49 protein-coding genes (2 of these 49 running past the window's edge) are annotated in these 57,671 nt (G+C 62.5%); 22 read left to right on the forward strand and 27 right to left on the reverse strand.

The window, feature by feature from the left end; all coding sequences use genetic code 11:
• The 6 genes from ACTJJ7_RS10520 to ACTJJ7_RS10545 form a co-directional block, all read left to right on the forward strand.
• Nucleotides 1-629, forward strand: the final stretch of a protein-coding gene (locus tag ACTJJ7_RS10520; RefSeq protein ID WP_440966985.1) for a 3-hydroxyacyl-CoA dehydrogenase NAD-binding domain-containing protein. 790 nt of this gene lie to the left of the window's left edge; 629 of the gene's 1,419 nt are visible here — the last part of the coding sequence; its start codon lies off the left edge, out of view; it ends in the stop codon at nt 627-629.
• A gap of 70 nt (nt 630-699) precedes the next feature.
• Nucleotides 700-1,836 (forward strand): ABC transporter substrate-binding protein, encoded by a 1,137-nt coding sequence (locus ACTJJ7_RS10525; protein WP_440966987.1) that lies wholly within the window; start codon nt 700-702, stop codon nt 1,834-1,836.
• A gap of 77 nt (nt 1,837-1,913) precedes the next feature.
• Nucleotides 1,914-2,834 (forward strand): branched-chain amino acid ABC transporter permease, encoded by a 921-nt coding sequence (locus ACTJJ7_RS10530; RefSeq protein ID WP_105735134.1) that lies wholly within the window; start codon nt 1,914-1,916, stop codon nt 2,832-2,834.
• A gap of 8 nt (nt 2,835-2,842) precedes the next feature.
• On the forward strand, nt 2,843-3,826 hold the full coding sequence (locus tag ACTJJ7_RS10535) for a branched-chain amino acid ABC transporter permease (RefSeq protein WP_440966989.1): 984 nt from the start codon (nt 2,843-2,845) through the stop codon (nt 3,824-3,826).
• Nucleotides 3,819-4,568 carry an ABC transporter ATP-binding protein gene (locus tag ACTJJ7_RS10540; RefSeq protein WP_440966991.1) on the forward strand — a complete coding sequence of 250 codons (750 nt, stop codon included), beginning with the start codon at nt 3,819-3,821 and terminating at the stop codon, nt 4,566-4,568. The genes ACTJJ7_RS10535 and ACTJJ7_RS10540 overlap by 8 nt, the downstream gene beginning before the upstream one ends.
• Nucleotides 4,565-5,251 carry an ABC transporter ATP-binding protein gene (locus ACTJJ7_RS10545; protein WP_440967133.1) on the forward strand — a complete coding sequence of 229 codons (687 nt, stop codon included), beginning with the start codon at nt 4,565-4,567 and terminating at the stop codon, nt 5,249-5,251. The genes ACTJJ7_RS10540 and ACTJJ7_RS10545 overlap by 4 nt, the downstream gene beginning before the upstream one ends.
• Nucleotides 5,252-5,287: 36 nt before the next feature.
• Here the strand turns inward: ACTJJ7_RS10545 and ACTJJ7_RS10550 are convergent, their stop codons facing one another.
• Nucleotides 5,288-7,552: a heavy metal translocating P-type ATPase gene (locus ACTJJ7_RS10550; RefSeq protein ID WP_440966993.1), complete on the reverse strand. Its 2,265-nt coding sequence runs from the start codon at nt 7,550-7,552 to the stop codon at nt 5,288-5,290.
• Between the two features lie 70 nt (nt 7,553-7,622).
• On the opposite strand from ACTJJ7_RS10550, the gene ACTJJ7_RS10555 reads away from it, so the two are divergent.
• Nucleotides 7,623-8,045 carry a MerR family transcriptional regulator gene (locus ACTJJ7_RS10555; protein ID WP_105735390.1) on the forward strand — a complete coding sequence of 141 codons (423 nt, stop codon included), beginning with the start codon at nt 7,623-7,625 and terminating at the stop codon, nt 8,043-8,045.
• 41 nt (nt 8,046-8,086) lie between these two features.
• Here the strand turns inward: ACTJJ7_RS10555 and ACTJJ7_RS10560 are convergent, their stop codons facing one another.
• The 6 genes from ACTJJ7_RS10560 to ACTJJ7_RS10585 all read right to left on the reverse strand — a co-directional run bounded on the left by ACTJJ7_RS10560 (nt 8,087) and on the right by ACTJJ7_RS10585 (nt 13,881).
• Entirely contained in the window at nt 8,087-8,803 is a 717-nt protein-coding gene (locus tag ACTJJ7_RS10560) for a L,D-transpeptidase (RefSeq protein ID WP_440966995.1), read from the reverse strand.
• Between the two features lie 192 nt (nt 8,804-8,995).
• Nucleotides 8,996-9,715, reverse strand: coding sequence for an MgtC/SapB family protein (locus ACTJJ7_RS10565; RefSeq protein WP_105735139.1), 720 nt, complete (start codon nt 9,713-9,715; stop codon nt 8,996-8,998).
• A gap of 21 nt (nt 9,716-9,736) precedes the next feature.
• On the reverse strand, nt 9,737-10,225 hold the full coding sequence (locus tag ACTJJ7_RS10570; RefSeq protein ID WP_440966997.1) for a DUF2493 domain-containing protein: 489 nt from the start codon (nt 10,223-10,225) through the stop codon (nt 9,737-9,739).
• Between the two features lie 39 nt (nt 10,226-10,264).
• A complete protein-coding gene (locus ACTJJ7_RS10575) occupies nt 10,265-10,561 on the reverse strand; it encodes a hypothetical protein (protein ID WP_440966999.1) in 297 nt (98 codons plus the stop codon).
• Between the two features lie 85 nt (nt 10,562-10,646).
• On the reverse strand, nt 10,647-13,361 hold the full coding sequence (gene mgtA / locus ACTJJ7_RS10580; protein WP_105735142.1) for a magnesium-translocating P-type ATPase: 2,715 nt from the start codon (nt 13,359-13,361) through the stop codon (nt 10,647-10,649).
• A gap of 250 nt (nt 13,362-13,611) precedes the next feature.
• Entirely contained in the window at nt 13,612-13,881 is a 270-nt protein-coding gene (locus ACTJJ7_RS10585; RefSeq protein WP_105735143.1) for a hypothetical protein, read from the reverse strand.
• A 370-nt stretch (nt 13,882-14,251) separates the two neighbouring features.
• On the opposite strand from ACTJJ7_RS10585, the gene ACTJJ7_RS10590 reads away from it, so the two are divergent.
• Nucleotides 14,252-15,940 carry an AMP-binding protein gene (locus tag ACTJJ7_RS10590; RefSeq protein ID WP_440967002.1) on the forward strand — a complete coding sequence of 563 codons (1,689 nt, stop codon included), beginning with the start codon at nt 14,252-14,254 and terminating at the stop codon, nt 15,938-15,940.
• Between the two features lie 10 nt (nt 15,941-15,950).
• Here the strand turns inward: ACTJJ7_RS10590 and ACTJJ7_RS10595 are convergent, their stop codons facing one another.
• From ACTJJ7_RS10595 to ACTJJ7_RS10605, 3 genes are all read right to left on the reverse strand, one after another.
• Nucleotides 15,951-19,073 carry an efflux RND transporter permease subunit gene (locus ACTJJ7_RS10595; protein ID WP_440967004.1) on the reverse strand — a complete coding sequence of 1,041 codons (3,123 nt, stop codon included), beginning with the start codon at nt 19,071-19,073 and terminating at the stop codon, nt 15,951-15,953.
• Nucleotides 19,070-20,314 carry an efflux RND transporter periplasmic adaptor subunit gene (locus ACTJJ7_RS10600; protein ID WP_110003318.1) on the reverse strand — a complete coding sequence of 415 codons (1,245 nt, stop codon included), beginning with the start codon at nt 20,312-20,314 and terminating at the stop codon, nt 19,070-19,072. Before ACTJJ7_RS10600 ends, ACTJJ7_RS10595 begins: the two co-directional genes overlap by 4 nt.
• A gap of 160 nt (nt 20,315-20,474) precedes the next feature.
• Nucleotides 20,475-21,065 (reverse strand): TetR/AcrR family transcriptional regulator, encoded by a 591-nt coding sequence (locus ACTJJ7_RS10605; protein ID WP_199538035.1) that lies wholly within the window; start codon nt 21,063-21,065, stop codon nt 20,475-20,477.
• A gap of 184 nt (nt 21,066-21,249) precedes the next feature.
• On the opposite strand from ACTJJ7_RS10605, the gene ACTJJ7_RS10610 reads away from it, so the two are divergent.
• Together ACTJJ7_RS10610 and ACTJJ7_RS10615 are read left to right on the forward strand one after the other, a co-directional pair.
• A complete protein-coding gene (locus ACTJJ7_RS10610) occupies nt 21,250-22,791 on the forward strand; it encodes an MFS transporter (RefSeq protein WP_440967007.1) in 1,542 nt (513 codons plus the stop codon).
• Between the two features lie 51 nt (nt 22,792-22,842).
• Nucleotides 22,843-25,092 carry a mechanosensitive ion channel family protein gene (locus ACTJJ7_RS10615; RefSeq protein WP_440967009.1) on the forward strand — a complete coding sequence of 750 codons (2,250 nt, stop codon included), beginning with the start codon at nt 22,843-22,845 and terminating at the stop codon, nt 25,090-25,092.
• Between the two features lie 2 nt (nt 25,093-25,094).
• Here the strand turns inward: ACTJJ7_RS10615 and ACTJJ7_RS10620 are convergent, their stop codons facing one another.
• The 3 genes from ACTJJ7_RS10620 to ACTJJ7_RS10630 are packed head-to-tail and all read right to left on the reverse strand — an operon-like array spanning nt 25,095 to nt 27,726.
• On the reverse strand, nt 25,095-25,877 hold the full coding sequence (locus tag ACTJJ7_RS10620; RefSeq protein ID WP_440967011.1) for an ABC transporter ATP-binding protein: 783 nt from the start codon (nt 25,875-25,877) through the stop codon (nt 25,095-25,097).
• The gene (locus ACTJJ7_RS10625; RefSeq protein WP_105735151.1) at nt 25,874-26,869 is read right to left on the reverse strand and encodes a FecCD family ABC transporter permease; all 996 of its coding nucleotides are present in this window, start codon (nt 26,867-26,869) and stop codon (nt 25,874-25,876) included. The genes ACTJJ7_RS10620 and ACTJJ7_RS10625 overlap by 4 nt, the downstream gene beginning before the upstream one ends.
• Nucleotides 26,866-27,726 (reverse strand): ABC transporter substrate-binding protein, encoded by an 861-nt coding sequence (locus ACTJJ7_RS10630; protein WP_440967012.1) that lies wholly within the window; start codon nt 27,724-27,726, stop codon nt 26,866-26,868. The genes ACTJJ7_RS10625 and ACTJJ7_RS10630 overlap by 4 nt, the downstream gene beginning before the upstream one ends.
• Before the next feature lie 172 nt (nt 27,727-27,898).
• On the opposite strand from ACTJJ7_RS10630, the gene ACTJJ7_RS10635 reads away from it, so the two are divergent.
• The 5 genes from ACTJJ7_RS10635 to ACTJJ7_RS10655 all read left to right on the forward strand — a co-directional run bounded on the left by ACTJJ7_RS10635 (nt 27,899) and on the right by ACTJJ7_RS10655 (nt 33,367).
• Nucleotides 27,899-28,885 carry an aldo/keto reductase gene (locus ACTJJ7_RS10635; protein WP_440967013.1) on the forward strand — a complete coding sequence of 329 codons (987 nt, stop codon included), beginning with the start codon at nt 27,899-27,901 and terminating at the stop codon, nt 28,883-28,885.
• Between the two features lie 250 nt (nt 28,886-29,135).
• Entirely contained in the window at nt 29,136-29,990 is an 855-nt protein-coding gene (locus ACTJJ7_RS10640; RefSeq protein ID WP_440967015.1) for a ferredoxin--NADP reductase, read from the forward strand.
• 174 nt (nt 29,991-30,164) lie between these two features.
• A complete protein-coding gene (locus tag ACTJJ7_RS10645) occupies nt 30,165-30,629 on the forward strand; it encodes a MarR family winged helix-turn-helix transcriptional regulator (protein ID WP_105735155.1) in 465 nt (154 codons plus the stop codon).
• Nucleotides 30,622-31,827: an HlyD family secretion protein gene (locus ACTJJ7_RS10650; protein WP_440967017.1), complete on the forward strand. Its 1,206-nt coding sequence runs from the start codon at nt 30,622-30,624 to the stop codon at nt 31,825-31,827. Before ACTJJ7_RS10645 ends, ACTJJ7_RS10650 begins: the two co-directional genes overlap by 8 nt.
• On the forward strand, nt 31,820-33,367 hold the full coding sequence (locus ACTJJ7_RS10655) for a DHA2 family efflux MFS transporter permease subunit (protein WP_130272229.1): 1,548 nt from the start codon (nt 31,820-31,822) through the stop codon (nt 33,365-33,367). Before ACTJJ7_RS10650 ends, ACTJJ7_RS10655 begins: the two co-directional genes overlap by 8 nt.
• A gap of 54 nt (nt 33,368-33,421) precedes the next feature.
• On the opposite strand, the gene ACTJJ7_RS10660 is transcribed toward ACTJJ7_RS10655, so the two are convergent.
• Nucleotides 33,422-34,438, reverse strand: coding sequence for an amino acid ABC transporter substrate-binding protein (locus ACTJJ7_RS10660; RefSeq protein WP_130272230.1), 1,017 nt, complete (start codon nt 34,436-34,438; stop codon nt 33,422-33,424).
• 87 nt (nt 34,439-34,525) lie between these two features.
• The gene (locus tag ACTJJ7_RS10665) at nt 34,526-37,579 is read right to left on the reverse strand and encodes an aminotransferase class III-fold pyridoxal phosphate-dependent enzyme (RefSeq protein ID WP_440967020.1); all 3,054 of its coding nucleotides are present in this window, start codon (nt 37,577-37,579) and stop codon (nt 34,526-34,528) included.
• A 122-nt stretch (nt 37,580-37,701) separates the two neighbouring features.
• Between ACTJJ7_RS10665 and ACTJJ7_RS10670 the strand changes: the two genes are divergently transcribed.
• On the forward strand, nt 37,702-38,154 hold the full coding sequence (locus ACTJJ7_RS10670) for an Lrp/AsnC family transcriptional regulator (protein WP_130272232.1): 453 nt from the start codon (nt 37,702-37,704) through the stop codon (nt 38,152-38,154).
• Nucleotides 38,155-38,285: 131 nt separating this feature from the next.
• Nucleotides 38,286-38,453, forward strand: a complete 168-nt coding sequence (locus ACTJJ7_RS10675; RefSeq protein WP_105735392.1) for a DUF1127 domain-containing protein — start codon at nt 38,286-38,288, stop codon at nt 38,451-38,453.
• Here the strand turns inward: ACTJJ7_RS10675 and ACTJJ7_RS10680 are convergent.
• From ACTJJ7_RS10680 to gcl, 4 genes are read right to left on the reverse strand one after another with little or no spacing between them, the layout of a single operon-like run.
• The gene (locus tag ACTJJ7_RS10680) at nt 38,435-39,724 is read right to left on the reverse strand and encodes a glycerate kinase type-2 family protein (protein WP_440967023.1); all 1,290 of its coding nucleotides are present in this window, start codon (nt 39,722-39,724) and stop codon (nt 38,435-38,437) included. The genes ACTJJ7_RS10675 and ACTJJ7_RS10680 overlap by 19 nt on opposite strands.
• A gap of 33 nt (nt 39,725-39,757) precedes the next feature.
• Entirely contained in the window at nt 39,758-40,642 is an 885-nt protein-coding gene (locus tag ACTJJ7_RS10685) for a 2-hydroxy-3-oxopropionate reductase (protein WP_440967025.1), read from the reverse strand.
• 4 nt (nt 40,643-40,646) lie between these two features.
• A complete protein-coding gene (gene hyi / locus ACTJJ7_RS10690) occupies nt 40,647-41,462 on the reverse strand; it encodes a hydroxypyruvate isomerase (RefSeq protein WP_105735163.1) in 816 nt (271 codons plus the stop codon).
• Between the two features lie 25 nt (nt 41,463-41,487).
• On the reverse strand, nt 41,488-43,272 hold the full coding sequence (gene gcl, locus ACTJJ7_RS10695; RefSeq protein WP_130272234.1) for a glyoxylate carboligase: 1,785 nt from the start codon (nt 43,270-43,272) through the stop codon (nt 41,488-41,490).
• Nucleotides 43,273-43,438: 166 nt separating this feature from the next.
• Between gcl and ACTJJ7_RS10700 the strand changes: the two genes are divergently transcribed.
• Nucleotides 43,439-44,269 carry an IclR family transcriptional regulator gene (locus tag ACTJJ7_RS10700; RefSeq protein WP_130272235.1) on the forward strand — a complete coding sequence of 277 codons (831 nt, stop codon included), beginning with the start codon at nt 43,439-43,441 and terminating at the stop codon, nt 44,267-44,269.
• 43 nt (nt 44,270-44,312) lie between these two features.
• Here ACTJJ7_RS10700 and guaD read toward each other — a convergent pair whose 3' ends face one another.
• Together guaD and ACTJJ7_RS10710 are read right to left on the reverse strand one after the other, a co-directional pair.
• Nucleotides 44,313-45,668 (reverse strand): guanine deaminase, encoded by a 1,356-nt coding sequence (guaD, locus tag ACTJJ7_RS10705; RefSeq protein WP_440967027.1) that lies wholly within the window; start codon nt 45,666-45,668, stop codon nt 44,313-44,315.
• Entirely contained in the window at nt 45,665-46,906 is a 1,242-nt protein-coding gene (locus ACTJJ7_RS10710; RefSeq protein ID WP_440967029.1) for a urate hydroxylase PuuD, read from the reverse strand. Before ACTJJ7_RS10710 ends, guaD begins: the two co-directional genes overlap by 4 nt.
• Nucleotides 46,907-47,040: 134 nt before the next feature.
• On the opposite strand from ACTJJ7_RS10710, the gene ACTJJ7_RS10715 reads away from it, so the two are divergent.
• Entirely contained in the window at nt 47,041-47,955 is a 915-nt protein-coding gene (locus ACTJJ7_RS10715) for a LysR family transcriptional regulator (RefSeq protein ID WP_440967031.1), read from the forward strand.
• A gap of 3 nt (nt 47,956-47,958) precedes the next feature.
• On the opposite strand, the gene xdhC is transcribed toward ACTJJ7_RS10715, so the two are convergent.
• From xdhC to uraH, 4 genes are read right to left on the reverse strand one after another with little or no spacing between them, the layout of a single operon-like run.
• A complete protein-coding gene (xdhC, locus tag ACTJJ7_RS10720; RefSeq protein ID WP_105735168.1) occupies nt 47,959-48,819 on the reverse strand; it encodes a xanthine dehydrogenase accessory protein XdhC in 861 nt (286 codons plus the stop codon).
• A 7-nt stretch (nt 48,820-48,826) separates the two neighbouring features.
• The gene (gene xdhB / locus ACTJJ7_RS10725) at nt 48,827-51,163 is read right to left on the reverse strand and encodes a xanthine dehydrogenase molybdopterin binding subunit (protein WP_440967032.1); all 2,337 of its coding nucleotides are present in this window, start codon (nt 51,161-51,163) and stop codon (nt 48,827-48,829) included.
• Between the two features lie 9 nt (nt 51,164-51,172).
• Nucleotides 51,173-52,651 carry a xanthine dehydrogenase small subunit gene (gene xdhA / locus ACTJJ7_RS10730; RefSeq protein ID WP_440967034.1) on the reverse strand — a complete coding sequence of 493 codons (1,479 nt, stop codon included), beginning with the start codon at nt 52,649-52,651 and terminating at the stop codon, nt 51,173-51,175.
• 6 nt (nt 52,652-52,657) lie between these two features.
• On the reverse strand, nt 52,658-53,026 hold the full coding sequence (gene uraH, locus ACTJJ7_RS10735; protein WP_440967036.1) for a hydroxyisourate hydrolase: 369 nt from the start codon (nt 53,024-53,026) through the stop codon (nt 52,658-52,660).
• 181 nt (nt 53,027-53,207) lie between these two features.
• On the opposite strand from uraH, the gene puuE reads away from it, so the two are divergent.
• From puuE to ACTJJ7_RS10750, 3 genes are read left to right on the forward strand one after another with little or no spacing between them, the layout of a single operon-like run.
• Nucleotides 53,208-54,626, forward strand: coding sequence for an allantoinase PuuE (gene puuE, locus ACTJJ7_RS10740; protein WP_440967038.1), 1,419 nt, complete (start codon nt 53,208-53,210; stop codon nt 54,624-54,626).
• A 10-nt stretch (nt 54,627-54,636) separates the two neighbouring features.
• Nucleotides 54,637-55,668 carry an allantoicase gene (gene alc / locus ACTJJ7_RS10745; RefSeq protein ID WP_440967040.1) on the forward strand — a complete coding sequence of 344 codons (1,032 nt, stop codon included), beginning with the start codon at nt 54,637-54,639 and terminating at the stop codon, nt 55,666-55,668.
• The gene (locus tag ACTJJ7_RS10750) at nt 55,653-56,138 is read left to right on the forward strand and encodes an ureidoglycolate lyase (protein WP_105735174.1); all 486 of its coding nucleotides are present in this window, start codon (nt 55,653-55,655) and stop codon (nt 56,136-56,138) included. The genes alc and ACTJJ7_RS10750 overlap by 16 nt, the downstream gene beginning before the upstream one ends.
• A 75-nt stretch (nt 56,139-56,213) precedes the next feature.
• On the opposite strand, the gene ACTJJ7_RS10755 is transcribed toward ACTJJ7_RS10750, so the two are convergent.
• Nucleotides 56,214-56,813, reverse strand: a complete 600-nt coding sequence (locus ACTJJ7_RS10755; protein ID WP_425350485.1) for a deaminase — start codon at nt 56,811-56,813, stop codon at nt 56,214-56,216.
• A gap of 73 nt (nt 56,814-56,886) precedes the next feature.
• A protein-coding gene (locus tag ACTJJ7_RS10760) for an NCS2 family permease (RefSeq protein WP_105735176.1) crosses the window boundary here: on the reverse strand, nt 56,887-57,671 show its 3' portion. Its footprint extends 508 nt past the window's final position; 785 of the gene's 1,293 nt are visible here — the last part of the coding sequence; the start codon falls outside the window, past its right edge; its stop codon occupies nt 56,887-56,889.

Raw genomic sequence — 57,671 nt, forward strand, 5'->3', positions numbered from 1 at the left:
TCCTTGAGGACATGAAGGCGGCGGGCAGGCTCGGCCGCAAGACCGGAAGCGGATTTTTCACCTATCCGCGTCAGGACAACGTGCTGGCGGGGGAAAATCATATATCCACCGCCAACGAACTGAAGCGGCAACTGGAAACACGCACCGGTGTTGCCGTGCATCTGAGCGACGGGCGGACGGCCCGCGAACTGTCCGCGGACAGCCGCCAGCCGGTTATCGTGCTTGACCGGCAGATCGGCCAGTGGCGCGGTCCCGTTTCCCTCGCTTTCGCCCAGCATGATCTGCGTGATGCCGATATCCAGTCCATAGCGCTGCAGGCCAAATCGCTCGGTGTTGAACTGCACGAGGTTGCCGATACATCAGGCCTCGTATTTCTGCGCGTGGCGGCCATGCTGGTCAACGAAGCCGCCTTCGCCTTCGAGCAGGGATTGGCCACCACGGCGGGGATCGACACCGCCTTGAAACTCGGCCTGAATTTCCGCCACGGCCCGCACGAAATGCTGGGCGCGCTAGGCCTTCCAGCGGTCAGCAACACGCTGGAGCGCTGCGGCCAGACCCATCCTTCCGGGCGATATGATGCCTGTCCCGCTCTGGCGGACTTTGCGGAGGACGCAACAACCAAGCGTTAGTTGGCACGGGCACTTGCATCGCGAATCAATTTAGAATTGAGATGAACCATAAAATAAGGGGAACGACGCAATGAAACGAATAGCAGCAGCGGCATTGATGGCGGGTTTGACTTTTGCCGGTCAGGCCATGGCCGAACCCGTGAAGATCGGCATGATCACGACATTGTCCGGCGGCGGCGCAGGCCTTGGCATCGATATACGCGATGGCTTTCTTCTCGCCATCAAGGAATCCGGCAACAAGGACATCAAGGTCATCGTCGAGGACGATGCGCAGAAGCCGGAACTCGCCGTGCAGATCGCCGACAAGATGGTCCAGAGCGAAAAAGTCGACATCCTGACCGGCATCGTCTGGTCGAACCTCGCCATGGCTGTCGTGCCGGGTGTTGTCGGCCAGGGCACATTCTACCTCTCGACCAATGCCGGACCGTCGGCCCTGGCGGGCGCCAACTGCAACCCCAATTATTTCAACATCGCCTACCAGAACGACAATCTGCATGAGGCCATGGGCAATTATGCCAACACGGCCAACTACAAGAAGACCTTCATTCTTGCGCCAAACTATCCCGCGGGCACCGATGCATTGACGGGCTTCAAGCGCTTCTACAAGGGTGCGCTGGCAGGCGAGCTCTACACCAAGGTCGGCCAGACCGATTATGCCACCGAGATCGCGCAGATCCGCGCCTCCGGCGCCGATTCCGTCTACTTCTTCCTGCCCGGCGGCATGGGTATTGCCTTCATGAAGCAGTATTCGCAGTCCGGCATTTCCACGCCGGTCATGGGACCCGGCTTTTCCTTCGATCAGGATGTGCTTGGCGCCATCGGCGATGCGGCCATCGGCGTGAAGAACTCGTCGCATTGGTCGAAAGACCTCGATAATGCGGCCAACAAGAAATACGTCGCCGCTTTCAAGGCCGAGTACAAGCGCCTGCCGTCGCTCTATGCGACACAGGGCTATGACACCGCCAACCTGATCCTCTCGGCGGTCGCCAAGGCCAGCGTCAAGGACAAGGATGCGTTCCGGGCCGCACTCAAGGAAGCCAAGTTCGATTCCGTGCGCGGCAAGTTCAAGTTCGGCAACAACAACCACCCGATCCAGGACATCTATGTGCGCGAAGTGATCAAGGAAGACGGCGTTCTCACCAACAAGATCGTCGCCACCAGCTTCACCGACCATCAGGATGCCTATGCGGCCAGCTGCAAGATGTGAGCGATAAACGGGGCGCGCGGAGCGAAAATTCGCGCGCCCTTTCTGCCTGTGATCGTCTCATCGGATCGGATTGAACCTTGTCTTCGGCTCTCCTCATCGAACAAGCCCTGAACGGCCTGCAGTTCGGCGTCATGCTGTTTCTGATGGCCGCCGGATTGACGCTGATTTTCGGCGTCATGGGCGTGATCAACCTTGCCCACGGCTCGCTTTACATGGTCGGGGCTTTCGCCTGCGCGGCGGTTGCTGCCTATACCGGCTCGTTCTGGCTTGGCCTGGTGGCAAGCCTCATTGCCGCTGCCGCTGCCGGAGCCATCGTCGAAATCACCGTGATCCGCCGCCTCTACAACCGCGATCATCTCGATCAGGTGCTCGCGACCTTCGCGCTCATCCTGATCTTTTCCGAGGGCACGCGCTGGGTTTTCGGCTCCTTCCCGCTCTATCTCGACATACCGAAAGTGCTGCAGGGCGCGATCAGCTTGCCGGGCGGCGGGCAATACCAGCTTTACCGGCTTGCCATTATCGGTGCCGGTCTCATCGTCGCCATCGGGCTTTATCTGCTGATTGCCAAGACGCGGCTCGGCATGCGCATCCGCGCCGGTGAATCCGACCGGGAAATGATTGGCGCACTCGGCGTCGACATCGCTTCGCTCAACACCATCGTCTTTGCCCTCGGCGCAGCGCTGGCGGGCCTCGCCGGTGCGCTGGTCGGCGCGCTGCAATCGGTGCAGGTCGGCATGGGCGAACCAGTGCTCATCCTCGCCTTCGTCGTCATCGTCATCGGCGGCATCGGCTCCATCAAGGGCGCGCTCGCCGGTGCCATTCTTGTCGGCGTGGTCGACACCATGGGCCGTTTCCTGCTGCCGCAGCTCTTCGCCCTGTTCATGCAGCCGTCGCAGGCGGCAACCGCGGGCGCAGCCATCGCCTCGATGCTCATCTACATCGTCATGGCCTTCATTCTGGCAGTGAGGCCGAAGGGCCTCTTTGCGGTCAATGCGTGAGGGGCGGGATGGCTGATCGCGAACGCCTTGTGAATATTGCCCTTGCCCTGATCGTACCGGCCTGCGCCCTTGCCGCCTATGGCATGGGCGAGCCGTTCTACGTGACCCTTGCCACCCGCATCGCCATTCTCGCGCTTGCCGCAGTGGGGCTGAACCTTGCGCTCGGCCTTGGCGGCCTTGTCTCCTTCGGCCATGCGGCGTTTTTCGGCATTGGCGGCTATGCCGCCGGTATCTTCGCCACCCATGCTTTCAACCAGACCCCGTTGCTCGCCTCGCCCGTCGTCATCTTGGCGACCAGCCAGATGCCGGTGATCTGGCTGGTGAGCGCTGTCGTCGCCGGTGTGGCCGCCTTGCTGATCGGCCTGATCAGCCTGCGCACGTCAGGCGTCTATTTCATCATGATCACCCTCGCCTTTGCCCAGATGATCTACTACTTCGCCATCTCCTGGCCCGCCTATGGCGGCGAGGACGGTCTGTCGATCACCATGCGCAACAGCTTTCCCGGTGTGAACACACTCAACCCCCTCAGTTTTTTCCTCATCGCCTATGGCCTGCTCCTGCTGGCACTGTTCGCCTTTTCCCGGCTCAGGGATTCGCGTTTCGGCTCGGCGCTGCAGGCCACGCGGCAGAACGAGGTGCGGGTGGCCTCCATCGGCATCCGGCCGCTGCGCATCCGCCTTGTCGCCTTCATCCTGTCCGGCATGATCACCGCGGTGGCGGGCGCGCTGTTTGCCGATCTCAACCGCTTTACCGGTCCGTCCATGCTATCATGGAGCATGTCCGGCGAACTCATCGTGCTGATCATACTGGGCGGCACCGGCCGTCTCTTCGGCCCTGTCGCGGGCGCCATCCTGTTCGTTCTGTTCGAATTTGCCCTCGGCGGACTGACCGAGCATTGGCAGCTCTTCCTCGGCCTCATTCTGCTCGCCGTCGTCCTGTTCGGGCGCGGCGGCCTCATCGGGCTTCTGGCCGGGAAGGTGCGTCATGGCTGAACCCGTCCTCAGTATCCGCAACCTGTGCAAATCCTTCGGCGCCCTGAAGGCCACCGACGATGTCAGCCTTGATCTGCGTCCGGGCGAAATCCACGCGCTGATCGGGCCGAACGGCGCGGGGAAATCGACCCTCATCCACCAGATCGCCGGAACGCTGAAGCACAATAGCGGCTCGATCCATTTCATGGGCCGGGATGTCTCGGCGCTTGGCGTTTCGCCGCGCGCGCAGATGGGGCTTGGCCGCACATTCCAGATCTCCTCGCTGGCGCCGGAATTCTCGGCACTGCGCAATGTCATGCTCGCCGTGCAGGCCAATCAGGGGTCGAGTTTCCGCTTCTGGAAACCTGTCATGGCCGATGCGTCGCTCAAGGACACCGCGCGGGACATGCTTCATCGGGTGGGATTGCTGGAGCGGGCCGATATACCCAGCGCCGCGCTTTCCCATGGCGAGCGGCGGCAGCTGGAAATTGCAATGGCACTGGCGCTCGGTCCGAAAGCCTTCCTGCTCGACGAGCCGATGGCGGGCATGGGGCCGGAAGGCTCGAAGCGCCTTACCGCCTTTCTCGACACGCTGCGGCACGAGGCGCCGATCCTTTTGATCGAACACGACATGGATGCCGTCTTTGCCCTCGCCGACCGCATTTCGGTGCTGGTCTATGGCCGCGTCATCGCCACCGGTTCCGTCGACGAAATCCGCCGCAATCCGCTGGTGCGCGAAGCCTATCTCGGGGAGAGCGTCTGATGCTGCTGGAACTTGACGGGGTCGAGACCTTCTACGGCGCGTCGCAGGCACTTTTCGGTGTCGATCTTGCCATGGCGGAAGGCGAAGCCGTTGCGCTGATGGGCCGCAACGGCATGGGCAAGACCACCACCATCCGCTCGATCTTCGGGCTCTCGCCGCTGCGCCGTGGCACGGTGCGTTTTGCCGGCCATGATATCTCGTCGGCAAAACCCTATCGCATTGCCCGGCTTGGTCTCGGCCTGGTGCCGGAAGGGCGGCGCTGCTTTCCCAATCTGACGGTGGCGGAAAATCTGCTGGCTTCGGCGCGAAGGGGTTTCTGGACGATCAAGGAGGTCCACGCCCTCTTTCCGCGCCTGGCGGAACGGTCCGGGCAATATGCCAACTCGCTGTCGGGCGGCGAGCAGCAGATGCTCGCGGTCGGGCGCGCCCTGATGACCAACCCCAGACTTATTGTTCTCGATGAGGCGACGGAGGGCCTTGCACCTGTTATCCGGCAGGAAATCTGGAAGGCCATCGCCGCCTTGAAGCAACAGGGCCAGTCCATTCTGGTCGTCGACAAAACCCTGTCCGAACTTCTGCCCGTGGCGGACCGCTGCTTTGTACTGGAGCGGGGCCGCACCGTCTGGAGCGGTGTGCCGGCCGAATTGACCGGCGCGATACAGGACCGCTATCTCGGCGTCTGAAGGCCTCCCCGGCGGGAGGCCATCAGACATGATGTCTTACGAACGGCCCTTCCAGCCGAGAAGCCGCATGGCATTGGCCGTCACCAGCACCGTCGCGCCGGTATCGGCAAGGATCGCCGGCCACAATCCGGTCAGCCCGATGATCGTCGTCACCAGGAAGACGGCCTTCAGGCCGAGCGCAACGCCGATGTTCTGGCGGATATTGTTCATCACCGTTTTCGACAGGTCGACCATGTTGGCGACATCGATCACGCGGCCGTGCAGAATGGCGGCATCGGCGGTTTCAAGCGCCACATCGGTGCCGCCGCCCATGGCAATGCCGATATCGGCAGCAGCCAGTGCCGGAGCGTCGTTGATGCCATCGCCAACCTTGGCCACGGTCAGGCCGGAGCGCTGCATCTCGCCGACGATCCGCTGCTTGTCCTGCGGCAGCAGTTCCGCCCTCGGCTCGATCCCGAGCTTGGAAGCGATTGCCTTTGCGGTGCGGCTGTTGTCGCCAGTCAGCATGACCGCCTTGATGCCCTGCTCCTTGAGCACGGCAAGACCGCGCTCCGCATCGGCTCTTGGCTCGTCGCGCATGGCCAGCAAGCCCGCAAGAGTGCCATCGACAACCACGAGGGAAACCGTCTTCCCCTGATCGTTGAGCGCCGCGATGGCTGCTGTCTGCTCCGCGCTGAGCGGCGCCGTTGCGGCGACGGCCTGCGGTGAGCCGAGAAAGACGGCCTTGCCGCCGACGGTCCCCTCGACGCCCTTGCCCGAAACCGCCTTTGCCGCGGTGGACGGGAGAACGGCAACGGCATCCGCCTTGGCCCGGTCCAGAATGGCCACCGCCAGAGGATGGCTCGAACCGGTTTCCAGCGCCGCGGCCAGCGACAGAATTTCCTGCTCCGGCAGGCCGAATGACACGATATCCGTGACCACGGGCTTGCCTTCGGTCAGGGTTCCCGTCTTGTCGAAGGCAACAGCCGTCACCTTGCGGAAGGTTTCAAGCACGGCGCCGCCCTTCATCAGCAGCCCGCGCCGCGCACCGGCAGAGAGGCCGGCGGCAATCGCAGCCGGTGTCGAGATGACCAGCGCGCAGGGGCAGCCGATCAGGAGAATGGCAAGACCCTTATAGACCCATTCGCTCCAGATGCCGCCCATGAACAGCGGCGGTACGATAGCGACAAGCGCCGCGACAACCATGATTCCAGGCGTATAGTAGCGGGAGAAACCGTCGATGAACCGTTCCGTCGGCGCCTTGCTTTCCTGCGCCTCCTCAACGAGACGGATCACGCGGGCGATGGTGTTGTCGCTTGACGTCGCGGTGACAGCGATGCGCAGGACGCCATCTGTATTGATGGTTCCGGCGAAAACGGGATCACCGGCATTCTTGCGCTTGGGCGTGCTTTCGCCCGTGACCGGCGCTTCGTCGATCTCGCTGGTTCCCTCGGTGATGTCGCCATCGGCGGGAATGCGGTCACCCGGCCGCACGAGAATGATATCGCCAACGGCCAGAGTATCGGCAGGAACCGAGACGGTGTTGCCGCCACGCTCCACCAGCGCGGTTTTGGGAACGAGATCGGCGAGCCCCTGGATGCTGGCGCGGGCGCGCCCGGCGGCAACGCCTTCGAGCAGTTCGCCGATCAGGAACAGGAAGACCACGGCGGCGGCTTCCTCACCCGCACCGATGAACACGGCGCCGATGGCAGCGATGGTCATCAGCATTTCAATGGAGAAAGGCGTGCCCGAAAACGCAGCCATGATCGCCCGGCGGGCAATCGGGACAAGACCGACGAACATCGCCACGACAAAGGCCCAGTTGGCGATATCCGGATAAAGCTTGCCGGCGGCGTAGGCCGCAACGAGGGCAACGCCGCTGATGATGGTCAGAAAACCCTTGCGGCTCTGCCACCAGCGGGCGGGCCTGGCGCTTGGCACCGGAGCAGCGGCGACAGCCGCGCTTGTGTCCGCATGGTCATGCCCGGAATGATCGTGGCCCGCATGGTCATGGTCGTGGTGATCATGCTCCGCGTGGTTGTGGTTGGCATGGTCATGCCCGCTGCACGAGGGCGCCGCCGCGGGGGCCGGGCTCTTGGCCGTCAGCGGCGAAACCTTGTAGCCAAGGCCGTTCACCTTTTTCTGGACGACGCCGAGATCAGCCGTTTCATCGTGCTTGACCGTCATGGTGCCCGCCGTCACCGACACGGAAATGTCGGCCACCCCAGGCAACCGGCGCACCGCCGTATCAATCTTGGCCGCGCAGCTTGCGCAGTCCATGCCCTCGACCCGGAAGCGGGTTTGCGTTGGCGCTGCTGTCATGATTCAACCTCTCTTGACTCTGTTGCCGGCAAGGCTACATGCTCTAGCGACTAGAGGAGCAAGCGAAATGTTGAAAGAAATTTCAATTGGCGAAGCAGCCAAGCGCAGCGGCGTCAAAGTGCCGACCATCCGCTACTACGAACAGATCGGGCTGCTGGCGGCGCCGGCGCGCACCGACGGCAACCGGCGGCACTATGAAGACACGGATATCCGCCGGCTGGCATTCATCCGCCACGCGCGGGAGCTGGGTTTCGAGATCGACTCGATCCGCACCCTGCTGCACCTGCAGGATGATCCCAACCAGCCCTGCGAAACCGCCGACGGCATTGCCAATGCCCGGCTCATCGAGGTCGAGCAGCGCATCCGCAGCCTGAATGCGCTGAAGGCCGAGCTGGAACTGATGGTGGAGGGATGCCGGCATGGCCGCGTTGCCGAATGCCGCGTCATCGAAATCCTCGCCGATCACGGCAAATGCGCGCACGCACAGCATTAGGCCGCAGTCACTACCGTCTGCGGCCTTGATGGCTCCGCCGGTCAGATGACCAGCAATGGAGCCTTGCCGGGGACGCGGTCATAGAGATCCATCACGTCCTGATTGAACATGCGCACGCAGCCCGACGAGGCGGATTTGCCGATGGAGTTCCAGTCCGGCGAGCCGTGAATACGGTACAGCGTGTCGACCCCGCCCTGAAAAATGTAGAGCGCGCGGGAACCCAGGGGATTGTGGACGCCAGGCGGCATGCCCTGGCGCCATTTTTCCAGCTTCGGATCGCGTGAGATCATGGCCGACGGCGGTGTCCAGGTCGGCCACTTGCGCTTCCACTGAACGATGGCGCGCCCCTTCCAGGAATAGCCCTGACGGCCAAGCCCGACGCCATAGCGCATCGCCTTGCCGTTCTTCTGGACCAGATAAAGAAACTTGTCGACCGTGTTGACGACGATCGTGCCGGGCTTCTCCCCCGTCGGATCGTCGACGACCTGCCGCAGGAATTTTTCATTGACCTTGGCAAAGGGTATCGCCGGCAGCCGGTAGCCATCCTCTTCGACAGCCTGATACATGCTGATGTAATCGGGCCTTGCCGGTGCGGCAGTCTCAACGGGCGCGGGTGCGGGCTTGTCCGCCGGGACGGCATCCTGCGAACCGGCAAGATCGAGCGACTGTTTGGGCAGCTGGGCACAGGCAGCGACGGCTGAAACGCCAAGGAGCGACAGGCCGGTCAGGAATGACCGGCGCGAAACGAGGGATGACATTCTGTATGCTTTCAAACGATGGGACAGGCAGGGCGGACAGGCGGTCGTGGACACCGCTTGCCCCATCCTTTTAAAACGGATCGCGGCAACTATGTGTCAAAAACAAGGCAAACCGTAATGTCTGTGGCAGTGTTGCAATATGATCACAATAAATATCAGCCTGTAAACTTACGTGATAAGATAACAGGACGGCTAATCCTTCGTGCTGCCTTCCCAGGTTCCATGCGAAATGCCGTGCTGCTTTTCCATATGGGCAATCACCGCGTCAATCTCGTCGGGATCAATCGCGGTGCTGACCAGCGTGGCAACGATTTCCACGGTCTCTTCGTCGCCCTGGTCGGTGATTTCGACGTCACTGACGGGATAATCCGCCTCTTCAAGCCGCTCGACCAGAAGATCGCGCATGGTCGGCATGGCCGCACGGGTCGATATCAGCTTGACCTCATAGGTGGCTTCCGCCGCTTGCTCGCTGATCGGGATGCGGTTGATGACATTGACCAGCGGGCGCAGCAGCGTGTTGCCGGCCAGGACAAACACCGTCAGCAGCGCCGCTTCGGCAAGCATGTCCGTCCCGGCACAGGCACCCACCGCCGCTGAACACCAGAGCGTTGCCGCGGTGTTCAGCCCCCGCACATTCATCCCCTCCTTCATGATCACGCCCGCGCCGAGAAAGCCGATGCCGGAAACCACATAGGAAATGACCCGGACCGCTTCCGTCGTCCCGGCAATCCGCTGCGCCAGGTCGACGAAGGCCGCCGAACCAATGGCGACAAGCACATTGGTGCGCAGTCCGGCCGTCCGCTGCCTGTACTGGCGCTCGGCACCGATCAGCGTGCCGAAGATGAAGGCGGCGACGAAACTGATGGTCGTATCGAGAAAGGGGTAGAGATCGAATGTCTGTATGAACTTCATGGGGTCACCGCGGCTGGCTGGTTATGCGAGGCTAGCATTTCTCCGGTTAACAATGATGACAGTTTCTGTCATCGCGAGACGGGCGGCTTGCCCCAGCATGTCGCCCTCCGGATTGTCGGCACAATAGGCGGCGGAAGAACCCGCCTCACCCTGCGGCAGCCGCCCGGCATAGGCCGTGATCACAGGAATATGCCTGGCATGGGCCTGCTGCACCAGTTCCTGCAGATGCTTGCCGCCGGGAAAGGCCAGCAGCGCATCGGGACGGCTGTCTTCCAGCATGAAGCGGTTGCGCTTCGTGTCGGCCTGCTTGCCCAGCAGCGACCAGTTGGCGGGATAGCGGACGATATGGACATCGTTCTGCCGGGCCCAGTCCTCGGCCACCGATCCCAGGGCAGGAAGACCGCCATGGATGAGAACCGTTACCGGACAGGCCGCATGGATGCGGTTCAGTTCGTCGAGAATGGCTTCGGCGACATCGAAATGCCGTCCGCCGGAAATCAAAAGGCGCATGATGTGCTCCTTGCAGTCTGTGTTGACATGAGAAATGTGCTACCAGCGCGCACGCCGCATGATGCGGATCGCGCTCTGGTTGAGGGATGACGACCACTGGATGAGGCGCCAGCTTTGCCGGCGATTGAGAACGCGCCAGCGGTGCAGCCGTGTGGCAAGCCGGAACAGCCCCTGCCCCGTCACGGCCAAAAGCCAGCAGAGCCATCGCAGAAACTGATCCCTTATCCGGGAACGGCGCGGTTCGGGGCGCCGGAATTGACGTTTGGGCGAACCGCCCCACGAACCATGGGGTGTTGCACCAGGCTGAAACGGCAGCAGAAAAGCAGTCATGACCATATCGGATCTCCTCTGACATCAAGGATTTGCATCGCGGCATTGGGAGAACAGCGGGCGATGATGACATCGCCCGCTGCATGGCAGCTCAGAACCACTGGCCGAAGCGGCGGATGTAGATCGCCTTCATCGTCTGGGCGACGACGCAGTAGCTGAACAGGGTAGCCACCAGCCAGGGGAAGTAGCTCCAGGGCAGAGGCTGCAGCCCGACCAGCGTGCCGAGCGGCGAGAACGGCACATAGATGCCGAGGCCCATCACCAGGATCGACATCAGCATGACCGGCAGGGCCGCCGTGCTCTGGATGAAGGGGATCTTCTGCGTGCGCAGCATGTGCACGACCAGCGTCTGCGACAGAAGCCCCTCGATGAACCAGCCGGACTGGAACAGCGACTGATGCTCGGGCGCATTGGCGGCAAAGACGAACCACATCAGGGCAAAGGTGGTCATGTCGAAGATCGACGAAGTCGGTCCGATCCAGAGCATGAAGCGGCCGATGTTCCTCGCATCCCACTTGCGCGGCTTGCTGAGGAATTCCTTGTCCATCCGGTCCCACGGCAATGCCAGCTGCGAGATATCGTACATCAGGTTCTGGATGAGCAGATGGATCGCCAGCATTGGCAGGAACGGGATGAAGGCGCTGGCCACGAGCACCGAGAACACGTTGCCGAAGTTGGAGCTGGCCGTCATGTTCAGGTACTTCATGATGTTGCCGAAGGTCTCGCGACCCTTGATGACGCCCTCTTCGAGCACCATCAGGCTCTTTTCCAGGAGGATGATATCAGCCGATTCCTTGGCGATGTCGGCACCGCTGTCGACGGAAATGCCTACATCCGCATCGCGCAGTGCCGGAGCATCGTTGATCCCGTCACCGAGGAAGCCGACGGTGTGACCATTGGCCTGCAGAGCCTTGAGCACCCGCGACTTCTGCAGCGGCGTCAGCTTGGCGAAGACGACGCGCTCTTCAACGAGCAGGCCCAGCGCGCTGTCGTCGAGTTTCTCGATGTCACGGCCAAGCAGCGGTATCCCGGCTTCAAGCCCGACCTCACGGCAGATCTTGAGGCTGACCACCTCGTTGTCGCCGGTCAGCAGCTTCACCGCGACGCCATGTTCGGCAAGCGCAGCAATCGCCGGTCCGGCTGTTTCCTTGGGCGGGTCGAGGAAGGTCAGGAAACCCTCGACGATCAGCTCGCTTTCATCCGCAATGCCGTATTGCGCCTTGGTGTCGCCTGCCGGGATTTCCCGGGTGGCGACCACCAGAACACGGAACCCGTCCTCATTGTAGGCGCGGGCGATGGCAACCAGCGCCTTGCGGCTGGTGTCATCGAGCGCGCGGACATCCTTCCCGTCGCGCATGCGGGTGGCGATACCAAGCATTTCCTCCACGGCGCCCTTGCAGACCAGCAGGTGCTCGCCGGCCACGCCTTCGACCACCACCGACAGCCGCCGGCGGATGAAATCGAACGGCATCTCATCGACCTTGCGATAGAAGGCAGCGGTCCGCATGTTGTCGGCCGATGCATCGGTAAAGCGCAGCACGGCCTGGTCCATCAGGTTTTTGACACCGCTCTGGTGATGGCTGTTGAGCCAGGCAAGGCGCAACACGGTCTCGTCACGCTTGCCGTAGACATCGACATGATGCTCCAGAATGATCTTGTCCTGGGTCAGCGTGCCTGTCTTGTCCGTGCACAGGATGTCCATGGCACCAAAGTTCTGGATGGCGTTGAGGCGCTTGACCACCACCTTGCGCCGGGCCATGGCAACAGCACCCTTGGCCAGGTTGGACGAGACGATCATCGGCAGCATTTCCGGCGTGAGGCCCACGGCAACCGCGAGCGCGAACAGCAGGGCTTCCAGCCAGTCGCCCTTGACGAAACCGTTGATCAGGAAAACGACCGGCACCATCACCAGCATGAAGCGGATGAGCAGCCAGCTGACGCTGTTGATGCCGCGGTCGAAGGCGGTCTGGGCGCGCGAGCCGACAATGGATTTGGCAAGCGAACCGAAATAGGTGCGCGATCCCGTTGCCACGACGACAGCCGTCGCGGTGCCGCTGACCACATTGGTGCCCATGAAGCAGATATTGGGAACATCCAGCATATCGGTCTGATCGGAGGCAATGCCCAGCGCCGACTTCTCGGCAACCGCGCCGAGCGTGTCGTATTTTTCGACGGGAATGGCTTCGCCGGTCAGAACAGCCTGGCTGACATAGAGATCGCGCGATTCGATCAGGCGCACGTCGGCCGGGATCATGTCACCGGCGGACAGGCGCACGACATCGCCCGCCACGAGTTCCCGCATCGGAATTTCGAGCATTTCCGGCGGGGTCGTCGCGCGGTTCCGGCGCAGCACGGTCGCCGTGGTGCGCACCATCGCCTTCAAGGCTTCGGCTGCCTTGCCGGACCGGTATTCCTGCACGAAGCGCATGATGCCGCTGGCCAGGATCATGACGGTGAGGATGATCACCTTGGTCGGATCCGGCGCGTCGCCCTTCTGCATGGGCAGCCAGCAATCAGTGAAAGCGCTGATCAAGCCGAGGACGATCAGCACCATGATGAAGGGATTCTTGAAAGCCGACATGAACTGGAGCAGCGCATGCGGGCGCCGGTCATGGGCGACCTCGTTTGCCCCGTCCTTGGCCAGGCGTTCCGTTGCATCGCGGATCGTCAGGCCATCGCGATGGCTTTTGACGTTGGCGAGGGTGATGTCGATATCGTTCTGGGCTTCACGCACAGCCCGCATGGACAGCTTGCGGCTATCCTTTTTCTCCGCATTCAACGCGGAATTCTTGAGAATGACGTTCATTTTCTGGTCTCCTGCCGCTTTGCGCGACAGCGACACCAGCTCACGGTCACCTGAAATTCAGGCGCAACAAGCCGTGCCGAGCCGTCACGTCCACGGTCGGTTTTGGGGAATTTGCTCTTTGGGATCGCCCGCCATGCTTGCCGGTCACCGGCAGCACGGCGGGCCTACTAGGATAGTCGTCCATGGGATACTCCTTCATGCCGCGCCCGGTAGCCCGATGGCGCATGCGCGGCGTTTGGCAAAACGGCGGTCAGATCATGCGGCCCGACTGATAGACCGCAAGCACCATCCCGACTTTTTCAACCGGGTCCAAAGCAGGTGCCGGCGGCTCATTGTCGGCACGCCAGCGCATTTCAAGCCGGCCATTGACCGGATTGACGCGCCAATCCGCCTGCAGATTGGAAAAAAGATGCTGTTTCCTAGGTGCGGCGGACACGGTGTTCCGTTGCACGGCAAGCCGCCCGCAGACGCGGTTGGCGAAGGCGCGAACGCCTGGAAGAGTTGCGAACGTGATGTTCATGGCTCACCTCATTGACCGGAAGCGATCCGGCCTGGGTGAGCGACGGTGGAGCCCTAAGCCCTAACGTTGCTCATCCGGTGTACCGGATCGAGTCCTGCTCGTTAGTTGTTTCAAGCGCCCGGCCTCCCGCATCAACGGCAGTCAGGGCGCAGCTAGATTTGCTGTCCATCGTCTTCTTTGTGATTTGAAAAATGGCCTGGGTAACCCAAGCAAAACCGCGATACGCCTGCTTGATGCGGGTTGTCAACCAGAAAGCTTGGCCATTGCGATTTTTGTCGCTTGAAATCGAACGGGGGCTGGGACTGTGAACTTTACAGCGCCGGTCAGAAACGTATGCTCCATCTGCTGAACGCTTTGGGAGGAGCAATCGATGATCAGGGAAAGCTACGTTCACGGTGCAAGCAGCCAGCCGCTGATCGGCGAAACGATCGGGCGGCATTTTGACCATATCGCCGGGCGGTTTCCCGACCGCCCCGCCCTTGTGGTCCGCCACCAGAATGTGCGCCTGAGCTATGCCGAACTGAAACAGCGCGTTGATGCCGTCGCAGCGGGTTTCATTGCCCTCGGCCTGAAACCGGGTGACCGCATCGGCATCTGGTCGCCCAACAATCTGGAATGGGTGCTGACCCAGTTCGCCACGGCCAAGGCCGGGCTCATCCTCGTCAATATCAATCCGGCCTACCGCTCGCACGAGCTTGAATATGCCGTCAACAAGGTCGGCTGCAGCGCGCTCATCCTGTCGCCAGCGCTCAAAACAAGCAATTACCTCGACATATTGCGCGAGATCGCCCCGGAACTGGAACACTGCGCCCCCGGCAAGCTCCGCTCAATGAAGCTGCCGGCGCTGCGGACTGTCATTCGCCTGGGGACAGACAAGACGCCGGGCATGTTCAACTTCGCCGATCTCGAACAGGCCGCGACCCCGGAGGCCATGCAAGAGCTGCAGGCGCTCGCCGCCGTGCTGCAGTTCGACGATCCTATCAACATCCAGTTCACCAGCGGCACCACCGGCAGCCCCAAGGGCGCGACGCTCACCCATCACAATATTCTCAACAACGGCTTCTTCATCGGCGAGGCGATGCGCCTCACTGAAATCGACCGCCTGTGCATCCCGGTGCCCTTCTACCATTGCTTCGGCATGGTTCTCGGCAACCTCGCCTGCCTCACCCACGGCGCCTGCATGGTCATACCGGGCGAGGCATTCGATCCGCTCGCGGTCCTGCAGACGGTCGAGGCCGAAAAATGCACCGGCCTGCATGGCGTGCCGACCATGTTCATCGCCATACTCGGGCATCCCGACTTCAAGGCCTTCGACCTCAGCAGCCTGCGCACCGGCATCATGGCCGGCTCGCCCTGCCCGATCGAGGTGATGCGGAAAGTCATCCACGATATGCACCAGAGCGAAATCACCATCGCCTACGGCATGACCGAGACCAGTCCGGTCAGCTTCCAGAGTTCCGCCACCGACCCGCTGGATCGGCGCGTTTCAACCGTCGGCCGCATTCATCCGCATGTCGAGGTCAAGATTATCGATGCGGACGGCGCGATTGTCGCGCCGGGCGTGACCGGTGAGCTTTTGACGCGCGGCTACAGTGTCATGCGCGGCTATTGGGGCGACGATGCCAACACCGCGGCCACCATCGATGCCGCCCGCTGGATGCATACCGGCGATCTCGCGACCATCGATGCGGAAGGCTATTGCAACATTGTCGGACGCATCAAGGACCTGGTCATCCGCGGCGGCGAGAACATCTATCCGCGTGAGATCGAAGAGTTTCTCTACACCCATCCCGGTATCGCCGACGTGCAGGTGTTCGGCATCCCGGACGCCAAGTATGGCGAATGCCTCTGCGCCTGGATCAGGGTGCGTGCTGATTTCAGCCTCAGCGAACATGACGTGCTGCAGTTCTGCAAGGGCCGGATCGCCCATTACAAGGTCCCGGCCCATATCCGCTTCGTCGAGGCTTATCCGATGACCGTGACGGGCAAGATCCAGAAATTCATCATGCGGCAGGCCATGATCGACGAGCTGGGCCTCATGGAGGCGAAAACCGCCTGAGCGGGGACACTTACTCCGCCGCGTGCGGCGCCGCCGCAGGGCCACGTTTGACAAAGACCTTGCGCCACAGCTGCGCCGAACCGCGCGACATGTCTTCCATATAGAGGAAGATCACCGGCGTGATGAACAGGGTGAGGATTTGCGAGGCAAACAGGCCGCCGACCACGGCCACGCCAAGCGGCTGGCGCAATTCGGAGCTGGCGCCCGCACCGATGGCAATCGGCAGGGTTCCCATCACCGCGGCGAGCGTTGTCATCATGATCGGCCGGAACCGCACCAGGCAGGCTTCGCGAATGGCGTCGTGCGGCGTGTCTCCCGCCCGCTGCCGCACCAGGGCAAAATCAACCATCATGATGGCGTTCTTCTTGACGATGCCGATCAGCATCAGCATGCCGATGATGGCGATCACGCTGAGATCGAATCCGAAGAGTTCGAGCGTCGCCAGCGCCCCGGCCGCTGCCGCAGGCAGGCCCGTCAGGATGGTCAGCGGATGGATGAAGCTCTCATAGAGGATGCCAAGCACGATATAGATCGTCAGGATCGCCGCGCCGATCAGCAGGCCCTGATTGGACAGCGCCTGCTGGAACACCTTTGCCGTACCGGTAAATGTCGAGGAAATCGAATCCGGTACATTCAGTTCCGCCTTGATCTTGTTGATTTCTTCGACCGCCCGGCCAAGGGCAATCCCCTGCGGCAGATTGAAGGAGATGGTCACCGCAGGCAGCTGGCTCAACTGGCTGACCGCCAGCAGTCCGGCACGCCGCTCGACATGGGCGAAGGAAGACAACGGTATGAGCTTGTTGGTGGTGGTCGAGCGGATCTGCATCTGGTCGAGCTTGTCGGTGGTCCAGGGGATGGAGGGATCGAGCTCGAGGATCACCTCGTAGCTGTCGCCAGTGGAAAAGATGGTCGAGGCCTGATTGGTCCCGAAGGCATAGTAGAGCGAATTGCGCAATTGCGTCGACGAAATGCCGAGCAGCCGCGCCTTGTCGGCGTCGATCACCAGATTGGCCTGCAGCGCATTGTTCTGCAGATCGCTGGTCACATCGGCAAAATATTGCCGGTCCTGCTGCAGCGCCAGCAGGAATTTCTGCGACCACGGATAGAGATCGTCAGCGTTGATGCCCTGCAGCACGAACTGGTACTGTGCGCGCGACGAGGTGCTGCCGATACGCAGGTTCTGGATGGCGATGGGATAGCTGTTGATACCAGGCACCTTCGCCAGCGACTGGCGCAGGTCCGTCAGCAGCGGATCGAGGGCCATGCGCTGGGATTTCGGTTTGAGCTCAACGAAGAAACTGCCCTGGTTGAGGCTGGATGAATTGAAGCCGCCGCCGATGGTCGACGCCACATGGGCGACATAGGGCTTGCTCCTCAGAACATCGGCCACCTGTTTCTGCAGCGCCACCATGGCATCGAACGAAATGTCCTGCCGGGCTTCGGTCGAGATGGAAAGCTGGCCAATATCCTCGGTCGGCAGAAAACCCTTGTCGATGGACGAGAAGAGATAAAGCGTTGCAATGACCGTCAGCACGAAGACACCGAGCACGACGAGGCGGAAGCGCAGGCAGACATCCAGCATCCACCGGTAACCGCCAAGCACCGCATCGAAAACCCGTTCCGTCAGCGGCTTGCGGCCTTTTCCATCGCCATGCGGAATGGCCGGCATGTGGCTGCACAGCATGGGGGTCAAGGTCAGCGATATCAGCGCCGACGCGACGATTGCCACGGTGACCACAACGGCAAATTCGTTGAAGATGCGCCCGACCACGCCGCCCATCAGCAAGACGGGGATGAAGACCGCCACGAGCGATGCCGTGATGGACACGATGGTGAAGCCGATCTCCTCGCTGCCCTTGAGCGCCGCCTCGCGCGGCGGCATCCCCTCCTCGATATGCCGGGATATGTTCTCCAGCATGACGATGGCGTCGTCCACCACCAGTCCCACCGAAAGCGTCAGGCCGAGCAGCGAAATATTGTCGATGGAGAAGCCGAACACATACATCACCCCCAGCGTGGCGATCAGCGACAGGGGCACGGCGATGGTCGGGATAAGCGTTGCCGCGATCCGCCGCAGGAACACGAAGATCACCATCACGACCAGCCCGATGATCAGGACAAGCGTGAACTGCACGTCGGACACCGCCTGGCGGATCGACGTGGAGCGGTCGTTGAGCACGTTGAGGCTGGTGGACGCGCCAAGCTCATCGGCGAATTTCGGCAGCATGGTGCGCACGCGGTCCACCACGTCGACCGTATTGGCGCCGGGCTGGCGGAAAACAGCCAACACCAGCGCCTTCTTGCCGTCATAGCGGCTTTCGGTCTGGGTGTTGGCGACGGAATCGACCACCCGCGCCACATCGCCCAGGCGCACGGGCTTGCCATTGGGCGATGCGACCAGGATCTGGCGGAACGTGTCGGCGTTCTTCGACTGCGTATCGGCCTCGATCGCCATCTGCTGGGTGGGGCTCGTCAGCGTGCCCACCGGCGCAATCGAATTGTTGTCGGCCACGGCACTCGTCAGTTCATCAATGCCGATGCCGCGGGCCTTCATGGCATTGGGATCGACCTCGATGCGCACGGCGAACTGCTTGGCGCCGAACACCTGGACCTCGCCGACGCCATCCACCGTCGACAGCGACGGCGAGATGACCTGCTCGGCATAATCGTCGAGCTTCGACAGCTGCGCCGTATCGCTTTGCAGCGCGATCAGCAGGATCGGCGCGTCGGCAGGATTGGTCTTGCGGTAGCTCGGCGGTGTCGTCATGTTCGCCGGCAGTTGCCGCAGCGTCCGCGCGATGGCGGCTTGGACGTCGGCGGCGGCCTGGTCGATGTTCCGGTCCAGCTCGAATTCGATGGTGACGCGGGTCTGGCCCTGCGTGCTGGTGGCGCTGATGGTCGACACGGAGGGTATCGTGGCGAATTGCTTGATCAGCGGCGTTGCCACGGCATTGGCCATGGTATCGGGCGCAGCGCCCGGCAACTGGGCGGAAACCGATATGACGGGGAAATCGACCTGCGGCAGCGCGGCCACAGGGAGGAACTGATAGGCAAACAGGCCCGATGCGGCCAGCGCAACGGAGAGAAGAATTGTCGCGATGGGCCGGCGGATGAATATAGCCGATATGTTCATTGCACCGTGTCCGTCTTGATCGGGTCCGGCACAACAGCATCGGCAGCCGACAGCGCAGGCGCCGCATTGTCGATATCGGCCACCGTTTCAATAACGCTCGACCCATCCTGCAGATGCAATTGCCCGTCAATGACCACATGGTCGCCGGACTTGAGGCCCGCCGTGGTCACGGCGGTATCGCCGACCGTTTCAACCACGGTCACCGCCTGCTTGATCACTTTCTTGTCGGGGCCGACGACAAAGGCGAATGTCCCGTCATTGCCCTGTTGAATGGCAATCAGCGGTACGGTCACCGCGTCCTTGTGCGTGCCGATTTCAACCGTTGCGTTGATATACTGGCCGGGCCACAGCGCGCCGTCATCATTGGCGACGTCAGCCTTCAGGACAATCGTCCCGGATGCGGTGTCGACGCTGGAATCGACAAAGTTCAGCGGACCCGATGCAACCACTTCCTTGCTGCCGGGGACCTTGACCAGCACATCGAGCTGACGTTCCTTCATCGCATCCCGCACCGTCGGCAGATCGCTTTCCGCCACCGTGAACGACACCCGCAGCGGCGCCATGCGCGTGATGGTCAGAAGACCGCCGCCGGTATCCGCGGTGCGCACGAGATTGCCGGCGGATGTATTGACCACGCCGACACGGCCATCGATCGGTGCCTTGATGGTCATATAGGACAGCTGCACCTCGTCGGCCTGGATCTGCGCCGTATCCATGGCGATCGAGGCCTTCAACGCATTGACAGCAGCAAGCGCCTGATAGGCCTGCTGCTGCGTATCGATCTTCCGGCTTGACAGGGCCTGTGCCGCGATCAGGTCCTGGTTGGCGGAATCGAGATTGGCCTGATCCTTGGCCAGCGCCGCCTTGTCCTTCTCGATCGTCGCTCGGATCGCCCGGTCATCCAGCTGGAAAAGCACGTCTCCCGCCTTGACCATCTGCCCGTCCTTGACATTGGTCGCCATCACCACGCCGTCGGCCTGCGGCCGGATGACGACCGTGTCGATCGGCTCGATATTGCCGACAACCGTCTTGGTGATGGGCACGTCTTCGGTCTTGGCCGTGGCGGCAACAATCGATGGAACGGCGGCGGAGCGGCCCTTGCCCGATCCTGCGGCGGGCGCTGTCGCGGCGACCGTCATTGGCCCCTTGCCGGCTGGCGGTGCATTGAGATGCGGAAAGAGAAAGATGTAGCCGAGTCCGGCCAATACAACGAACGCGATCAAAAGACCCAGACGTTTCACTGCACGCTACCTCCAGGGCACCGCCCATTAGCCAAGCAACTTGTTGGCTATGGACTCTCTCACCTTCCCGGCATCTTGTCGAATGACCATTTTGTCATGTTTGCTGCAATGCACACGGCGGCCATCAGGAGGTGCAAGCGCGGGCCGCAGCTATAGAATATCATGTCCGCAGCATCAGGGAAAACAAATCAAACAGCGCCGCGGCTATCGGCGCTGGGTCCTGCAGGCCCCGCTCGATGGCGTCGTCCACGGCGCCATGGAAGCCCTGATACACGACAACGGCGACAAATTCGGGATTGCGGGCATTCCATGCCCCGTCCCTGGCACCGGCAGCCAGAAGGCCGGCGAGCTGTCCGACAATCGCGTTCTTTTCCGTCCTGTACTGCATCCGCCGCCCATGCTGGTGAAAAACCACGTCATGCAGCTCGTATTCGGCCATATAGATCGTCACCCCCGCGACCAGCCATTGGCGCAGCCGCGCCGCATGATCCCCGGCTGGAACCGTGTCGACAGCGGCGCCGACACGGTCGAGAAAACCTTGAGAAAACGCCGCCCGCAGCGCTTCCAGAATGCCGTTCTTCGTGGAGAAGTAGTGGTAGAACGTCCCCTTCGCCACCTCGGCCCTGGCGGTGATGGCGTCGATTGTCGTCGCCTCTACCCCCTGTTCGATGAACAAACCGGCAGCCGCATCCATCAATTCCTGGCGCCTGATGTCCGAGGGCTTCGTCCGGGGTCTGATCGTCTTTTTCATTCCATCCCTTTGCCGCATCACCACCGGGCAATCAATAGGCACGCGGTTGCCCGGAACTGAACCTACACTCTTCCAATGTGAAGAAAAAGAGATTTTAGAATTATTCTACAATGATTTATGCATATTGACTGACCGTCAGTCAATTGATAGGCAGGCACCCTGTATCAAACATGGGTGTCGCATCATGAGAAATTATCGCCGTCTCGCGCTGATCCTGACAATCTACCTTGGAACATTCATCGCAACGCTCGATATCAGCATCGTCAACGTTGCCCTTCCGCAGATCCAGACAGACCTGCAAACCAGCATCAGCGGATTGCAGTGGGTCGTCGACATCTATGCCCTCTGCCTCTCCGCGTTCATTCTCTCTGCCGGCCCGATCGGCGACCGCTATGGCCGCAAGCTGTCCTGGCTGATCGGCGTCGGCGTCTTCATCGCCGGATCCGTCCTCTGCGGCATCGCGGAAAACCTGACTGTCCTGTTGGCCGGACGCGCCGTCCAGGGCGTCGCGGGCGCGCTGCTCATTCCCGGCGCGCTTTCCATTCTGGTTCATGCCTTTCCCGACAAGCGGGAACGCGCGCATATCATTGGCGGCTGGACATCGTTCAGCGCCATTTCGCTGGTCATCGGCCCGATCCTCGGCGGCATCCTCGTTGAAACGGCAGGCTGGGCCAGCATCTTTTTCATCAACGTTCCGATCGGCCTTTTTGCGATCGCCATCGGCACGTGGGCCATCAAAGAAAGCGCCCATCCGGATCATGCGGCCTTCGACCCGCTCGGACAGATCGCCAGCATGCTGGCCCTCGGCCTGCTGACGTTCGGCCTCATCACTGCCGGCGAGGCAGGCTGGAAAAGCGGACACACCCTTTTTCCGCTGCTCGGCGCGGCCATCGCCTTCATAGTCTTCCTGGCCGTCGAGCACCGGGTCGAACGGCCTTTGCTGCCGCTTGGCCTGTTCCGCAACGCCGAGTTCTCGATGATGAACGCCATCGCCTTCATGATCGGCTTTTCGACCTTCAACAATGTGTTCTTCCTCTCCCTGTTCTTCCAGCGCGCCCAGGGCCTGTCTCCCGCCGAGACGGGATGGCGGATGGCGCCGGAATTTGTCGCCATGGGTGCTGTTTCGATCCTGTCCGGCTATCTCTGCTCGAGGCTGGGAACGCGGCAGGTCATCGTGACCGGCGGTACGGTCATTGCCGCGTCTCTGCTTCTGATGGGTCTGTTCGCCGGCGGAATATCCTATGTCTATCTGGCATTCCTGCTGGCCGGGCTCGGCATCGGCATCGGACTGGTCGTCCCCGCGAGCAGCGCGGCCCTGATGGCCTCTGTGCCCGCAGAGCGCTCGGGCATGGCATCGGCAACCATGAACACGCTGCGCCAGGCGGGCATGACCATCGGCATCGCCCTTCTCGGCTCGATCATGGGCAGCCAGGCGCTCCGCTCACTCACCGCCCGGCTGGAGGAAACCGGCATTGGCAACGCGGCAGATATCGCCGAAGCCGCGATCATCCGCCACGACCTGACAGGCGGCGGCCTGCCCGGCAACAGCCTTGGGCAGCTCGCCAACAGGGCGTTTGCCGAGGGCATAGAGCGGGCCATGCTGGTCGCGGGCGCGATTGCCGTGATCGTTACGCTGGCATTTGTGTGGACGCACTATGTCAAACAGCCGATCCGCAGTTCCTCGCCCGGACAGGCAGCCGCCGAAACAGATACAATCAGCACTTGAAGCCGACCAAGCAATGCGCGTACTCCTATCGTCAGAACGAGGGGGACTGCGATGCTGAAACGCCAGAACATTCCATCGGCAATGCGAATGGTCCTGCTCTGTCTTTGCGCGGCGCTTCCCGGGGTTCTTGCAACAACTGCTTCCGCCCAGGACGCAGCCGGGACGGTCACCGTCATCCTGCAGCGCGGCCAGAGCGAGGCCGATATCAACAACACCCTGCGGGCCGCCTATGCCAGCGGCCGCAATGTGATCGTGCGCTGGGATGAACCGGCACCCGCGGCGGCAAAAGCCAAGGCCGCGCCTGCCGCCCAGTCCACGGACACCCCGCTCGATCAGGCTGAAGTCCTGGCCGAAAACGCACTGGAGTCATTCAGCACCGGTCTTTCCGTCGGGCTCACGGGCATCGGCCACATCGTCGAATTGCCCTTCATGATGGATAAGGGGCTGCAAAGCCAGGGCGGCGACTGGGGCCAGGTCACCCTCGTCACGCTGGGGGCGCTGCTGGCCGCCGCCGCCGCGGGCTGGATCGTCTTCCGGCTCGGCACGGCCCTGATCGTCCGTCCGATCGGCGCGGATGCCGATCTCGTCCATCGCGCCCGCGGATCGCTTGCCCGCACGGTGCGCGACATCGCCGGCATCTGCGCCTTCATTGCCGCCGGGCATATCGTCATCAATGTCCTGACAGCCAATGCGCCGATGGCCTCGCACCTCACATTGCGGCTGCTGCATGCCGCCGGGCTGACCCTCGTCTATGCGGCGGTGGGCCGGCTCTTCCTCTCGCCCGGCGATCCCCAGGCAAGGCTGCTGCCCATCAACAATCCGCAATGGCACTTCCGCATGCTGGTTGCCTATGGCTTTACCGGGGCCATGGTTGGCCAGCTCGTCCGCCTGTCCCTGGAAAGCGGTGTCAGCCGCGGCGTCACCGAAGGCTGGTTCCTGATTGCGGCAACAATCCTGACCGTTTTGAAGCTCTGGTGGTTCATTGGCGGGCGAAAGGACATCACCGCCGTGTTTGCCGGACCGGCACCGAGCATGACCCGGCGGTTGATCGCAAGCGCGCTGCCGGCATTCCTGTCCCTTGTTGCCATCCTGATCTGGATCGTCGGCTGCATGGCCGCCAGTTCGCCCCAGCTTTCCCATTGGGGCGAGGCGGCGGGCGCAACCCAGATTATCGTGCTCCTGATCCCGATTATCGCGCTCGGCGTGCATGCACTGATTGCGGCGATGCAGGAGCGGCACAAGAATGACGCCCCCCTGCCGCCGCTGGCGCAGGCGTTCATTGCCGCCATCCAGACACTGGCGACCGGGGGTATCTGGCTTCTCGGCCTCTTCCTCATTGTCCGTCTGTGGACGAGCTATATGGACAGCGCCTATTCCATGGCGCTGTCGCTCATCACCGGCCTGCTCCGGATCAGCGTTGCCGTGGTCATCGGCTGGTCCATCTGGAGCTTCCTGCGGCATTATTTCACCGCCCTTTCTCCCTCCTCGCGGCCGCTGCTGCCGGGACAGGAGGACACGGACGGACCGGTGCGCACCGCCGCCGGGCGCCTCTCCACGATCCTGCCGCTGGTGCGCGATCTCGCCTTTGGCGCCATTGTTGCGATCACCGCGCTTGTGGTGCTTTCATCGCTCGGCATGGATATCGGACCGCTGCTGGCCGGTTTCGGCGTTCTCGGGCTTGCCATTTCCTTTGGCTCGCAGACCCTGGTGAAGGATGTGGTTTCCGGCATATTCTTCATTGCCGACGACGCATTCCGCACGGGTGAATATATCGATACCGGCAAGCTCAAGGGCACCGTCGAGCGCATCACGCTGCGCTCCCTCCAGCTCAGGCACCAGAATGGCCCGGTACACACCATCCCCTTCGGGCAGATCCAGTCGGTGACGAATTACAGCCGGGATTGGAGCACGATCAAATTCGAGCTGCGTTTTGATCGCGACACCGATCCGGAGAAAATTCGCAAGACCGTCAAGAAGGTCGGCCAGGAGATGCTTGAAGACCCGGATTTCGGCCCGGAATTTCTGGTTCCGCTGAAGTTTCAGGGCATTCAGGACATCACCGAGAATTCGATGATCGTCCGGCTCAAATTCACCGCCAAACCGGGCAACCCGTCGCTCATCCAGCGTGAGGCGATGAAGCGGCTGCTCGTGGCTTTCCGCGAAGCCGGTCTGCTGCTGGCATCCAATGCTGTGACCGTACGCTCGGGGACCAACGACGCCGCCGGTGCCGGTGCGGCAACCCAGATCGCTCTGGAGAAGGCCGCCGAACTCGCGTCGACGCAGGCGGCCAAGCCGGGCTAGTGTCACTCCGGCATGCCGGCAAGTGCGACGGGCTGGACGATCAATCCCTGCTCCGTTGCCTGGAGATAGGCCTCGACGCCATAGATCCGGCGCATGTGATCGGCCGTCAGCACCTCGGCGGGCCGGCCGTCGGCAACGATCCGGCCGGCATGGATGAGAACCAGCCGGGTGCACCAGCCTGCGGCGAGGCCAAGATCGTGCAGGGATGCCACCACCGCAGACCCTTTGCCTGCCAGATCGGCGAGCGATTGCATCAGACCGATCTGATGCGCCGGATCGAGCCCCGCCGCCGGTTCATCCGCAAGCAGGAGCGCCGCGTCCTGCGCCAGGGCACGGGCAATCAGCACCCGCGCCTGTTCACCGCCGGAAAGCGCGAGAGCCGAACGATGGCGGAGTTGCTGAACATCCATCCGCTGCATCGCCTGTTCGACCAGCGCCGCATCATGCGCGCTTGGCCGGGAAAATCCGCGGCGGTAGGGCGTGCGGCCGAGCGCGACGAGGTCTTCCACCGGCATGGCCCAGGCGATTTCGCGGTCCTGCGGCAGATAGGCGACGTGCCTTGCCCGCTCCCGGTTATTCATCCGCCTCGCCGGTTTTCCGGCAATGCCGATGTCGCCGCTCGACGGCACCAGGCCAAGAATGCTCCGCAGAAGGGTCGACTTGCCCGCACCGTTCGGGCCGATCAGCCCGACAAATTCACCGGCGCGAACGTCGAGCGACACATCGTGCAGGACGGCTCTGGACCCGAGCGAGGCATGGACATGGGACAGGCTGAGGATCGTCATATCAGCGTCCTTCGCGTGCGGAACACCAGCCACAGGAAGAAGGGTGCGCCGATCATGGCCGTCAGGACGCCAAGCTTCAAATCCCTGCCCGGCGCGATCAGCCGCACGAGAATATCGGCAGCCATCAGCATCGACGCGCCGCCGAGTGCACTCACCGGAAGCAGACGTGACGGCCGTCCTCCCGCCAGCGGCCGCAGCACATGCGGCACGATGAGGCCGATGAAACCGATGGCACCGGCAACGGCGGTGGCCGCCCCGACCGACGCAGCCGTGCCCAGAATGGCGAAGAACTGTACCCGCCGGATGTTGATGCCCATGCTGGCGGCGGCATCGGGCCCCAATGTCAGGGCGTCGAGCGAACGGCCGAGACTGAACAGCAGCACCCAGCCGGCAAGGATGAACGGGGCGGCAAGCTCAACATGCAGCATGGAGCGGTCCGTGAGGGATCCCAGCATCCAGTAGACGATTTCCATCGCCGCAAACGGGTTGGGTGACAGGTTCAGCGCCAGCGTGGTCATCGCCCCGGCAAAGCTCGAGACGGCGACACCGGCGAGAATGACGGTGAGCGTGCCCGCACCGCGGCCGGCCAGCGCCTGCACCAGGAAGACGGCGAGAACAGCGCCTGCCAGCGCCATCAGCGGCAGGGCAAGCGGGAAAACGAGGGATAGGCCCGTATAGATGGCGATCACCGCGCCGAGGGATGCCGACGCACTCACCCCGAGAAGGCCCGGTTCCGCCAGCGGATTGCGCAGATAGCCCTGCAGCACCGCACCGGAGAGCCCGAGGGTCGCCCCGATCATCAGGCCGAGCAGCGCGCGCGGCAGCCGTATTTCCCGCATGACGATGACGATGGCATCGCCCTGTCCCGTCAGCAGGGCGCGAATACTGTCGGACACGCCCAGTGCGGCCGGACCGGCGAGCAGCGACAGCACGAACAGGACAAGGGTCAACAGCGCAAGCCCGCACAGCAAAAGACGGTAGCGATCCTTCATCTGGGGCCTTCCCGCCGGGCTGCATCCGACAGCAGCTTGACGGCCTCTACCGTGAACGGCCCGCCGCATATCCAGTATTTGTCGGGGATATCGATGGGGTTCTTCCCCTGCAGCGCCGCCCGGAACGCCGGATGAACCTGCGCGTCATAGGCAAGGGCGGGCGCCGGATAGGCGGTGTGGGTGGCAATCAGGTCCGGCTTGGCCATGACCAGTTGTTCCAGCGACAGCTTTTGCGTGCCGTCGAGGCCGAGCTTTTCGCCCATATTGATCAGTCCCGCCCGGTTGACCACGTCACCCGCCAGGGTGTTGCGGCCCGAGGTAATCTGGTTGGCATAATAGAGCGCGACGGTGGGTGCATCGGCGCTGCGCGCCGGAATATCTGCCAGCGCAGCGTCCATCGCGCCCAGGAGTTCTTCCGCCCTGGCCTGACGGCCGAGCAGGGCGCCCATCCGCCGCACATTGGCGCGGATATCGTCGAAGGAGGACTCCGGCGGGAATTCCTCGACGCGAAATCCCAGCCGCTTGAGAATACCGGCCGTCGCCCGCGTGGTATAGGTGCTGGTCAGGACAAGGTCCGGCTGCATCAGGAATATCTCTTCCGCCTGACCATGATTGAGCGCAAACGCCCCCGCCTCCCCGGCCAGAACCGATACGGTCGCGTCCCCCGCGAGATAGGACACGGAAACCAGTTGCCCGCCAGACGCCAGCAGCATCGCCAGCTGATCGGTGCACAGGTTCATGGAAACGACGCGCGCCGGTGCTTCGGCTGAAGCGGAATCGGCAGCGCCAAGCAGCGCAACGGCGGATGCCAGCCACGCCACGCCTGCGCCGACAGCCCATCTGTATCCCCTGCTCACGCCCAGAAACTCCCCTGGCAATCGATAGGGCCGCATGCAGCATGCGGCAGCCTTCCTATAGCTGCCATCAATATCGTCCGGCGTATAGTCATTCCTGCGGCATATCCATCGTCCGGCCGGTTGACATCCCGTTTTGCGGCTTCCACCATGGCACAGATTCCGGGAGAGCAAATTGGACATTCGCAACATTGGTAAAACGCCGCTGGCCGTCACTGAAATCGGCTTCGGCGGCGCGGCAATTGGCGGGCTGTATCGTGAATGCACGCGCGAGGCCGCAATGGAAACCCTGCAGACCGCGTGGGATGCCGGCATACGCTATTTCGACACGGCGCCGTTTTACGGCTTCGGCCTGTCGGAACGCCGCACCGGCGACTTCCTGCGCGACAAGCCGCGCGACAGCTATGTGCTTTCGACAAAGGTCGGCCGCCTCATGCGCCCGGTGCCGGAGGATCAGGTCCCCGATCATTCCTACGTCGATCCCCTGCCCTTCGCTGTCGACTATGACTACAGCTATGACGGCATCATGCGGTCCTTCGAGTTCAGCCTGGCGCGCCTCGGCCTGAACCGGATCGACATCCTCTACATCCATGATATCGGTGCCTACACCCATGGTGCCGAACAAAACGCCGTCTATATGGACCAGCTGCTCGGCAGTGGCCTGAAGGCGCTGGACGAACTCAAATCGGCCGGGGCAATCGCCGCCTATGGGCTGGGGGTGAACGAAGTCGAGGTCTGCCTCGATGTGCTGGCCCGGCATCCGCTCGACGGCATTCTTCTCGCCGGGCGCTATTCCCTGCTCGACCGCGCGGCCGAACGCGGCCTGCTCGACGTCTGCCGGGCGCGAGGGACCTCCCTCATCATTGGCGGCGTGTTCAATTCCGGCATTCTGGCGACGGGACCGGTGCCCGGCGCGCATTTTGACTATGGCCCGGCATCCCCGGATATTCTCGAGCGCGTCCGTGCCATGCAGGCCATTGCGGAGGCCGAAAATGTGCCCCTGGCGGCGGCCGCCATCCAGTTTCCGTTCCGTGAACCGGTCGTGGCGAATGTTTTGATCGGCACCGCCAAGCCTTCGAGCCTGACCCGCAATCTGGAAATTTTATCCACGAAAGTCCCGGAATCTGTATACACCGACTGCGAACGTTTCGTCCTTCGCTAAATTCTTCTAAAAGATCGCTCCGGATTAGGATCGGCATGGGTTTCATCGGGTGGCAGCAAGCGCTAATTTGCTGATCTGCCTTGCAATATCAGCCATTGCATATTCCGCTCATCTGATTACATAAGGGCTCGCTGACTGCGTTCAGCGCGCCCGGCCAGCGTTTGCGGCGGCCGGAAATCAGGCAATGAATGGAGCAACGCCCGGCTCTCTTTCATGTGTTGACACGAAGTATTGAGCGAGAGACCCAGGGATGACTGCATCTTCGTCAGCGACCGTCACGGCGGCACCAATTCATGCAACGGATGACGTTTCGGCACCAGTTGCATTTGTTATTCCCGACAATGTGTTCGCGGAAACGGTCACCGAGGTGCGCCACTATACCGATCGCCTGTTCCGTTTCCGTATCACGCGGCCCACAAGCTTCCGCTTCCGTTCCGGCGAATTCGTCATGATCGGCCTGCCCAATGCGGAAAAGCCTGTCTATCGCGCCTATTCCATCGCCAGCCCGTCCTGGGACGAGGAAATCGAATTCTTCTCGATCAAGGTCGAAAACGGCCCGCTGACCGAACATCTGCAGAAAATCAAGCGCGGCGATACGGTGCTCCTGCGCAAGAAGTCGACGGGAACGCTGGTTCTCGACGCGCTTCTCCCGGGCAAGCGGCTCTACATGCTGTCGACCGGAACCGGCGTTGCCCCCTTCGCCAGCCTGATCCGCGATCCGGAAACCTATGAAAAGTTCGAAGAGGTCATCCTGATCCAGACCTGCCGGGACATTGCCGAGCTGAAATACATCACCGAAATGGTCGAGGGCATCAAGGATGACCCGCTGATCGGCGAATTCGCTGCCGACAGCCTGCGGCTCTACACCACGACCACGCGCGAACCATTCACCCATATGGGCCGCATCACCGACCTGATGCAGAGCGGCAAGCTGTTCAGCGATCTCGGCCTGCCGCCGCTCGATCCTGAAACCGACCGCGGCATGATCTGCGGTTCGATGCACATGATCCACGACACCAAGGCCATTCTGGAATCCTTCGGCCTGGTCGAGGGCGCCAACAACAAACCGGCGACCTATGTGGTCGAGCGGGCCTTCGTCGGCTAAACCCTTCCACAGACTTTCTCTTTTCAAATTGCGTGCCCGGCCCCAACAGGCCGGGCATTTTGCCATGCGGATTTTCTCACTGACTTGTGACACCTTGCCTCTTCTAAAAGATGAGTCCACATGCTATATGTGTGAATGTTATAAGCACCCTTATGAGTTTCAAAACCCCACATCATGGACGACACACCCACTCTTGGCTTTCTGCTGCACGATGTTGCGCGGTTGCTGCGCAAGCGGTTTGAACAACGGGCCAAATGCCTCGGCCTGACCCGGTCGCAGTGGCAGACGCTGGCTTATCTGTCCAAGAATGAGGGGATTCATCAGGCCGGACTGGCCGAAATCCTTGAAATCGAACCGATCACCCTGGTGCGCATCCTCGACAAGCTGCAGGAGCGCAACCTGATCGAGCGGCGCCGGCATCCAACCGACCGCCGCATCTGGCTGCTGTTCCTGCGCGATGAAGCGCGCCCGCATCTGGCGGATATGCGCGTCATCGGCGAAGTCACCCGGTCCGAAGCCCTCGAAAATGTACCGGCCGAAGACCGCGAACATCTCATCCGCACTCTAACTCTTATGAAGTCCAATTTGATCGATGCCTGTCAGACACCGGTCGATGACAGGAAGACACACCATGGCTGACGGATCTCCCAATTCCCGCATTCCCGCCAATACCGACGAACCGGCCGCACCTGTTCTGGAAAAGACCGGCGCACCCGGCGAAGCGCCTGTCGCCGCACGGGTCAACGAACCGGTGCCGCTGCCCGATATCACGCCGCCGAAAACCCGCCGCAACCGCCTGCGCCCCGTGCTCTTCGCCGCGCTGCCTCTTGCCCTCGTGGTGGGCGGCTATTTCTACGTCACCGGCGGGCAGGTCATGGCCACCGACAACGCCTATGTGCAGGCGGACATGGTCGGCGTTTCCACCGATATATCCGGGCTGGTCAGTGCCATCGATGTGCATGACAACGAGGTCGTCAAGCAGGGACAGGTTCTGTTCCGCGTCAACCCCGACGTCTACCGCATCGCCCTTGAGGGCGCGCAGGCCCAGCTCGGCACCGTTCGCAACCAGATTCTCAACCTGCAGGCGAGCTACAAGCAGACGCTGGCGGAAATCGCCCAGGCGGAATCCGACATTCCGTTCTACCAGAAGACCCTGCAGCGCCAGGCGGACCTGACCAATACCGCCGCCGTCTCCAAAGCCACCTATGATCAGGCCAAGCATGATCTGGATGCGGCGCAGCAGAAGGTCGATGTCGCCAGGGCGCAGGCCGCCACCACGCTCGCCCAATTGGGCAACAATGCCGACCAGCCGGTCGAGCAGAATCCGTCCTATCTCGCCGCAAAGGCAACCGTCGATAAGGCCCAGCACGATTTTGACGCCACCACCGTGCGCGCGCCCTTCGACGGGATCGTGACCAATGTCAGTTCGCTGCAGGTCGGCGCCTATCTTCAGGCCTCGCAGGCCGGTTTCAGCCTGGTTTCGACAACCCATATGTGGGTCGCCGCCAGCCCCAAGGAAACCGAGCTGACCTATGTGAAGCCCGGCCAGCCGGTGACCGTCACCGTCGACACCTATCCGGGCGTCGAATGGAAGGGCACGGTTGCCAGCATCAGCCCGGCCTCCGGCTCGAGCTTCTCGCTGCTGCCCGCACAGAATACAACCGGTAATTGGGTTAAGGTTGTGCAGCGCATCCCCATGCTCGTCAGCATCGACGACATGGCGGGCAAGCCGCCCCTGCGCGTCGGCATGAGCGTGACGGCCGAAGTCGATACCGGCCATGCGCGCGGCCTGCCGCATTTCGTGCAATCGCTCCTGGGCAGCAAGGATCATGTCTAGCACCGCCGCATTGCCGGGCACCGCGCCGGTTGCCAATCGCGGCGCGATCACGGCCTGTGTCATTCTCGCCGTGATCATGCAGGCGCTCGATACGACCATCGCCAATGTGGCGCTGCCCTATATCCAGGGCAGCGTTGCGGCGAGCGCCGACCAGATCAACTGGGTGCTGACCTCCTATATCGTCGCTGCCGCCATCATGACGCCGCCGTCGGGCTTTCTCGCCGCCCGCTTCGGCCGCAAGCGCGTCCTGCTCACTGCCATCGCCGGTTTCGTCGTGGCGTCGGTGCTGTGCGGCATTGCCCAGTCGCTGCCGCAGATCGTGGCTTTCCGGCTGCTGCAGGGCCTGTTCGGCGCCTCGCTCGTTCCCCTGTCGCAAGGCATCCTTCTCGACATCTATTCCGTCGAGGAGCGCGGTTCGGCCATGGCGCTGTTCGGCGTTTCCGTCATGGTCGGTCCCGTGCTCGGCCCCGTCATCGGCGGCTGGCTGACCGACAATATCAGCTGGCGCTGGGTGTTCTACATCAACGTTCCCATCGGCCTTCTCGCCTTTGCCGGCATCGTTGCCTTCGTCACCGAAACCGGGCGGGAGCTGAAGGCCAAGCTGGACTGGTTCGGCTTCGGCACGCTCAGCCTTGCCATCGCCGCCCTCCAGCTCTTTCTCGACCGGGGCGAACAGCTCGACTGGTTTTCGTCAGGCGAAATCCAGCTGGAAGCGCTTGTTTGCGCCGGCGCCTTCTACCTGTTCCTCAGCCATACCTTCACGGCCGAACGGTCCTTCGTCAATCCAAGGCTGTTCCTCGACCGGAACTTTGCCGTCAGCATGTTCTTCATCTTCATCGTCGGCGTGACCTATCTCGCCTCGCTCGCCCTGATGACGCCGTATCTGCAGACGCTGATGGGTTATCCCGTCACCACGGCGGGTATCGTCATGGGCCCGCGCGGCGTCGGCACGATGGTGTGCATGTTCATCGTCGGCCGCCTCATCGGCAAGGTCGATACGCGCTTCCTCCTGGTGCTCGGCCTCGGGCTGACCGCCTGGGCCATGTATGACATGACCGGCTGGACGCCTGACGTATCGCAGTGGACCATCGTTTCCGTCGGCTTCATCCAGGGTGCGGGCCTCGGCTTCCTGTTCGTGCCGCTGACAACAATTGCCTTTGCCACCCTGCCCGCCAGCATGCGCGGCGAAGGCACGGGCCTGTACAATCTGTCGCGCAACATCGGTTCCAGCGTCGGCATTTCCATCGTTACGGCGTTGATCACCGAGAATGTGCAGACCAACCACGCCTCGATCGCCGCCTATGTCACGCCGTTCAACCACGCCTTCAATGCGCCTGCCGTGATGCAGCATCTCGACCCGCTGAAGGCGGCGGGGCGCGCTTCGCTTGACGGTATCATCACCCTGCAGGCCACGATCATCGCCTATATGGATGATTTCAAGCTGCTGATGCTGATGTCGCTGGCGGCTATCCCGCTGGTGTTCCTGCTGCGCAAGCCGGCACCGAGCGCCGCACCGCCGGAACATGCGGTGATGGAATGAAACAAGGGCGGGCGGTCCATCGGCCACCCGCCCTTTTATCATGGTAACCGCGTCTTACCGCGCTGGCGGCGCATACATCAGGCCGCCGGCATTCCACAGGGCATTGATGCCCCGGTCGATCTTCAAGGGGCTGCCCTTGCCGAGATTGCGGTCGAACATTTCACCGTAATTGCCGGTTGTCGACACGATGTTGTAGATCCAGCGCTTGTCGAGGCCCAGCGGCGCGCCCGTATCCCCCTCGGCGCCCAGAAAGCGCTTGATCGACGGATTGCCGGAGTCCATCTGCTTGGCGATGTTCTCCCTGGTAATGCCCAGCTCTTCCGCCTCGATCATCGAGAACAGCGTCCAGCGGACGATGTTGAACCAGCGGTCATCGCCCTGACGCACCGCCGGTCCCAGCGGTTCCTTGGAAATGATCTCGGGCAAAACCATAAACCCCTCGGGGTCGGACAGGGTCAGCCTCTGCGCATAGAGTGCGGAGGCATCCGTCGTATAGACGTCGCAGCGGCCATTGTTCAGGGCGACAATTGTTTCATCCGGGCGTTCGAACGAGACGATCTCGTAGGTGATGTTGTTCGCCTTGAAATAATCGGCGACGTTGAGTTCGGTTGTCGTGCCGGTCTCCGTGCACAGCGAGGCGCCGGAGAGTTCCTTTGCGCTCTTCACGCCCAGCGACTTCTTCACCATGAAGCCCTGCCCGTCATAATAGGCAGTGCCAACGAATTTGAGCCCCATGGTGGTGTCGCGCGACAAGGTCCATGTGGTCTGGCGCGACAACAGATCGGCTTCGCCGGATTGCAGCGCGGTGAAACGGTCCTTGGTGGAAAGCGGAATGAAGTTGACCTTGTCCGGGTCGCCGAAAATCGCCGCTGACACCGCATGGCAGAAATCGACGTCGAAGCCGGTCCATTTGCCCGTGCTGTCCGCATTGGAAAAGCCGAGAACGCCCTGGCTGACGCCGCAATTGACGCGGCCGCGTTCCTTGATCACCGACAGAGTGTCGGCTTTGGCCGGGGTGGCGGTAAAAGCTGCCGATGCCAGCAGCAGGGCGAGAAGTGCAGTCCGTTTCATGATGTTCTCCCTCATTGTGATTGAATAAATCTTTCCCGCCCGCCGGACACCTTGCCCGGCGGTTCGTCCTTTTCTTCGGTTTTTAGATCACTGCTTCGCCAGGACGGCCGTGAACGTGTCCTCCAACACGTCGATGAGATAATCCGCATTGGCCCGGCTGAAAATCATCGGCGGGCGCAGCTTCAGGATGTTGTCGTGCGGTCCCTCTGTTCCCATCAGGACACCGCGCTCCCTGGCGCCGTTGTTGATGGCGCGGGCAATCTGTGTGGCAGGCTCCTTGCTCTTGCGGTCCGTCACCAGCTCGATACCGAGAAACAGCCCCTGTCCGCGCACATCGCCAATGACGGCATGGCGGGCCTTCATCTCCTCGAAGCGCTGCAGCAGGTAATTGCCTGTGTCCAACGCATTCTGCCGCAGATTGTCGCGTTCGATCACGTCGAGCACCGCAAGGCCCACCGCACAGGAAACGGGATTGCCGCCGAACGTGTTGAAATATTCCATGCCATTGTTGAAGGAAGCCGCGATCTCGCGCGTCGTCACCACCGCCGCCATGGGATGGCCATTGCCGATGGGCTTGCCCATGGTGACGATGTCGGGCACGACGCCTTGCGTCTCGAACGCCCACCAATGGCTGCCGACGCGGCCGAAACCGACCTGCACTTCATCCGCCGCGCAGATGCCGCCAGCGGCGCGCACCATCGCGTAGACGTCCTTGAGGTAGCCGTCCGGCAGGAAAACCTGACCGGCAACGCTGGGAATGGACTCGGCAAGAAACAGGCCCGGCGCTTTTCCGGCCTTGCGCATCAACTCGATCTGTTCGGCAACGCTTTGCGCATAGCGGCTGGCAATCTCCGCCTGCGGCCAGTCGGACGGCGCCCGGTAGGGATCGGGAATGGCGGCCTCATAGACATGCGGCTTGCGGCCCTTGCCGCCCTTGCGCTTGTACTTGTAGGGGCTGAGATCGATCAGTTCCTGCGTCGTGCCATGATAGGCCCAATCGAGAACAATCGCCTCCTCGCGTCCCGTATGCGCCCGCATCATCCGCAGCATCAGGCTGTTGGCTTCGCTGCCCGAACAGGCGAAGGTCGCCACGGTGAGATCACCGGGCAGCGTCGCCGTCAGCCGCTCCGCATAGGTGACGATGTTGTCGTGGAGATAGCGCGTGTTGGTGTTGAGCAGGCCCGCCTGCCACGACAGGGCTCTGACCACATCCGGATGGGCATGGCCGAGATGGCAGACATTGTTGAAGCAGTCGAGATAGGCCCGGCCGCGATCGTCGATCAGCCAGACACCCTCGCCGCGCACGAACTTGATCGGCTCCGCATAGGAGATCGACAGATTGGGCAGGAGCGATGTGCGGCGCGCCGCGACGATCGCCTCCCTGCTGCGCCCCGTCTGCTGGAATGTTTCGCGTGGCAGGCCGATGAAATTGGCCGGGTCCGGAAACAGCTCGCCCCAGACCGGGAGATAGCGCGCTTCGCCGACGCCAAGGATGGCGGTCGCCGACAGGGATGTATCGACCGAAAGCTGCAGATGCAGATGCGGCGCCCAGCCGCCATTTTCCGCAGGCGCGCCCATTTGGCCGACGAGATCGCCCGCCTGAAGCACATCGCCCGGACGCAGCCGCGTCATGGCCTCATGCGCAAGATGTCCCCACAGCGTTGCAAAGGGCGGGCAGCCATCCGGCGCGTGCTCAAGCTTGATCAGGCAGCCATAGCCGAGCGGATCGGGCTCGATGACGACTTCTGCGACAGTTGCCGCGATGGGGGTGAACAGCTTCGTGCCTGCAGCCATGAAGAGATCGAGGCCGAGATGGCGGGTGCGCCGCTCGCCTGCAATAAAACGCGATTCGAACATCGGGCCGGTGTAGACGGAGCGCTCTTCGCCCCACGGCCCGATGCCGAGCGCAATGCCAGTTTCCGCGCAATAGGCATCCCACCACGCGGTTGCCTTATCAGGCTGCTGCGCGGCGGACCAGATGGTCATGGCATTTTCAGGATCGCCATAGGGAACCAGCGCCTTGGCCGCGGTGGCCGGATGCTGCGCGAGAACCGGAGCAAAAGTCCGGTTGTTGCGCTTGATCCAGCCAGCGACCGCCTTGGCCCCGGCCGCTGCATCATATCCGCAGGCATGGCGGAAAATCGCCGTGGCAAAACCCGGATTGATCGCATCGAGGCGCCGCAGCAATGCCCAGGCGGGGGCCTCGCTGATGGCGAGATAGGGATTGTCATCCGTCTTGTCCTTGCGCTGCGCCGACAGCGTGACGCTGGTGACGAGCCGCATGGCGATCAGGTCGAACAGCAGGTCCAGCTCCTGTTCCTGCAGGGGATATTCCGCATGGAAACCTGCGGCGATGACGGCTGCCGCACCGATGGGATCGTCGAGATCGAGAATGGAATAGGCGCAGGCCACCGCCACTTCCGCGATCAGCACGCTGTGCAGCGCATCGCCGAAATCGATCAGGCCGGCAATTTTCCCCGGATTATCCGGATCGACCAGCACGTTCCAGTCATTGGCGTCATTGTGGATGACGGCGGCGCGTAAGCGAGGCAGGCGCGGCGCCACCCGCGCCTCGAACCGGTCGAGGAAGCGGCCGAGCAGCGCACGGTCGTCGGCATTGTCGATATATTTCAGGCGCTGGCGCGACAGGCCCGCCGCCCGCATGTCCCAGTCGAATGTCCGGAGCGCGCCGGGATGCATGAAGCCCTGCATGGCCCTGTCCAGCCGCCCAAGCATGCCGCCAAGGCTTTGCAGGACCGCCGGCGTGCGTTCGCGTTCGGCCAGGGGATCGCCGTCCTGCCAGGACACGACGCGGATGCAATGCCGCTCACCCGACGGGGATTGAACCTGCACCAGCACCTGTCCGTCCAGCGAGCGGCGCAAGCGCGGCACCGGCAGGTCGGAGGCATTGGCTTCCAGATGATGCAGCAGCGCCGTCTGGAAATCGCTCTGATCCTTCGGCTCACTGGAATTGACCGCCTTGAGTATCCAGATGGAGCCATCGGACGCATCGATCCGGAAATTCTGGTCGCGTTCGCTGGCGAGCGAACTGATCCGGCCCTCGATGCCGAAATGCTGCCGGGCAATGGCGAGGGCGTCCGCATTCGAAAATGCCGGTGCCGGATGGGACAGATTGATCATGCATCAGCTCCTTTTCACCGGAGCTTGGCACGGGCCTCAAAATGGGGCATCCGTTAATCCGCCGGTTTGACCGTCAGAAAGACGGCCAGAACCGGCATTTGGTCGGGGGGACGAAGAGGGCAATGAAGGAACTCGATGAAAAGGACCGGAACATCCTGAGCATCCTGTCGCGGGATGCCAAGATTCCGCTGAAGACGCTTGCCGGAAAGATCGGCCTGTCGCGCAGCGCAACCAGCGAGCGCATTCTCTTTCTCGAACGGTCGGGCGTCATCCGCGGCTACCGGGCCGATATCGGGCAGTTGAATGAGGGCGCGATCTGCGCCTTCCTGCTGATCAGCCTGGTGCGCACCCCGGCGCTTGGCGTGCTCGACCGGCTCGCCGCCCATCCGGAAGTCCGGCGCGTTTCCTCGGTCAGCGGCCAGCTTGATCTGATTGTCGAGGTCGAGGTGCCGTCGATGAACCACCTCAACACCATCCGCGATACGGTGGCGCTGCTGGAGGAAGTGGATGACGTCACCACATCCATCATCCTGCGCCGCGACATCGACCGGATGGGCAGCGACGCGGGCGCGTGACCGCTGCATCAGCCTCACTCTCGGAGGATCGGGCAATCTCTTCGGCCAAACGGGATACCGGGTTTTGGCCGGACCACGCATACTCCGTCTTGTCCGCAAGTCGATTTGACGAACAAAGACGAGGTATGAAAATGAACATTTACCGGAATTATATTGCCTGGCGCAATGCGCGCCGCACCATTGCCGAACTCAACAGCCTGCCGCTGGATCAATTGGCAGACCTCGGCATTGATCCGCTGATCCATGTGCTTGATATTCCCCTGCGCTCCTATTCGGGCAATCAGCGCGAAAGGAACTGATCCCGGCTGATATAGACAGCGCGGAAATCATTGACATTGGTGCCCGTCGGGCCCGGCACAAAGAGATCGCCGAGCGCATCGAAGGCCGACCACGCATCATTCAAATTCAACAGGCCGCGCGCGTCCCTCCCAAGACCCGCCAGCCGCGCGGCGGTGCTGCCGTCGGCAAAGGCCCCGGCATTGTCCTCCGAACCATCGATGCCGTCCGTATCGGCGGCCAGCGCCGAAATCCCCCCGGCTCCGGCAATATCGAGCGCCAAGGACAGAAGAAATTCGGTGTTGCGCCCGCCCTTGCCGGACCCGCGCACGGTGACCGTGGTCTCTCCCCCGGACAGGAGAACCACCGGCGCCGTGAACGGCCGGTTTCTGGTCAAAACTTCGCGGGCAAGTGCGGCGTGCACATGCGCCACTTCCCGTGCCTCGCCCTCGATGGCATCCGACAGGATGACGGCGTCGACACCCTGGCGCCGCGCTTCGGCCGCAGCCGCGTCGAGCGAGACCGCTGCGGAGGCGATGATGCGGACCGTGTTGCGGGCAAACCCGGCATCGCCAGGGCTGGGTGCGCGGGCCGCATCCAGCGACAGATGCCGCAGGGCCGCGGGCGGCAATGCAAGGTTGTACTGACGCACGATCGCCAACGCATCGTCCAGCGATGCGTCATCCGGCACGGTCGGCCCCGACGCGACCAGCGCCGGATTGTCGCCGGGAATATCGGATATGACAAGCGTCACGACCCGCGCCGGAAAGGCGGCCGCGGCCAGCCGCCCGCCCTTGACGGTTGAAAGGTGCTTGCGCACCGTGTTCATCGCGGAAATCGGCGCCCCGGATGCCAGCAATGCCTTGTTAACCGCAATCTCGTCGTCGAGTGTCATGCCGTTCGGCGGCGCCGGCAACAGCGCCGAACCGCCGCCCGATATCAGCGCCACGACAAGATCGTCTTCGGTCAGACCGGCAACCGCCGCGAACAGTCGCGCCGTGGCCTTCAGACCCGCCGCATCGGGCACCGGGTGCGCCGCCTCGATGATCTCGATTTGCTCGCACGCCACGCCGAAACCGTAACGGGTGACCACAACCCCTTGCAGCGGGCCATCCCAGGCCTTCTCAAAAGCCCGCGCCATCTGCGCCGAACCCTTGCCCGCACCGATGACGATGGTCCGGCCCTTGGGCCTTTCCGGCAGGTTGGCGGCAACGGTGCGCCCGGCCTGCGCCGCCGCCACGGCCGCGTCAAACAGGGATGTCAGGAATGCCCTGGGGGCGGTTTTCAATGTCATTGTTGTCCGTCCCCAGACCCTTGTCCGCCGACCTCAGGCGACCGCGTGATTGGCGATGCGCTCCAGCGCCTTGACCAGTCCGGAATGGTCGAGACCGCTGTCGCCGTTCGCCGCGCAGCTGTTGAACAGTTCCTGCGTCGATGCCGTGTTGGGCAGCGAGACGCCGAGCGACTTGGCACTCTGCAAGGCCAGGTTGAGGTCCTTCTGGTGCAGCGAGATGCGGAAGCCCGGTTCGAATGTCCGCTTGATCATCCGCTCGCCATGCAGTTCGAGAATGCGCGAGGAGGCAAAGCCGCCCATCAGCGCCTCGCGCACCCGCGCCGGATCGGCACCCGCCTTCGACGCGAGCACCAGCGCTTCGGAAATGGCTTCGATGGTCAGGGCAACGATGATCTGGTTGGCAACCTTGGTCACCTGGCCGTCGCCGCAATCGCCGACAAGCGTGATGTTCTTGCCCATCAGCTTGAACAGCGGCAGGGCCCGGTCGAAGGCGCTTTGCTCGCCGCCCGCCATGATGCTGAGCGTGGCGTTCCTGGCGCCCACTTCGCCGCCGGACACCGGCGCATCGATATATTCGCTGCCCGTCTCGCGAACCCTTTTGGCAAACTCCTTCGTCTCGATCGGCGAGATCGAGCTCATGTCGATGACGAGCTTGCCCGGCTTCAAGCCGAAGACCACGCCGTTTTCGCCGAAGAGCACGTCCTTGACCTCCGGCGTGTCCGGCAGCATCATGATGATGATATCCGTCTTTTCCGCCAGAGCTTTCGGGCTTTCAACGATCTTCAGACCGTTCTCGACCAGTTCCGGGCGCGGCTCGATGAAGAATTTCGAGGTGTAGACGTCATGCCCCGCATCCTGCAGGTGACGTGCCATGGGCGTTCCCATGATGCCCAGTCCGATGAAACCTATGTCAGCCATGTCCTCAGCTCCTCATTCTCAAGATGTCGGCGGATTTCTGTGCGTCGGAAAAGTCCTTCAGCCAGCCCAGCCCGCGTTGCGTTTCAGTCTTTGGTTTGTATTCGCAGCCGATCCAGCCGGTGTAACCGGCCTCGTCCAGTGCCTCGAACACGAAGGGATAGTTGATCTCGCCCGTGCCCGGTTCGTTCCGGCCGGGATTGTCGGCCAGCTGGATATGGGCAATGCGGTCCTTGTGGCGCTGATAGGTCGCCACCAGTTCGCCGCGCGTGCGCTGCTGATGATAGAGATCGTACTGGATGAAGAGATTGTCGCTGCCGACCTCATCGATGATCGATGCGGCCTGTTCCACGGTATTCAGGTAGAAGCCGGGAATATCGTAGGGGTTGATCGGCTCGATCAGCAGGCGGATCTGATGTCTGGCAAGCTCCTGCGCCGCCAGGCGCAGATTATGCACGAAGGTGGTGCGCAGCACATCCTGCGCCAGCCCGACCGGCGCAATGCCGGCAAGGCAGTTGATCTGCCTGCACCCCAACTCGGTGGCATAGTCGATGGCCGTGGCAACGCCGCGCCGGAATTCATCGATGCGGTCGGGCAGCACCGCAATGCCGCGCTCGCCGCCCGCCCAGTTGCCGGCCGGAAGATTGTGCAGCACCTGCACCAGCCGGTGTTCGCCAAGTTTCCGTTTGAGAACGGCGGCATCGAACTCATAGGGGAAGAGATATTCCACCGCGTCGAAACCCGCCTGGCTGGCCAGTGCAAAGCGGTCGAGAAACGGAACCTCGTTGAAGAGCATGGTCAGATTGGCTGCAAATTTGGGCATGGGACCTCCGGAAAGTCAGTGAATGTCAGTCAAGGAATGCCGCGACGGCGGTCGGCGCATCCTGCTTCTGCTCGGCCAGTTCCTCGAACTCGACCACTGCGTTGATGTCGGCACCCATGGAGATATTGGTCACCCGCTCGAGGATGAACTCGATGACCACCGGCACCTGGTGCTCGTCCATCAGCGCCTGCGCCTGCGCAAACGCATCGGCAAACTGGTTGGGGCTGCGCACGCGGATGGCCTTGCAGCCGAGACCTTCGGCCACCGCCACGTGGTCGACGCCGTAGCCCTTCTCCGCATCATCAGACGCATTGATGTTGTCGAAAGCAAGCGACACTTCGAAATCCATGTTGAAGCCGCGCTGCGCCTGACGGATCAGCCCGAGATAGGAATTGTTCACGACCACGTGCAGATAGGGCAGCTTATGCTGGGCGCCGACAGCCAGTTCCTCGATCATGAACTGGAAATCATAGTCGCCGGAGAGCGCCACGATCGGCCGGTGCGGATCGGCGGCACGCACGCCAAGGGCAGCGGGCAAGGTCCAGCCGAGGGGACCGGCCTGGCCGCAATTGATCCAGTTGTGCGGGCGGTAGACATGCAGAAACTGCGCTCCGGCAATCTGGCTGAGGCCGATGGTCGTGACATAGCAGGTATCGCGGCCGAACGCCTTGTTCATCTCCTCGTAGACGCGCTGCGGCTTCAGCGGCGTCTGGTCGAAATGCGTCTTGCGCAGCAGGGTGCGCTTGCGCTCCTGGCATTCCCGCGCCCATGCCGACCAGTCGCGCAGTTTGCCCGCGGCCTTCCATTCGGTGGCCACGTCGAGGAACAGCTTCAGCGCCTTGCCCGCATCGGAGACAATGCCGAAATCCGGCGCGAAAACGCGGCCGATCTGGGTCGGCTCGATGTCGACATGCACGAATGTGCGCCCTTCCGTATAGGTCGCGACATTGCCCGTATGCCGGTTGGCCCAGCGGTTGCCGATCCCCAGCACGAAGTCCGATGCCAGCAGCGTGGCATTGCCGTAGCGGTGCGAGGTCTGCAGGCCGCACATGCCCGCCATCAGCCGGTGATCGTCCGGAATCGTTCCCCAGCCCATCAATGTCGGGATGACGGGAACGCCGGTGATTTCGGCAAACTCCACCAGGAGATCGGAGGCATCCGCATTGATGATGCCGCCGCCCGCCACGATCAGCGGCCGTTCCGCCGCATTGAGCATGGAGAGCGCCTTTTCCACCTGCGCCCGCGTTGCGGCGGGCTTGTACGGTTCGAGCGGTTCATAGGTGTCGGCGTCAAACTCGATTTCCGCCAGCTGCACATCCAGCGGCAGGTCGATCAGCACCGGACCCGGACGGCCCGACCGCATGATGTGGAAGGCCTTCTGGAAAACGTAGGGCACCAAAGCGGGTTCCATCACGGTCACCGCCCATTTGGTCACCGGCTTGGCGATGGAAGCGATATCGACGGCCTGAAAATCCTCCTTGTCGAGACGGGCGCGCGGCGCCTGCCCGGTAATGCACAGAATGGGGATGGAATCGGCCGAGGCGGAGTAAAGACCGGTGATCATATCGGTGCCGGCCGGGCCGGATGTGCCGATGCACACGCCGATATTGCCGTGATTGGCGCGGGTATAGCCCTCCGCCATGTGCGAAGCGCCTTCCACGTGGCGCGCCAGGATATGGCGGACCGAACCGCGGGCGCGCAGCGCCGAATAGAACGGGTTGATGGCCGCGCCCGGCACACCGAAAGCGCAATCGATCCCCTCCTTTTCCAGGATAAGAACCGCAGCATCGACAGCACGCATTTTGGTCATGATCATTCCTCCAGATTTAGTGGGATCATAATCCGTTTCATGAATCACACAATGAATTTCTGGAAATCATTCTCATCATATGGAAATAAAGATTTTCAATAAAACTGGTAAAATCAACCGCGCCGGATTATGCCAATGCATCGTAATGCAAGGGGAAGATGCCAGCATGGCCTCACAGTCAACAGCAGCGAAAGGCAGGCGGGGACGCAAGGCGGGCGAGAATGCCGTGCCGTCCTCGGTTCAGGTGCTTGACCGCAGCCTCCATCTGCTCAGCATCGTCGCCGACAATGACGGATCGACGCTGACCGACCTGGCCGACCATACCGGAATGGCGCCATCGACCGTTCACCGGCTGCTGACGTCGCTTGCCAATCACGGCATGCTCGCGCATGACCCGGAATCCGGCGAATGGACGGTCGGCGTGCGAGCTTTTGAAATCGGCAATGCCTTCCTGCGCTACCGCAAGCTTGGCAGCATCAGCCGGCCATTCCTGAAAAGGCTGATGGACGCGTGCGGAGAGACAGCCAATGTCGCCATCGAGGATGAAGGCGATGTGGTCTTCATTTCGCAGATCGAGAGCCATGCGCCGATGCGCGCCTTCTTCCGGCCGGGACGGCGCGGCCCTATCCATGCATCGGGCATCGGCAAGGCGATCCTGTCGACCTGGTCGGACACCGATATCGGCCAGATGCTCAGCGGCAAGACGCTGGCGCATTTCACCGCCCACACACTCGATACGCTGCCCGCTCTCCTGAAGGACATCCAGCAGATCCGCGCACGCGGCTGGTCGATCGATGATGAGGAGCACACGCTCGGCATGCGCTGCATCGCTGCGCCCGTCTTCAATGAACACGGGGAAGCCATTGCCGGGATTTCAATCTCCGGCCCGGCCGTGCGCCTGCCCAAGAACAAGCTGGATGTGTTTGGACCGGTCATCCGCCGGACCGCCGATGAACTGACGCAGGCCATGGGCGGCCGCAAACCGCACGAACTCTAGCGGAGAAAGCAAAAGGGGGCCGCTGGCCCCCTTTTCGTCATCCTCAGGCGATCTGCAGATCGGCCGCTGACCGGGCGGGACCCGCCGCCGGGTGTTTGTCGAGCCTGCTCTTCATCGGCTTGCCCGCCACATAGACCTCGGCCACCGAACGGTCATCCCCCATGGTCTGCAGGATGAACAGCTCTTCGGCCAGCGTCGTTGCCGTGCGCATGCGCAATTCCATCGCCGGCTTGGCGCGGCTGTCGAGAACCGTGATATCCGCATCGGCGCCCGCATGCAGCGATCCGATCCGGTCTTCAAGGCCGAGCGCCCGCGCATTGCCGAGCGTCATCATGTAATAGGACGCGAAGGGCGAGAGGCGCTGGCCCTGCACGTGCAGCACCTTGTAGGCTTCGGCCATTGTCTCCAGCATGGAGAAGCTGGTGCCGCCGCCGACATCCGTCGCCACGGAAAACCGCGCGCCCAGCTGCTGGAACCGGTCGCGGTCGAACAGGCCGCTGCCGAGGAACAGATTGGAGGTCGGGCAGAAGACCGCCACGGACCCGGTTTCGGCCAGCACCGCAATTTCCCGGTCGGACAGGTAGATGCAGTGCCCGAGCAGCATCTTTTTGCCCAGAAGGTCATAGCCGGCATAGATGTCGGTATAATCCTTGGCGGCGGGGTAAAGCGAGGTTGCATAGGCAACCTCGTCGCGGTTTTCCGACAGGTGCGTCTGCACGTAGCATTCGGGATGTTCGCGCACGAGAACCCGGCTCATCTCCATCTGCTCGGGGGTCGAGGTGATGGCAAAGCGCGGGCTGATGGCATAGTGCGCCCGGCCCCGGCCGTGCCATTTCGTGATCAGCGCCTTGGTCTCGTCGTAACCGGTCTGCGCCGTGTCGCGCAGCCCTTCCGGCGCATTGCGGTCCATCATGACCTTGCCGCCGATCATCAGCATATTGCGCTTTTCCGCTGCCGCAAAATAAGCATCGACGCTTTCCGGATGCACCGAGCAATAGGCAACCGCCGAGGTGGTGCCGTTGCGCAGGAGCTCGTCCATGAAGCGCCCGGCGATGAAATCGGCATGGGCTGAAGACGCGAACTTCTGCTCTTCAACGAAGATGTAGGTATTGAGCCATTCCAGTAGCTGCGCCCCGTAGGAGGCGATGGCCTGGGTCTGCGGGAAGTGCAGATGCGTGTCGATGAAACCGGGCAGGATCAGATGCGGGCGGTGATCGACGATCTCCGCCTGCGGCCCCGCCAGAGGCGCAAGCGCCGCATGGTCGCCGACGCGGACAACCCTGCCGTTTTCGATGAGAACGGCACCATCTTCAAAATAGGAATAGGACGCCGTGTCGTCGATGGCCTTCGGCGCATCGGTGAAGGTCAGCACCCGGCCGCGCAGCAGCAGTTGGCTCATTGGATTGTTCCTCCTTTGACTGTGTTCTCATACCATTTGGCCAGCAATTGGCGCTCCTCGTTGGAGATGGCGGTCACGTTGGCCGGCGGCATGGCGTGCGAGCGCCCGGCCTGGAGATAGATCTCGCGGGCATGCGCGGCGATCTGGCCATCGGTTTCCAGCATCACGCCCTTGGGCGGAGCGACAAGCCCTTCCCAGCCCGGCTCCTTGGCGTGGCACATGGAGCAGCGGCCGAGGACCGTATCGCGCACCTTGGGAAATTCCGCCGCGGCGATGAAGGGCTGCTGCACGGCCGATACCTTGTCGGCAGCCGGGCCTCCCGACAGGATCTTCGGCACCGTCGACAGCCACATGATGACGATGAACAGGATGGCGGTGACAAGCCACGTCCAGGTCGGGTCACCCTTGCGGGCGTGGCGCGTGTTGAACCAGTGGCGGATGGTGACGCCCATCAGGAACACCAGCGAGGCGATGATCCAGTTGTACTGGGTGCCGAATGCCAGCGGATAATGGTTCGACAGCATCAGGAACAGCACCGGCAGCGTCAGGTAATTGTTGTGCGTCGAGCGCTGCTTGGCCTGCTTGCCGAGCTTGGGATCCGGCGTCTTGCCGGCAATCAGGTCCGCAACCACCTTCTTCTGGTTGGGAATGATGATCATGAACACGTTTGCCGACATGATCGTCGCCGTGAAGGCGCCCAGATGCAGAAAGGCGGCGCGGCCGGTGAAGAGCTGCGTATAGCCCCAGGCCATGCCCACCAGAACGAAATAGAGCAGCACCATCAGCCGCGTATCATTGCGGCCCAGCGGCGACTTGCAGATGGTGTCATAGACCACCCAGCCACCGAAGATCGAGGCCAGCGAGATCGCGATGGCCACCGGGCGCGACACATCGAGCACATGCGGATCGATCAGGTAGAGGTCGGCGCCGGCATAATAGACGATGCACAGCATGGCGAAGCCGGACAGCCACGTCGCATAGGATTCCCATTTGAACCAGGTCAGATGTTCAGGCATCTGCGCCGGGGCGACCAGATATTTCTGGATGTGATAGAAACCGCCGCCATGCACCTGCCATTCCTCGCCATGGGCACCGGCGGGAAGGTCCGGACGCTGCCGCAGGCCAAGATCAAGCGCCACGAAATAGAATGACGAGCCGATCCACGCAATGCCGGTGATCACGTGCAACCAGCGGACGGCAAAGTTCAGCCATTCCCAGGCTATGGCATATTCATACATGCGGCTCTCCCTTTTATGCGAAAGAGTATGTGCCAAAGCCTGAGCCGCAGGAAAACGCCATAAATCGCCCATCTCTTTCAAAAAAAACTATAAAATGCTACAGCATGGAACGGTGTAAGACAGGGGTGGGAACCATGTCATATTTCGATAATCTTCGTGTTTTCGTTCGCGTCGTCGAACTGGGAAACCTTTCTGCCGCCGGCCGGGACCAGCGGGCGTCCCCGGCTGTCGCCAGCAACCGCATCAAGGAACTGGAGCGCTATCTCGGCGTGCGCCTTTTCAACCGCACCACGCGCAAGCTGACGCCGACCGAGCATGGCCGCGTCTTCTATGAAAGGGCGGTCAAGATCATCGAGGCCATCAACGAGGCGGAAGCGGCAATTGCCGACCTGTCGCAAAAGCCGAAGGGTGCCATCCGCATCACCGCGCCGCTCGGCATCGGCCGCAGGCTGATTGCCTCCGGCGTGCCGGAATTCCACGACAAATATCCGGATATCGAGGTGCGGCTGCGATTGTCGGACCACAATATCGACATCATGAGCGAGGGCGTCGACGTCGCCTTCAAACTCGGCATTCTCGAAGATTCCAATCTGCGCATGCGCGGCATCATGAACTGCGAGCGGGTGATCTGCGCCTCGCCGGACTACCTTGCCAAGCGCGGCATCCCGGCCAGCCCGGACGAACTCATTACCGGGCATCACGATTGCCTGCTTCTGCGCTATCCCGGCTCCAAGGAATATTACTGGACGCTGCAGACGCCGGAAGGCCCGCGCAAGCTGGAGGTCAGCGGCCCCTATGATTCCGATGACGGGGATGTTTTGACCCGTTGGGCACTCGATAGCCGCGGCATCATCAACAAGCCGCTCTTCGAGGTCAAAAACCATATCAATGACGGGACATTGCAGCCGATCCTTGAGAATACGCCACCGGTCAGCATCCAGCTTGCGGCGATCTATCCGCACAAGCGGTTTCAGGACCCGAAGGTGCGGCTGATGATCGATTTCATGACCGAGCGCTGCCAGCGCCTGATCAGCGCCATGCTCGAATAGGCATCAGGCGTGCAGGCGCGCCTTCTGCTTCGGCAGGCGCTCCTCGCCGGTCCGGTGATTGAGGGCCGAGGTCATGATCTCGGCCGCGGCCAGCGCCGCAATGACGGACGGGCGCTTGTCCTTGACCGCGGTTCCGCCCACCGGGCAGACAAGCCCGTCAAAAATGTCCGGGCGGCCGGCTTCCCGCTCCAGCCAGCTGCGGAACGTCGCCTTCTTGGTCTTCGAACCGATCATGCCGACATAGGCGGCATCGCCCCGCGCAAGGGCTTCGGCGGTGATGAGAAAATCCAGCGCATGGTCATGGGTGAGGACGACGAAGGCGCTGCCCGCCGGTGCATCGCGCACCACCATTTCCGGCATTGCCGTCAGGCAGGTTTCGATGCCGGGGACCCGCGTGGCGGACAGTTCGATCTCGCGCGTATCGACGAGGACGATGCGCAGCGGCACCAGCGACAGGGCCATGGCCAGCGCATCGCCGACATGCCCCGCCCCGAAGATGTAGACATGCGGGCGCTGGGCGATTTCCAGGTCGACCTTTTCCACCAGCGCCGAACGCAGGGGCCTGTCCACCCGCTTGAAGCCAAGGGCAACCCGCCCGCCGCAGCATTGTCCGATCTCCGGTCCGAGCGGAACGGAAATATCGTCCGCATCCGCCCCGCCTTCGCTCAGCAGCCGCCGCGCATGGTCGATGGCCATGAATTCAAGCTGGCCGCCGCCGATGGTCCCAAAAATACAATCGACCGCAACCAGCATCCAGGCGCCCGCTTCGCGCGGCGTCGAGCCGCTGGCGGATTTCACCTCGACCAGCACCACATGTTTGCGCCGGTTGAGAAAGTCCCTGATATCATCGCGGTTCGACGGCATGGGACGCTCACTTCCCGCTTCGCGCAGCGCGCAGCCGCTCGACCGCCATCAGCACGCGTTCCGGCGTCGCCGGGGCGTCGAGGCGCGGCGCGATCCGGTAACCGGCAACGCTGGCGACAGCCATGGAGATTGCCTCGAGCACGGAGATGGCCAGCATGAACGGCGGCTCGCCGACCGCCTTGGAACGGCGGATCGTCTCCTCGCGGTTGACCGACCATGTGGCCAATTCCACGTTGAACTGACGCGGACGGTCCGAGGCGAGCGGGATCTTGTAGGTGGAGGGCGCATGGGTGCGCAGCCGTCCCTTGGCATCCCACCAGAGCTCCTCGGTGGTCAGCCACCCCATGCCCTGGACGAAGGCGCCTTCGACCTGCCCGAGATCGAGCGCCGGATTAAGCGATTTTCCGACGTCATGCAGGATATCCGTCCGGTCCACCTGATACTCGCCGGTCAGCGTATCGATGCTGACTTCCGAGACCGATGCGCCATAGGCGAAGTAATAGAACGGCCGGCCCCTGCCTTCGGCACGGTTCCAGTGGATTTTCGGGGTCTTGTAGAAGCCCGCCGCCGACAGCTGCACGCGGGCGCCATAGGCTGTCCGGATGAAGTCGGCAAACGGGATCAGGCGATTGCCCACCCGGACCGTATTGGGTTCGAAGAAGACTTCGTTCCTTGCGACCGCATAATGCTCGGCAGCGAAATCCACCAGCCGCGCCTTGATCTGCTGCGCCGCATTGGCCGCGGCCATGCCGTTGAGATCGGACCCGGACGAGGCTGCCGTCGCCGATGTGTTGGGCACCTTCGCCGTGGTCGTTGCGGTCACCTTGACGCGGTCGAGATCGACCTGAAACTCATCGGCCACCACCTGCGCCACCTTGGTGTAGAGCCCCTGCCCCATTTCCGTGCCGCCATGGTTCAGATGGATCGAGCCGTCGCTGTAGACATGCACCAGCGCGCCCGCCTGGTTGTATTCGGTCTTGGTGAAGGAGATGCCGAACTTGACCGGCGTCAGCGCGATGCCGCGCTTGATGATCCGGCTGCCGCGGTTGAAGGCAAGAACCGCTTCGCGCCGCGCCGCGTAGTCCGAGGATGCCTCCAGTTCGGTGACGATCTGCGGAATGATATTGTCTTCAACGGTCTGGTGGTAGGGCGTGACGTTCCTGCCGGTGCCGCCGTAGAAATTGGCCTTGCGGATTTCCAGCGGGTCCTTGCCCAGCGCATAGGCGATATCCTCGATCATCCGCTCGCCGCCGACCATGCCCTGCGGGCCGCCAAAACCGCGAAATGCCGTGTTGGACACCGTATTGGTCTTGAGCGGACGCGAACGCAGGCGGACATTGGGATAGAAATAGCAGTTGTCGGCGTGGAACAGCGCCCGGTCGGTGACCGGTCCTGAGAGATCGGCGGAGAAACCGCAGCGCGCCGAAAACGTTGCGTCCACCGCTTCGATGCGGCCGTCATCATCAAAGCCCAGCTCGTAGGCCACGTGGAAATCGTGGCGTTTGCCTGTGGCAACCATGTCGTCGTCGCGGTCCGGCCTGATCTTTACCGCCCGCTTGTATTTCTTTGCGGCAACCGCAGCGACCGCAGCAAAGAGGTTGGCCTGCGTTTCCTTGCCGCCGAAGCCGCCGCCCATGCGCCGCACATTGACCGTGACCGCATTGGCGGGCACGCCGAGAACATGGCCGACCATGTGCTGGGTCTCGCTCGGGTGCTGGGTCGAGGAATACACCGTCACCTCGTCATCCTCGCCGGGCATGGCAAAGGCGATGTGGCCCTCGAGATAGAAATGATCCTGCCCGCCGATGCGCATTTCACCGCTCAGCCGGTTCGTTGCCTTGGCAAGCCCCTCGGCGATATCTCCGCGCTCGAGCTTGAGCGGATCGATGACCAGCGGATAGCCGGCTTTTTCGGCGTCGAGCACGTCGATGGCGTGATCGAGATCGCGATATTCCACCTTGACCTTCGCGGCCGCATTCCGGGCGATCTGCCGCGTCTCGGCGATGACGGCAAACATGGGCTGGCCATGGAATTCCACCTTACCCACCGCAAAGACCGGATCGTCATGCTTGCCCGCCGGGCTCACATCATTGTGGCCGGGGATATCATCCGCCGTCAGGACACCGATCACGCCTGCACAGGCCCTGACCGCTTCGAAATCGATTGACAGGATGTCCGCATGCGCACGCTGCGACAGGCCGAGATAGGCGTGCAGCGTGTCGGCCGGTTCCGGCATGTCATCGATATATTCGGCGGAACCGGAAACGTGCTTGTGGCCGGATTCATGCGGCTGCTGTTCGTGCACCCCGCCCTTGATGCGGGCCATCGGCTGGATCGAATTCATGCTTTCCTCCTAGCCCGCAACCGCGGCATAACGGTTCAGCCGGATGGTCTCTTCGCCCGTCGTCTCCAGATGGAAGCGGCGCAGCAGGTTCCTGGCGGTCAAAAGCCGGTAGTCCGCCGAGGCGCGCCAGTCGGTCAGCGGCGTGAAATCCACTGTAAAGGCCGCCATCGCCCGCTCGATGGCCGCCTCATCCCATGACGAGCCCGTCAGCACCGCCTCGACGGCGGCCGCGCGCTTTGGCGTGCCCGCCATGCCGCCGAAGGCGATCGTGGCGGCCTGTACCTTGCCAGCAGTGTCGAGCAGCACCTTGAACGCGCCGCACACCGATGAAATGTCCTCGTCGAGCCGTTTTGATATCTTGTAGACGGCAAACCGTTCGCCCGGCTTGAGCGCGGGGATGTGGATGGCCTCGACGAATTCTCCGGGCATGCGGTCCTGTTTGCCATAGTCGATGAAGTATTTTTCCATCGGCACAGTGCGGCGGTTCGGGCCTTTGCGCAGGCGCACGCTTGCGCCGAGCGCAATCAAAGCCGGCGGCGTATCACCGATAGGCGAACCATTGGCGACGTTGCCGCCGATCGTGCCCATATTGCGCACCTGCTCGCCGCCGATACGGTTCCACAGCTCCGACAATTGCGGGAAATGTTCCGAGATGACCGGATAGGCGTCGGTGTAGCTCACCCCGGCGCCGAGTGTCAGCCCATCGTCGTCGGCCGTGATCCGGCGCAGCCCGTCCAGATGCGCGGTGAAGATGACGGGACCGATCTCCCGCATGAATTTCGTCACCCACAGCCCGACATCGGTCGAACCGGCCACAATGGTTGCGCCGGGATTGGCATCGAGAACAGCGGCAAAATCATCGGCGTCGGCGGGCAGGATAAAGCGTTGCTTGCCTTCGCCGATATCGACGCGCCTGCCATCCTTCAGCGTCTGCAGCTGTTCGATGACCCGTGCGCGCTCGGCGACAAGCGGATCATTGCCGGCATTGCGTGCCGACACGCTTTGCGCCGCCCGAATAATTGCGGCATAGCCGGTGCAGCGGCAGAGATTGCCCTGCAGCGCTTTTTCAATGTCGCGGACCGCCGGGCTCGGATTGTGCATCCACAAACCATAGAGCGACATGACGAAACCGGGCGTGCAGAAGCCGCACTGGGACGCATGGGTGTCGACCATCGCCTGCTGCACCGGGTGCAGCGTGCCGTCGGCGGCGGCAAGCGCCTCCACCGTGACGACATGGCAGGCATCGAGCGAGCCGACAAAACGGATGCAGGCATTGACCGATTCATAGGTCAGCTGGCCATGGGTCAGGCGGCCGACCAGGACAGTGCAGGCGCCGCAATCGCCTTCGGCGCAGCCTTCTTTCGTGCCGCGCAACCGGCGATCGAGGCGCAGGAAATCGAGCAGCGTCTGGGTTGCCGCCACGTCGGTCAGTTCGACAAGCCGGTCATTGAGCAGGAAGCGGATGCTGGAGCGGGTCTGGATATCCATGGCCGGTCAGCTCCCGCGATAGGTTGAATAGGCATAGGGCGCGACGAGCAGCGGCACGTGGTAGTGCGCGGCCTCGTCACCGATGCCGAAGCGGATCGGCACCACATCGAGGAACGGCACGGCGCCGTTGGTCTGCCCGCCGAGATAGGCACCCACATGGAAACGTAGCTCATAGGTGCCGGCACGCATTTCCGCCCCGGCCAGAAGCGGCGCATCGCAGCGCCCGTCCGCATTGGTGCGCGTGCTGCGCAGCGCCGAGAACTGCTCGCCATCAAGCCGCAGGAGATCGACCCGCAGGTTGGCGGCAGGTTTGCCGCTGGCGGTATCCAGCACATGCGTCGTCAGACGGCCTGTCGTTTCGTTCTGAGAACTCATGAGCGTTCCTCCCTCCCAAGGCGGATTTTCCACTTTTGCATCGCCCAGTTTGCCCGGCGCGGCGGCGGCGCAGTAGGCGGCGCTTCCTTACAGGACTTTCAAAATTTTCTGGGGGAATGCATCCCCGCTTATTTGATTATTCATGGGATCGGACCAGCAGAGTGGAGGACGGATCGCTGCCATGAAATATCCCAGAGACTTGCATGGATACGGAGAAACCCCGCCGCAGGCCCATTGGCCGGACGGCGCAAAAATCGCTGTCCAGTTCGTTGTGAACTATGAGGAAGGCGGCGAAAACTGCGTGCTGCACGGGGACGCCGCATCCGAAGCCTTTCTCTCGGAAATCGTCGGCGCGCAGGCCTGGCCGGGCCAGCGGCACTGGAACATGGAATCGATCTACGACTATGGCGCGCGGGCCGGATTCTGGCGCCTGCATCGCCTGTTCACCGGCAAGAACGTGCCCGTGACGGTCTATGGCGTGGCAACCGCCCTGCAGCGCTCGCCGGCGCAGGTGCGCGCCATGCTGGATGCGGACTGGGAAATCGCCTCGCACGGGCTGAAGTGGATCGAATACAAGGACTACACCAGGGAGGCGGAGCGCGAGCATATGCGCGATGCCATCCGCATCCATACCGATATCACCGGCGAACGGCCGAAAGGCTGGTATACCGGCCGCTGTTCGGTCAACACGGTGGACCTTGCCGCAGAGGAAGGCGGCTTTGACTATGTGTCGGATTCCTATGCCGACGACCTGCCCTATTGGCACGAGGCCGCTGGCCGGCAGCAGCTGATCATCCCCTATACGCTGGATGCCAATGACATGCGCTTCGCCACGCCGCAGGGCTTCAATTCCGGCGAGCAGTTCTTCACCTATCTCAAGGACAGTTTCGATACGCTCTATGCCGAAGGCGAAGCGGGTTCTCCCAAGATGATGAGCATCGGCCTGCATTGCCGTCTTGCCGGCAGGCCGGGACGCGCGGCCGCCGTCGCAAGGTTCATCGACTATGTGCAAAGCCACAGCCATGTCTGGCTGGCGCGGCGCATCGACATTGCCCGGCACTGGGCAAATACCCATCCGCACCGGTCAGCCGAACCGCGTCCGTCGGCACTGACGGAAGCGGCGTTCGTTGCGCGCTTTGGCGGGGTCTTCGAACATTCCGAGTGGATTGCGCAGCGCGCCTTTGCGTCGGAGTTTTCCCATGGGCACGACACGGCACCGGGGCTGCATGCTCTGCTGACCGCCGTCTTCCGCAGCGCGTCGCCGGAGGAGCGGCTTGCCGTCCTCAAGGCCCACCCGGATCTCGCCGGGAAACTGGCACAGGCCAAGCGCCTGACGGAAAGCTCCACGGAAGAACAGGCATCCGCCGGTCTCGATGCGCTGACCGACGCGGAACGCGCGCAATTCGAAGCGCTCAACGGCCTCTACGTCGAAACCTTCGGCTTTCCCTTCATCATCGCGGTCAAGGATCACAGCAAGAATGGCATCCTCGAAGCCTTCAGGACGCGCGTCAAGAATGACCGGGAAACCGAGTTCAATACCGCCTGCCGGCAGGTGGAACGGATCGCGTTTCTCCGGCTGCAGGGCATGCTGCCAAACTGAAGGGGTGCGCATGCCGGATTGCGTGGATCATCTGCCCGCCTTTGCCCGCGACGGCATCAACCTTGCCTCCGCGGGGCTCGGCGCCAAGCCGCTGTTTGCCACCGATGAGTTCTTCGCTCCGCTCGAACGCATGCTCAGCGACAGCCCGGCCGTTTTCATCCCGGAAAAATACGACGACCATGGCAAATGGATGGACGGCTGGGAAACGCGGCGGCGGCGCGGCAGCGGTCATGACCACGCGGTCGTGCAGCTCGCCGCACCGGGCACCATCCGCGGCTTCGACGTCGATACCGCCCATTTCACCGGCAACTATCCGCCGGCCTGCCGCATCGAGGCAACGCTTTCGCCGCACGAGCCCGACGCCGCGACCCGGTGGACGGAAGTGCTGGCGTTGAGCCCGCTCGGTCCCGGCGCCCGGCATTTCTTTGCCTGCACGTCGGACGCCGTGTGGAGCCATGTGCGGCTCCACATCCATCCCGATGGCGGCGTGGCGCGGCTGCGCGTCTACGGCCAGCCGTCCCTTGGCACCCATGGCGCCGACGGCAGCAGCATCGATCTGGCGGCCTCGCTGTTCGGCGGCCGCGTGGTCGCCATGTCCAACGCCCATTACGGCCATCAGCGCCTGCTGGCGCCGGGCCGCGGTGTCAATATGGGCGACGGCTGGGAAACGCGCCGCCGCCGGGAACCGGGGCATGACTGGATCATCATCCGCCTCGCCGCGCGCGGGACCATCGAAAGCGCTGTTGTCGACACCGCGCATTTCAAGGGCAATTTTCCCGACGCCTGCTCCATTCAAGCGGCAGACCTTGGAGACAGCAGCGGGGGTCTCGACCCGCTGGTGGTTCCCTCCTCCATGTTCTGGGATGAAATCCTGCCGCCGCAAAAACTGTCGGCCGATGCGATTCACGAATTTGGCGCCGGTCAGATCCGGCAGGCGGGCGCTGTCACCCATGCCCGCTTCAACATCTATCCCGACGGCGGGGTGAGCCGTCTGCGCCTTTTCGGCAAGATCGGGAGCAAAGAACCATGCGCGACATTCTGATACAACCGCTTTCCCGCGACGCATTCCGGCCCTTCGGCGATGTGATCGAGGTGGAGGGATCGTCCAGCTTTCCCATCAATCACGGCATGTGCACGCGGTATCACGATCTGGCGAAGGTGGAGACAACCGGGGAAAACCCGCGCGTGCTGATCAGCCTGCTGCGCGGCAAGCCCTACGACCTGCCGCTGACGCTCGCCATGGTGGAGCGACATCCCCTCGGCAGCCAGGCCTTCATGCCGCTGTCCGCCCACCCGTTCCTCGTCGTGGTCGCGCATGACCGGCCCGGCGGGGCGGGCGATCCCATCGCCTTCCTGACGGCACCGGGACAGGGCGTGAATATCCATCGCAACATCTGGCATGGCATTCTCACCCCGCTCGGCGGCACCTCGGATTTCGTGGTCGTGGATCGCGGCGGCGACGGCAACAATCTCGAGGAATATTTTTATCCCGAACCGTTCATCGTCCGCTGAGCGCGGCCGGCGGCCAAAACAGACGAGGCGGGGCGCAAATGCCCCGCCTCGTCAGCATATCGATGGATCAGCACCCTAGTTCAGCGGGATGGAATTCCCGCCCTTGCCGGACTGATACTGGTTCGACAGATCCGCATATTTCTTGGCGATCCGCGCGGCCCGGGCATGCAGCCTGCCCCGGTCCGGTTCCGGCAGCGCCGCGATCAGGGCATGGATGGCATAACTCTTCCAGAAGGCATTCTCGGCATTGTAGCCGCCGGGCTCCAGCGTGAAGACTTCCTTGAGAATCTTCAGATCATGCGGGATGGCGAAGGCATCGCGGGAATCCTCGTGGCTGAAGAAATAGTAGAAATTGTCGAACCCGGCCCAGGTGATGGCCGAAAGGCACATCGAGCAGGGTTCGTGCGTCGACAGGAAGATCAGCTCCCTGGGGTCCGGGCGCTTGTCTTCGTTCACTTCGTAGAAGCGTTTCAGCGTATGCACCTCGCCGTGCCAGAGCGGGTTTTCCGTCTCGTTGTTCGTCTCCGCCAGAACCAGCGACAGATCCGACTTGCGCAGCAGGGCGGCGCCGAAAATCTTGTTGCCTGCCGCCACACCCTTTTCCGTCATCGGAATGATGTGATGTTCCATCGCGTCGAGCAACGCATCGATCGTCGCGGTTGTTGGTGTTTCCACAGTCATTGACGTGTCCTTCGCTTAGGCCCGCAGGCAGCTTGGCCCGGATACGGCATGTATCCGGGCCGCTGTTTTACACGGGGAACAGGGTGTAACGGATGACAAACAGGATCGCCACGAGCCAGGTTGCCAGATGCACGTCCTTGACCCGGCCGGTGCATGTCTTCAGCACGACATAGCTGATGAAGCCGAAGGCAAGACCGTTGGCGATCGAATAGGTGAACGGGATCATCAGCGCGGTCAGTGCCGCCGGGGTGGCCTCGGTCACATCGCCCCATTCGATATCGGTGAGTTCACGCATCATCAGACCGGCGACGTAGAGCAGGGCCGGTGCGGTGGCGTAGCCGGGAACGGACCCTGCCAGCGGCGCGATGAACAGGGCCGCCAGGAACAGGACGGCAATGGTCAGCGCCGTCAATCCGGTCCGCCCGCCGGCCTGAACGCCCGATGCGCTTTCGACATAGGCGGTGGTGCTGCTGGTGCCGAGCAGCGAGCCGGCCACGATGGCCGTGCTGTCGGCAAACAGCGCGCGTCCGAGACGGTTGGGTTTCCCCTCCTCGATCAGGCCGGCGCGCTTGCTCACGCCAATCAGCGTACCGGTGGCATCGAACACCTCGACCAGCACGAACACCAGGATCACCTGCAGCAGGCCCGTATGCAGCGCGCCCATGATATCAAGTTGCAGGAATGTCGGCGCGAGGCTTGGCGGCGCTGAGAACACACCCTTGAACTCGCTGGCGCCCACGGCCATCGACAGGACGGTGACCACGAGAATGCCGATGAGGATCGCGCCGCGCACCTTCAGGGCATCGAGCGCCGCGATGATGAAGAAGCCCAGCATGGCGAACAGGGCGGGCG

Source organism: Phyllobacterium sp. 22229, from assembly GCF_052056495.1.
Classification (GTDB): domain Bacteria; phylum Pseudomonadota; class Alphaproteobacteria; order Rhizobiales; family Rhizobiaceae; genus Phyllobacterium; species Phyllobacterium myrsinacearum.

Coding starts and splice junctions, on each gene's coding strand:
- ACTJJ7_RS10645 (WP_105735155.1), top strand. CDS start 30,165: ATGGACGACACACCCACTCTTGGCTTTCTGCTGCACGATGTTGCGCGG.
- ACTJJ7_RS10700 (WP_130272235.1), top strand. CDS start 43,439: ATGGCCTCACAGTCAACAGCAGCGAAAGGCAGGCGGGGACGCAAGGCG.
- ACTJJ7_RS10710 (WP_440967029.1), bottom strand. CDS start 46,906: ATGTATGAATATGCCATAGCCTGGGAATGGCTGAACTTTGCCGTCCGC.
- mgtA (WP_105735142.1), bottom strand. CDS start 13,361: ATGAACGTCATTCTCAAGAATTCCGCGTTGAATGCGGAGAAAAAGGAT.
- ACTJJ7_RS10590 (WP_440967002.1), top strand. CDS start 14,252: ATGATCAGGGAAAGCTACGTTCACGGTGCAAGCAGCCAGCCGCTGATC.
- xdhB (WP_440967032.1), bottom strand. CDS start 51,163: ATGAATTCGATCCAGCCGATGGCCCGCATCAAGGGCGGGGTGCACGAA.
- puuE (WP_440967038.1), top strand. CDS start 53,208: ATGAAATATCCCAGAGACTTGCATGGATACGGAGAAACCCCGCCGCAG.
- ACTJJ7_RS10560 (WP_440966995.1), bottom strand. CDS start 8,803: ATGTCATCCCTCGTTTCGCGCCGGTCATTCCTGACCGGCCTGTCGCTC.
- ACTJJ7_RS10625 (WP_105735151.1), bottom strand. CDS start 26,869: ATGAAGGATCGCTACCGTCTTTTGCTGTGCGGGCTTGCGCTGTTGACC.
- ACTJJ7_RS10685 (WP_440967025.1), bottom strand. CDS start 40,642: ATGGCTGACATAGGTTTCATCGGACTGGGCATCATGGGAACGCCCATG.
- ACTJJ7_RS10680 (WP_440967023.1), bottom strand. CDS start 39,724: ATGACATTGAAAACCGCCCCCAGGGCATTCCTGACATCCCTGTTTGAC.
- ACTJJ7_RS10715 (WP_440967031.1), top strand. CDS start 47,041: ATGTCATATTTCGATAATCTTCGTGTTTTCGTTCGCGTCGTCGAACTG.
- ACTJJ7_RS10605 (WP_199538035.1), bottom strand. CDS start 21,065: ATGAAAAAGACGATCAGACCCCGGACGAAGCCCTCGGACATCAGGCGC.
- hyi (WP_105735163.1), bottom strand. CDS start 41,462: ATGCCCAAATTTGCAGCCAATCTGACCATGCTCTTCAACGAGGTTCCG.
- ACTJJ7_RS10595 (WP_440967004.1), bottom strand. CDS start 19,073: ATGAACATATCGGCTATATTCATCCGCCGGCCCATCGCGACAATTCTT.
- ACTJJ7_RS10610 (WP_440967007.1), top strand. CDS start 21,250: ATGAGAAATTATCGCCGTCTCGCGCTGATCCTGACAATCTACCTTGGA.
- ACTJJ7_RS10750 (WP_105735174.1), top strand. CDS start 55,653: ATGCGCGACATTCTGATACAACCGCTTTCCCGCGACGCATTCCGGCCC.
- ACTJJ7_RS10620 (WP_440967011.1), bottom strand. CDS start 25,877: ATGACGATCCTCAGCCTGTCCCATGTCCATGCCTCGCTCGGGTCCAGA.
- gcl (WP_130272234.1), bottom strand. CDS start 43,272: ATGACCAAAATGCGTGCTGTCGATGCTGCGGTTCTTATCCTGGAAAAG.
- ACTJJ7_RS10585 (WP_105735143.1), bottom strand. CDS start 13,881: ATGAACATCACGTTCGCAACTCTTCCAGGCGTTCGCGCCTTCGCCAAC.
- ACTJJ7_RS10665 (WP_440967020.1), bottom strand. CDS start 37,579: ATGATCAATCTGTCCCATCCGGCACCGGCATTTTCGAATGCGGACGCC.
- ACTJJ7_RS10660 (WP_130272230.1), bottom strand. CDS start 34,438: ATGAAACGGACTGCACTTCTCGCCCTGCTGCTGGCATCGGCAGCTTTT.
- ACTJJ7_RS10655 (WP_130272229.1), top strand. CDS start 31,820: ATGTCTAGCACCGCCGCATTGCCGGGCACCGCGCCGGTTGCCAATCGC.
- uraH (WP_440967036.1), bottom strand. CDS start 53,026: ATGAGTTCTCAGAACGAAACGACAGGCCGTCTGACGACGCATGTGCTG.
- ACTJJ7_RS10675 (WP_105735392.1), top strand. CDS start 38,286: ATGAACATTTACCGGAATTATATTGCCTGGCGCAATGCGCGCCGCACC.
- xdhC (WP_105735168.1), bottom strand. CDS start 48,819: ATGCCGTCGAACCGCGATGATATCAGGGACTTTCTCAACCGGCGCAAA.
- ACTJJ7_RS10565 (WP_105735139.1), bottom strand. CDS start 9,715: ATGAAGTTCATACAGACATTCGATCTCTACCCCTTTCTCGATACGACC.
- ACTJJ7_RS10615 (WP_440967009.1), top strand. CDS start 22,843: ATGCTGAAACGCCAGAACATTCCATCGGCAATGCGAATGGTCCTGCTC.
- ACTJJ7_RS10670 (WP_130272232.1), top strand. CDS start 37,702: ATGAAGGAACTCGATGAAAAGGACCGGAACATCCTGAGCATCCTGTCG.
- guaD (WP_440967027.1), bottom strand. CDS start 45,668: ATGAGCCAACTGCTGCTGCGCGGCCGGGTGCTGACCTTCACCGATGCG.
- ACTJJ7_RS10650 (WP_440967017.1), top strand. CDS start 30,622: ATGGCTGACGGATCTCCCAATTCCCGCATTCCCGCCAATACCGACGAA.
- ACTJJ7_RS10540 (WP_440966991.1), top strand. CDS start 3,819: ATGGCTGAACCCGTCCTCAGTATCCGCAACCTGTGCAAATCCTTCGGC.
- xdhA (WP_440967034.1), bottom strand. CDS start 52,651: ATGGATATCCAGACCCGCTCCAGCATCCGCTTCCTGCTCAATGACCGG.
- ACTJJ7_RS10640 (WP_440967015.1), top strand. CDS start 29,136: ATGACTGCATCTTCGTCAGCGACCGTCACGGCGGCACCAATTCATGCA.
- ACTJJ7_RS10575 (WP_440966999.1), bottom strand. CDS start 10,561: ATGGTCATGACTGCTTTTCTGCTGCCGTTTCAGCCTGGTGCAACACCC.
- ACTJJ7_RS10535 (WP_440966989.1), top strand. CDS start 2,843: ATGGCTGATCGCGAACGCCTTGTGAATATTGCCCTTGCCCTGATCGTA.
- ACTJJ7_RS10525 (WP_440966987.1), top strand. CDS start 700: ATGAAACGAATAGCAGCAGCGGCATTGATGGCGGGTTTGACTTTTGCC.
- ACTJJ7_RS10570 (WP_440966997.1), bottom strand. CDS start 10,225: ATGCGCCTTTTGATTTCCGGCGGACGGCATTTCGATGTCGCCGAAGCC.
- ACTJJ7_RS10550 (WP_440966993.1), bottom strand. CDS start 7,552: ATGACAGCAGCGCCAACGCAAACCCGCTTCCGGGTCGAGGGCATGGAC.
- alc (WP_440967040.1), top strand. CDS start 54,637: ATGCCGGATTGCGTGGATCATCTGCCCGCCTTTGCCCGCGACGGCATC.